The organism is Nonomuraea sp. NPDC049637 (assembly GCF_040675235.1).
Lineage (GTDB): Bacteria > Actinomycetota > Actinomycetes > Streptosporangiales > Streptosporangiaceae > Nonomuraea.
In genome coordinates this window covers 1-56,907 of sequence record NZ_JBFAOM010000054.1, presented here as the reverse complement: position 1 = coordinate 56,907, position 56,907 = coordinate 1, and the positions used below count along the sequence as shown (strand labels likewise).

Below are 56,907 nucleotides of genomic sequence, written 5' to 3'. Positions count from 1 at the left end.
GCTCACCCGGCCGGCCGCCAGGTTCACGTCCACGCCCACCACCCCCGGGATCAGGGCCAGCTCCCGCTTCACCGCCTCCACGCAGGTGGCGCAGCTCCCGGTGTTCAGGTCGGGGATGCCGTAGGTGACGAGGCTGTGGACAAGGGTGATCATTTAGTCCTCCGGAAGTGCCGTACAGGGGTTGGGTATGGGGTCCGTTTCACCACGCCGTACCCTTTTCTGAGCTTGCCGCACGGCGAGCGGCGACGACAGCGAAAACGACTTCCCCTTCCCGCCATGGCGGGAAGCGGACAGGAGAGGCACGTGAGCGACGAGGCCACCGCCAGGCGGGTGTACACGCGCATGCGCCGGCATCGGGAGTCGTTCGGCGCGGCCGCCGCCGGCCTCGGGCTGCGCGGCGCCGAGGTCGACCGGGCACGCGACCGGCTGACCCGGCTCGGCCTGCTCAACCCCGGCGCCGAGATCGCCGTCGACGCGATGGCGGCGCTCAGCCGCATGCTGCTCGGCGGCGAGGAGCTGCTCGGGATGCTCGCCGAGCAGCGGGCGGCCTCCAGGGAGCTCACCGAGCACTACCTGCGCCTGGACGGCGACCCCCAGGACGCCCGCGTCGAGTTCTTCCCCCGCTCCAACGTGGAGGCCCTGCGCGTGAAGCTGCGGGCGGCGACGGAACGGGCCCGCGAGGAGATCATGGGCATGCACATGCCGCACGCCTGGGAGCCCGAACGGCTGCGGGACTCCCGCGCCGAGGACGTCGGCGCCGTGGCCCGCGGCGTGCGGGTGCGCATCATGCACGCCCAGAGCCAGCTGGCCCAGCCGGCGGTGCGCGAGCACGTCCAGGGCATGCTGGAGGGCGGGGTCGAGGTGCGCACCATGCCGTTCGTCCCGGTACGGCTGATCATGCTGGACCGCGAGCTGGCCGTGGTCGAGGTGATGCCCGGCGACCTCATGGCGGGCGCGATGCTCATCGAGGGCCGCGGGCTGGTCGCCTCCTACGCCGCCCTGTTCGACTACTGCTGGATGACCGCCTCGGAACCGGGCGACGTCCCCAGGGCGGCCGACGGCGAAGAGCTCAACGAGCAGCAGCGCGCGGTGCTGCGCCTGCTGGCCACCGGTGCCAAGGACGACGCCATCGCCCGCGCCCTGGGCGTCTCGAACCGCACGGTGACCAGGGTCGTGGCCGAGCTGACCGCCCAGCTCGGCGCCGACAGCCGCTTCCAGGCAGGCGTCCGCGCCGCCAAGCTCGGCTGGATCTGAGCCGGGGAGACACCCGCCCGACCCGGAGGTGACGGGCTCGGCACGCCGGTGACATTGGTCAATGTGATCACGCTGATCCCATTGATCACTTGGCCACCGGCGTGCCGGGACCCGGCCTGTACACTGCCGCTGTTCCTGGTTTTCGTGGCGTCCGGCCGGGGCGGCCGTGCGGCACCGTTCTCCTGGGGGGCGCGCCTGCGCCGCCTGCGTGTACACCCGATTCACGGATGGCATGGGGCAGGTGGGATGACGACGGTCGGAGAACCGGATCGGATCGTGCCCGAACAGGAGCGCCCGTGGCCGCGCGGCGCGGCGCGGCACTACCGTCGCGACCCGCTGGGGTTCGTGGAGCGGGCGGCGGACGCGCGCGGGCCGGTGTTCCGCCTGCCCGACGACGGGTCGCTGTGCGTGGCCGACCCCGCGCAGGCCCTGCGGATCCTGCACGACGAGGCGGGCGACTACGACGAGGTGTCCGGGTTCTTCCACGTCGGCGGCGGGCTGCTCGGGCCGCGGGCGACGCAGGTGGCGATCGGCCGGGCGGCCCGCACGACGTTGCGCGCCCACGTGGCCGCCCGTCGCGAACGGCTGCCCGCGGTCGTGGCGGAGCTCGGCGAGGTCAGCGAGTGGCCGTCGGCCGGGCGGGCCGCCGTGCACCGGTTCCTGGCCGACGCCCTGCTGCGGCCGGACAGCCCGCCCGCTCTGCGGGAGCTGATGGCGCACGTCGTGCGGCGCGAGGTGCTGATCCGTCCCGCCGGCCGGCTCGCGCGCTTGTCGCGGCGCGCCCTGTGGGCCCGCGTCGTGCGGACGGTCGCCGCCGAGGCGCGCGCCCGGCGGAGCGAGCAGGCGGGCGCGGCGCGGCCCGGCGACCTGCTGGACGCCGTCCTGGGCGCCACCCCGCCCGAGACGCCCGCCGAGCACGTGGCGCAGGTGTACCTGCTGCTCTTCCGCACCTCGATCGCGCCGGTGGGCCACGCGGTGGCCTGGGCGCTGCTGTCGGCGGCGGCCCACGGCGTCGACCTGGCCGCCGTGCCGCCCGAGTCGGCCGTACGCGAGTCGCTGCGGCTGTGGCCGGTGGCCTGGCTGCTCGGCCGCCCGGTGCGCAGGGCCCACCAGGTCGGCGGCGTGCCGCTGGAGCCGGGCGACAGCGTGTCCGTCTGCCCCTACCTGCTCCACCGCGACGAGCGGCACTGGCCGCGGGCCTCCACGTTCCGGCCCGGCCGCTGGGACGGCCCCGAGCCCCGCGGCCCCTACCTGCCCTTCGGCGGCGGCCCGTTCACCTGCGCGGGAGCGGGCGTCGCCCAGGCGCTGGCCACCGACCTGCTGGCCGCCCTGACCGACCACGCCCGCCTGGAGGTGCGCGGCGGCACCGGGCGGCCGCACGTCGAGGGCATCATCACGCCCCCGCCCTTCCGGTTGCGCCGCACGGCACGCCAGACCTGACCACCAGCGGTTCGTCGAGGAAGGAGGTGATCCCCCATGAGGAAGCTGCTGCGCCGCGTCACCGGCCGCCGGGTCAACCGGCAGGCCTGGTACATCTGGTAACCGAGTCCGAGCGGCCGCGCCGGGCCGAGGGCCCGGCGCGGTCACCCGGCCCGCCGGCCGTTCAGGAGGCACGCATGTCGCATGTCGAGGAGACCCTGGCGGCCTACGAAGGCGTCGCCGCCCGCTACGACGAGCTGAACGCGCAGATGGACACCGAGGCGCTGGTGGACCGCTTCACCGAGGCGGTGGAACGGCACGGCGACGGGGGGCGGCGGCTGCTGGACGCCGGTTGCGGCACCGGCCGCAGCAGCACGGCGTTCAAGAAGCGGGGGTTCGAGGTGACCGGCTACGACCTGTCCCCGGCGATGGCGGCGACCGCGCGGCGGCGACCGGGCGCCGACGGCATCCCGTTCCTGGTCGGATCACTCCTGAGCCCTCCGCCCGAACTGTCCGGCTTCGACGTGGTCGCCTGCGTGGACGTGCCCCTGACGTACCTGACGAGCGCCGGCCAGTTGCGGCAGGCGCTGGCCGCGGCGCGTGACCGGCTCACCCCGGGCGGGCTGGTGGTCTTCGACCTCAACACCATCGGCTACTACCGGCGCACGTTCGGGGTCCCGGTGGTCGCCGACCGCGGTGACCGGTACGTGGCCTGGTTCGCGCACTCGCCGCGGATCGAGGCCGACGAGATGGTGATCACCCAGTTCGACCTGTTCGAACGGGCCGGCGCGGGCTGGGAGCGGCTGTCGATGCGGCACGTGCAGCGCCACCACTCCGACCGTACGGTGCGCCGGGCCGCCGAGCTGGCCGGGCTGCGCGTGGTGGCCGCCCACGGGCTGGTGGGCACCACGGTGCGCGACCCGGCCGACGAGGAGGCCCACGACCGGATCCTGTACGTCGCCCGTCCCGCCTGAGGTTCGCTATATTCAGAATATGATGAATCTGCCGTCCGTCCTCTCCCTGCGGGGTTGCGACCTGCGTTACGCCGACAGCGGGGGCGACGGCGTGCCGGTGGTGTTCTCGCACGGCGCCGGGGCCGACCACGTGATGTTCGACGCCCAGGCCCGCCACCTGCGGGCCCGGGGGTGCCGCGTCGTCACCTGGGACCTGCGCGGCCACGGTCGCTCACGCCCGGCCGGCGCGCGCTTCACCGCCGAGCAGGCGATCGCCGACCTGCGCGCGCTGGTCGAGCACCTGGCGCTGGACCGGCCGGTGCTCGTGGGGCAGTCCCTCGGCGGCAACCTCAGCCAGGCCGTCGTGCGGCGGCACCCCGGCCTCGCCCGCGCGCTGGTCGTCATCGGCGCCACGCCGAACACGGCGCCGTTGTCCCGGCGGGACCGCCTGCTGCTCAGGGCGGCGGCGCCGATGCTGACGATGATCCCCGCCGGCAGGCTGCCGCGGCTGATGGCCGACGCCTCCGCGACCACCCGGGCCGCCCGGGACGACGCCCGGCGGGCCTTCGGCCAGGTGCCGAAGAAGGAGTTCGTGCAGGTGTGGCGGGCCACCGTCGACTTCCTCTCCCCCGACCCGGGCTACCGCACGCCGGTGCCGCTGTGCCTGATCCGCGGCGAGCGGGACACCACCGGCAACATCGCCTCGGCCATGCCCGCCTGGGCCCGCGCCGAAGGCGTCGAGGAGATCGTCGTCCCCGGGGCGGGCCACATCGCCAACCAGGACGACCCGCGGGCGGTCAACGAGGCGATCGAGGCGTTCCTGTGCACGCTCCCGGCGCCGGGGCGGGCGCGGCGATGAGCGCGCGGCACACGTTCGTCACCTCGGTGGGCGACCTGCTGGCCTCGTGGAACCTGCCGCACGCGACCGGGCGCGTCTACGGGCTGCTGCTCCTCACCGAGCAGCCGATCTCGCTCGACACCATCGCCGCCGAGCTGGAGCTGAGCAAGGGGGCGGTGAGCACCGCCGTACGGCAGCTCGACTCCTGGGGGCTGGCCAAGGTGATCCCGCAGCCCGGCAGCCGGCGGCTCCTGGTGGAGGCCACCGGGGGGATCGAGTCGCTGCTGGAGGCGAGCCAGGCGCGGGCCAGGACCCTGATCGCCGCGCTGCGCGAGGGCGAGGCGCTGGTGCACCCCGGACCCGCGCAGGAGCGGCTGCGGGACGTGATCGGGTTGTTCGCCGGTTATGTCGACGTCGGCGGCCAGATGCTGGCCAGGCACCGGGAGCGACGCCCCGGATCCGACACCGCGCGGCCCTCCTCCGCCGGGTAGGGTCCGCCCCACGACGTCGATCAAGGAGGCTCGGCAGCAGGACGACGCCCTGTCCGAGCGAGAAGATCGAACGTGCCCTGAGCGCGATGCGCTGACGGGCCGGGGCCGAGGTCGCTGGTGACGACCCGGCCGCCGGTGTCATACCGTCACATCATGGACGAGCACCGCCAGAGCATCCCCGACGTTCTCCGCCCCGTACGGGACGCCGCCGCGGCCCTGGACGATGACCTCACCGACCTGGGCGACGCGCTGCGGGCGTTGCGGCGGGTCGAGGTGGAGGTGGAACTGGCGACCGATCTGCTGATGCGGCAGTCCAACGCGAAGGCGAACCAGGCCCGGCAAGAAACCCCCTGACCGCGCCCGGCAGCGGCCACTAAACTGTCCCCTTCATTCTTGATCAAGAAGATGGAGGATGACGTGTCTCGTCTTCGCGCGTCAGCGCTGACCGTGGTCGCGGGAGCCGTTCTGCTTCCCTCTCCCGCTCAGGCCGCGTCGGTGAAGGGGGTGAAGCTCGTCAACGGCGCGTCCGGCCAGTGTCTCACCGTGGCCGCGACCGAAGTGAAGAAGAACGGCGCCCCGGTCATCCAGTGGCCCTGCGACGGTTCCAGGCGCCAGCGCTGGTACGTCGTCAAGGACTCCGAGGGCGGCGTGAATTTCCGGAACGCGGTATCCGGACAGTGCTTGGCCATCGCCCACGGGACCAGCAGGGAGGGCAAGCGGGCCATTCAGTGGCCGTGTTACCGGGGCAAGGCGCCGGAGCAGGTCTGGCGAACGAAGGCGGCGCGGATCAAGAATCTGGCCTCCGGCCGATGCCTGGCGATCGGAGAGGGCAGCAAGGTCAAGGGGACCATCGCCATCCAGTGGCGCTGCTACGGGGGCAACGCCCCTGAGCAGGTCTGGCACGTCCGCAAGCACTGACCCGGCCGCGAGAACGGGGGCCGCGGCGACGCCCGCGCCGGCCGGCACGACGTGAGCTCCCGAGGTCGCGGACTCCGAGACCAGGCTCGCGCTCCCCGTCGAGGGAGGCGAGCCTGGCACACGCAGGAATGAGACGGGCCCCTGCCGTCCTCGCGCAGGTCGCCCGCACCCGGCTGGGCCTGCTCGACCCCGAGGCCAAGGCTCCGGTGGACGCCCCGGACCGGGCGTCAGGCTCTGACAGCGCGCCCGGGCAGGGCGGTCGGCACCAGATGCTCGTCACGGACGACGAACTGACCGCCGACAAGAACGTGGACGAACCCGGAGGAATGCCTGACCGTCTCGGTGTAGGTGGCACGGTCGCTGACGGTCTCGGGGGCGAAAACGGTCAGGTCGGCGTCGCAGCCCGCCTGAACACGACCCTTGCGCCGCATCGCCGGAACACCTGAGCCCACCACGTCGGCGGGGACGAGCGTGCACCGGCGCACGGCCTCGGGCAGTGACAGGACCCCGTTCTCCCGGACGAGCCTGCGCAGCGTCCGGCCGTAGGTGCCGGCCGTACGAGGGTGGGTGACGGCGTCCGGCCCAAGCGGCCAGGACAGCGGGTCGGGCGTCCCCGAGCGCCACAGGAGGGGGACGGCATCGGTGGCGACAGCGGCGTCGGTGAAGGTGAGGGCCCGCTGGATGTAGTCGAACTGAGCGGGGTCATCCTCGTCGAGCAGGTGGACGAAGGCCGCCGAGCCGGGTTCGCTCTCGCGGATTCGACGCAGGGTGTCGGCGTCGGGGACACGGCCCTCGGCACCGAGCAGGCCGATGGAGTGCGGGGTCAGCCCGCGCCGGTGAAGGAGCTCCGGGGCGAGGAAGGCCGCGCCGACGCCGGTCATGCCCGCGCCGTAGGGGTAGGCCTCGGTGGTGACGCGCGAGCCTTCGGCGCGGACCTTCTCCACCAGGCCGAGCACGCGGTCGACATGGCGGATGGAGGTGCTGTTGACGTGGCAGTAGTGCATGTGCGCGCCGGTCTCGGCGGCGGCGCGGACGACCTCCTCGGCGCCGTCGACGGGAGTGGTGGGATCCATCTCGACGAGTTCGCGGGCGTGGGTGTAGGTGGGCAGCCCGACGCGGGCGGCCAGGGCGGCCACGGCGAGGTACTCGGAGGGATCGACGCGGGGCGCGTAGCCGATGAGGATGCCGATGCCGAGCGCGCCATCGCCGAGGTCGCGCTCCAGCATGCCGACGATGCGGTCGATGACATTCCGCGGAGCGGCGCGCTGCCATTCCTCGCGGCCGATGTTGGCGAGGAAGTCGTCCAGGTCGCCGCTGGTGTCGAGGCCGAGGAGGACGGACATCCGGGCCACGGCCCAGGAGGTGGCGAAGCCGTAGTTGAGGGGCCTGCCCTCGATCTCGGCCCTGCGGTAGGCCGCGGCGACCGGGTAGGCGCCGGCCTCGAGTTCCAGGACGGTGGTGACGCCGTCGAGCGCCTGCAGGCGGTGGCCGGCGACGTCCATGCTGTGGCTGTGCAGGTCGATGAAGCCCGGACTGACGACCAGGCCGGTCGCGTCGACGGTGGTGACGCCGTCGAGCGGCTGGTCGGAGACGGCCTGGATGATCCCGCCGCTGACGCCGACGTCGCGTACGGCGTCCAGGCCGGTCTCGGGGTCGATGACCCGGCCGCGGGTGAGGACCAGATCGTACGTCGTCACGCGAGCTCCTTCGTTCCGATGCTGAACTGCTCAGGGCGCTGGGGCACGATCAACGCGATCAGCGCGCCGAGGACGGTGGTGGCGATGAGCAGGCCGAAAGCAGCGGTGTAGGAGAACCGGTCGACCAGGAAGCCCATGAGGACGGGGGCGAGCACGCCGGCGATCTGGCCGCCGACGTTGACGACGCCCATGCCGGATCCGATGAAGGCGGGCGGCAGGGCGCGCACGGGCATGCCGAGGATGCCCATGGTGGAAAGGCCCGCCACGCCCATGGCGAGCGTCTGGTAGACGGTGAACCCGACAGCGGAGTCAGCCATCAGCATGAGCACCAGGAGCACGGCGGTGACCAGGAGCAGGGGAATGACGTAGAGCCGGGCCCTGTCGTGGAAGAAGCGGTCGAACAGCCAGCCGCCGAGGAAGGCGGTCGCGCACGCGACCAGGCCGGGGATGGCGGACATGACACCGGTGTTGATGAGGGAGATGCCGCGCTCCTCCAGCAGGTAGCTGGGCACCCAAGTGATCAGGCCGTAGCCGAGCATGTTGGTGGTGCAGAAGAGGGCGGCGAACTTCCAGACCGACGGCGAGCGCATGACGGTGCCGAGGCTGGTCCCCTCGTCCTGAACGACGTCGGAGCCGTTGAGGTGGGCGGGCAGCGCCTTGGGCAGCAGCTTCCACAGCAGAACGCCGATGGCGACGCCGGCGGCGGCGGTGACCCAGAAGGTGTGGCGCCAGCCGAGGGCGAGGATGAGCGGCGCGACGAGGAGCGGGGCGACTCCGGCGCCGAGCTGGTTGGAGGCGAGCATGGCGCCGGCGGCGGTGGCGCGGATGGCGGGGGTGGTGCGTTCCGCGATGGCCTTGAAGGACGCGCCGGGAAAGAGCCCCTGGCCGACGCCGAAGAGAGCGCGGATGACGAGGAGGGAGGCCAGGCCCCAGGCGATCCCGGTGAGCGCGGTGAAGACCGACCAGAGCAGCATGGAGACCATGAGCTGGCGGCGGGCGCCGAACTTGTCGGCGAGGATGCCACCCGGCACCTGGCACAGCAGATAGACCAGGGAGAAGGCGGTGATCAGCCAGCCTTGCTCGGTCTTGGTGAGGGCGAACTCCTCGCCGATGAACGGCAACGCGACGGCCATCATCACCCGATCGACATAGTCGATCACCCAGACGCCCATGAGCAGGCCGACAGTGACGGTAGCCGTTTTACGTACGTGCGCGGGCGCCAAGGTGTGGGTGCCTTCGGCGAGTCCCATTCACAGGCCTCCAGGAGCTAGATCAATGTTCCAGCAACCCTCCACCACCTCACCCGGGAGTGCTTCGTGCAGAATCATGAAGTCGGAGCGGTCGGCGGTGCAATTGCACCAAGATCTGTCCGCCGGTGGTGAACGCCTCGGCGGGGCTCCATCCGGGTCCAGGCGATGAGCCCCCGGAACGTCCCAGGAGCTCAGTGCCGGCTCCCGCGCCAGCCTGCCCCTCATGGTCCGCCTGCCGCGCTGCGGCACCCGTCCCTTGTAGCGCCCAGCTCCAGTCCGGACGCCCGGCCGGCGGCCCCTCGCCCCTCCGCCAGGCGCCGGGACCCCGCGAGATCGACGCGCCCAAGCCGAATGCCAGCGTTTGCCTTTATAGCGCGCGTGCAACTATTGTCGAAGCCTGCAAGAAGCAGTGGCAATAGTAAGAAGGGTCGCGCGATGCCTCTCGCACTCCTCGCCCTGGCCATCGGGGCCTTCGGGATCGGCACCACCGAGTTCGTGATCATGGGCCTGCTGCCCGAGATCGCCGGCGACTACGGCGTCTCCATCCCCACCGCCGGCCTGCTGGTCACCGGCTACGCGAGCGGCGTGGTCGTCGGCGCGCCGCTGATGACGGTGCTCGGCACCAGGATCAGCCGCAAGACGATGCTGCTCGTGCTGATGGGCCTGTTCGTGATCGGGAACCTGGTGTCCGCGCTGGCCCCCGGGTTCGGCGTCATGCTCGGCGGCCGGATCGTGGCCTCGATGGCCCACGGCGCGTTCTTCGGCATCGGCTCGGTGGCCGCCGCCGACCTGGTCGCCCCGCACAAGAAGGCCGGCGCCATCGCCACCATGTTCACCGGCCTGACCGTCGCGAACATCGTCGGCGTGCCGCTGGGCACCTTCATCGGGCAGGCGGTGGGCTGGCGCACCACCTTCGCGCTCGTCGCCGTGCTGGGCCTGGTCGGCCTGCTCGGCATCGCCGTGCTCGTGCCCGCCGTCCCCCGGCCCGAAGGCACCCGCCTGCGCCCGGAGCTGACGGCGTTCCGCAACCCGCAGGTGCTGCTCGCGATGGCGATGACCGTGCTCGGCTTCGGCGGCGTCTTCGCCGCGATCACCTACGTCGCGCCGATGATGACGCAGGTCGCCGGCTACTCCGCCGACGCGGTCACCTGGCTGCTCGTGCTGTTCGGCGTCGGCATGTTCCTCGGCAACCTGCTCGGCGGCCGGTTCGCCGACCGGGCCCTGATGCCCCTGCTCTACACGACCCTCGGCGGCCTCGCGGTCGTGCTGGCGCTGTTCACCCTGACCGCGCACGACAAGGTCGCCGCCGCCGTGAGCATCTTCCTGGTGGGGGCGCTGGGCTTCGCCACCGTGCCGCCGCTGCAGAAGCGCGTCCTCGACCAGGCGCACGGCGCGCCGACGCTGGCCTCCGCGGTCAACATCGGCGCGTTCAACCTCGGCAACGCGCTCGCGGCCTGGCTGGGCGGCCTCGTCATCGCCGCGGGCCTGGGCTACACCGCTCCGAACTGGGTCGGCGCCCTGCTCGCCGCCGCGGCCCTCGCCCTGGCGTTCTGGTCCGCCGTCCTGGAGCGCCGGGGGCCCGCGCGGGAACCGGCCAGCGCCGCCGTCCCGGTTTCCGCTCTCGTCCACGACTGACGTCCTGGCCGCACGTCCGTCGCCTCACCGTAGGAGAATCATCATGAACGCCACCACCGTCACCCCGCTGACCACCACCGACGCCGAGGCCCTGATCTCGGCCGCCCGCGCCGCCGCCGAGACGGCCGGGGTCGCGGTCAGCGTCACCGTCCTCGACGCGGGCGGTCATCTGCTGGCCTTCCGCCGCGACGACCGCGCCGTGCTGATCTCCGGCGAGACCAGCACCCGCAAGGCCTACACCGCCCTCCAGCTGAACGCCCCGACCGCCGACCTGGTCGACCTCGTCAAGCCCGACGGGCCGTTCCACTCCCTGCCGACCGCGCTCGACCGGCCGCTGCTGTTCATCGGCGGCGGCCTGCCGATCCACCGCGACGGCCGCCTGATCGGCGCGATCGGCCTCGGCGGCGGCGCCCCCGAGCAGGACCACGGCTTCGCCACCACCGCATTGGAAGAACTCGCGGGTTAGGTCATCGCGCGGTCGGCACGTTCCTCGCCGCGGCGGCCATCTCCATCAGGACGTCGTCCACCGGTGTCGCCGCGACGCCGAGCATCTCGACCGTCGAGGACGCGTCGAGCAGGTGGGGCCGGTCGTACAGGTACAACATCTCGGGCAACTCGGCCATGATCGAGTCGGTGCGCCCGATCTCCTCCAGCTCGCGCCGGGACATGCGCCCCAGCCGCGGCTCGGGCGCCCGGGCTGCTTCGGCCAGCCGCCGGGCGAGCGCGCGCACCGGAAGCTCGCTGGTGGAGGGCACGTGCCAGGCCCGTCCCCAGGACGCCTCGTTCCCCGCGGCGGCGATGAGCGTGCGGGCCGTGTCGCCGGTGTAGGACCAGCTGTGCGGCGCGTCCAGATCACCGGGATAGGAGACGGGCGCGCCGGCCACTCGGCCGGCCAGCGGTCGTAGGGCGGCATCGCGCAGTTGAACAGGACGACGGCCCCCTCGGCCAGCTCCCCCAGCCGGGCGGCGTCGCCGGCGTCGGCGGGCACACGCTCGATCCGGGGATGGAGCGGGCCACTGCCGCTCCGGGTGACCAGGCGGACCTGCTGCCCGTCTTCGGCCAGCAGCCGGGCGGTGGCCGATCCGGTGGCTCCGGCGCCGACGACGACATGAAAGGACACGATCTTCTCCAAACACAGGGGGACAGTGACACCGGTTGCCCACCCTGTACCGCCGGCGATCGCTACGATAGTGGCCCGAATGCCAAGTATCTGGAGGTTCGGGCCATGCATCGGGTGGCCGTCATCGCCGTCCCGCCGGCCACGACGTTCGACCTGTCCATTCCGGAGCTGGTGCTCGGCGAGATGACCGTGGACGGCCGGCCCGGCTACGACGTCCGGATCTGCACCGCCGAACCAGGTCCCGTCGTCACCGGCGGCAGCCTCCACGTCACCGTCCCGCACGGGCTGGAGATCGTCGAGGACGCCGACACCGTCATCGTCACCGGAACGGGCGCCCGCGACGACGTCGACCCCCGGGTCCTGCGGGCGCTGCGCCGGGCGGCGGAGGCCGGCAGGCGCGTCGCCTCGATCTGCACCGGGGCCTTCGTCCTGGCGCGGGCTGGGTTGCTGGAGGGCCGCAGCGCCACCACGTACTGGGCCAGGTCGGAGGAGTTCCGCCGCCGCTTCCCGTCCGTCGACCTGCGTCCTGACGTGCTCTACGTCGAGGACGGCAACATCTGGACCTCCGCCGGCCTGTCCGCCGGCATCGACCTGTGCCTGCACATGGTGCGCGGCGACTACGGCGCCGCCGCGGCCAACGCCGTGGCCCGGCTGGTCGTGGCCGCGCCGGTGCGTCCCGGCGGGCAGGCCCAGTTCATCGCCTCCCCGCTGCCGCCCGAGACCGGGCTCTCGCTCGCCGCCACCCGGGCATGGGCGCTGGAACGGCTGCACGAACCCCTCACCCGCGCCGACCTCGCCGCCCACGCCCGCACCAGCGTGCGCACGCTGACCCGCCGCTTCCACGCAGAGACCGGCCACAGCCCGCTGCAATGGCTCCTCCACCAGCGGGTGGAGCAGGCCAGGGAACTGCTGGAGAGCACGGACCTGCCCATGGGCCAGGTGGCCCAGCTCAGCGGCCTGGTCACCACGGACTCGCTGCGCCAGCACATCTCCCACCGCACCGGCCTGTCGCCCACCGCCTACCGCGCGGCCTTCACCCGCGGAACGGCGTCCGGCGTGTCGCACCAAGCCCCGCAAAACCGGTAGTCCACCTCCACCAGAGACCTGTGCGCGGCGCTCGGCCTCGACCGCAGCAGCGTGTCCAACGCCTTCACCGACAAGCGCGAGCTTCTTCGAGCGCACCCTGACCCGCTACGAGGCCGAGAACCGGCACGACGGCCATCAGCGGCCACCTCAGCCGTAGGACTGCGCCCAGTACTCGGCGGTCTGCCGACCCGAGACGGTGAAGGTCGCGCCGTACTTCTTGTGCCCGGCGTTGCTGACGCGCAGGTAGCGGGGAGTGCCGTCGCAGGGCCACTTGGCGCTCTTCATGATCCTCCAGGCCCCCCAGCGGTTCCGGTACTCGAACCCGGTGATCATGGTCTGGCCCTTGCCCCAGCAGCGCGCCTTGACCTGCATCACCCGATGTCCGTACTTGCGGTCCCAGGTCACGCTCCAGTTGCTGACCCGCTTCGACTGGTGCTTGAGGGTGACCCACTTGGCGGTCGCCTGGTTGAAGACCCCCTCGGCCACCATGGCCCTCTGGACCGTGCCCGGCGCGGCGGCGGCTGGAGCCTGCTGCGTGACGGAGGCCTGGGCGGGGGCCGAGGCCAAGGACAGCGCAGTCGCGCGGGTTGAGCAGGCTCGACTCGCCGGCGCGGCGCTCCGCCGGGGCGTGCTCGACGTTTCGCCTCTGACTCTCGCGTGATGTTGCGGCTGACGTCTGCGGCATGCGCTCACGGTCGCGTCTGGTTTGCCGCGTTTGTCAAATGGGCGTCAGCAGAGGTGTACTGCCATCCGGAAAGCTGATCATCCGATCACGCACGAGGGAGGACCGGTGGACTTCGCGATCTTGGGCACCATTCGCCTCAATGGTCCCGGCGGCCGGATCCGTCTCAGCCGCAAGCAGCGGGCCGTGATCGGGGTCCTGCTGCTCCACCCGAACGCGACCGTGTCCACCGAACGCCTGATCGGCGCCCTCTGGGACGACCCGCCCCGCTCGGCACTGTCCAACGTCCAGACCTACGTCCATCAGCTCCGCCGCTCCCTGGAGGGCAGCGGCCTGTGGCTGGGGACCGAGGGGTCAGGGTACGCCTGCGAGGTCCCGCCGGATCGTCTGGACCTGCTGGTGTTCGAGGAGGGCGTACGCCGGGCGCGCAGGGAACGGGCGAACGGCGACCTGGTGGCGGCCGAGCGGGAGTACGCGGCCGCGGTCGCGTTGTGGCGCGGAACCCCGGCCGAGGACGTACCGCTCAGCGGGGCCGTGGCGCCGCGGATCACCGAGCTGGAGGAGCAGCTCGCGGTGGCCAGATCGGAGTGGATCGACGTACGGCTCGCGCTCGGCCACGACGGCCTCGCCGCCGAACTGCGTACCCTCGTCGCCGCCCACCCGCTGCGTGAGCGGTTACGAGAGCAGCTCGTGGTCGCCCTGCACCGCAGCGGTCGGCGGGACGAGGCGCTCGACGCCTTCCGCGAGGCGCGTGAGCTGCTGGTGGCCGAGCTGGGCATCGAGCCGGGCCCGGAACTGCGCCGCCTGCACGCCGCGCTGCTGTCCGGCGACGCCGATCGCCGTTCGCCGCTGCTCCCCGGCGAGACGGATCATCACTCGCCGCCGGCCGCGGAGGCCGGGCGCCACTCGCCGCCACCGACGGGACAGGGCGGCCGTCCTTCGCCACCGCCGGCCGCAGCCGCCGACCGGCACGGCATGCCGCCTTCCCCGGACGTCGCAACGGGCGTCGCAACGGGGGTCGAAGCGGGCGTCGAAGCGGGCGTGCGGCCGATGGCGTTCCGGGGGCTGTGCCAGTTACCCGGCGACACCGCGGACTTCGTCGGGCGGGAGGGAGAGATCGCCGAGCTGCTGGAGCTGCTGCGGGCGGGCGTGGATCGGCTCGGTCCGCCCATCGTGGTCGTGTCCGGTCTGCCCGGCGTGGGCAAGACCACGCTCGCCGTACGACTGGCGCACCTGTTGCGGGCCGACTATCCCGACGGGCAGCTCTTCGTCCGGCTCGGACGGGACGCGCGCGGCCCCCGGGAGCCCGGCGAGCTGCTGGACGTGCTGCTGCGCTCGCTCGGCCTCGACGGCGCGCTCATCCCCGTCCCAGTCGAGGAACGTGCGGGACTGCTGCGTCAGCGGCTGGCCGACCGGGCGGTGCTCCTCGTGCTGGACGACGCCGTCGAGGAGGATCAGCTCCGCCACCTGCTGCCGGGCACCGCACGCGGCGCCGTCCTGGTGACCTCCCGCTCTCCGCTGCCCGCCCTGGAAGGCGCCGTACGGCTCACGCTCGACCTCCCCGACGAGAAGGACGCCCGGCTGCTGCTGGAACGCGTGGCGGGCCCGGACCGCATCGGTTCGGCGCCCGGCGCGGCCGAGCAGATCCTGCGTTCCTGCGGCCGGTTGCCGCTGGCCATCCGGGTCGCGGGAGCCCGCCTGGCCACCCGGCCGGTCTGGCCGGTCAGCGAATTCGCCACCCGGCTGGCCGGACGGGGCCTGGACGAGCTGGTCGTCGGCGGGCTGGACGTGCGCGCGACGTTCGAGCCGAGCTACGCGGCGCTGCCGGAGCCGGCCAGGCGCGCGTTCTGGCTGCTGGGCCTGGCCGGGCTGGACAGCGTGGCGGAGTGGTCGGTCGCGGCCCTCCTCAAAGGACCCGCCACGGAAACGGACGCGGCACCCGCCCGACCGCCCGGCTCGGACGGGGATCCGGACCAGCTCGCGCTGGAGGCGGATGCGGCGCTGGAGACGCTGGTCGCGCGTGGCATGCTCACCTCGACCGAGGTGGACGGGGCCGGACAGCCCCGCTACCGGCTGCACGACCTGCTGCGGGTGTACGCGCGGGAACGGGCACAGGCGGAGGAGACCCCCGAGGGGCGGCGTGCGGCGCTCACCTGGCACGTGCTGGAATGCCTGCGGCGTACCCGGGCCGCCACGCGCCGCCTGCCGATCCTGCTGGCCCCGCCGTACGAGCGCGAGCCGGAGGAGGGACCGGCGCCCGACGTGCGGGCGAGCGAGATGTGGCTGGCGGCCGAGCGGCGCACGCTGATGCTGGCCCTCAGCACCGCCGCCGAGCTGGGCCTGAACGACGTGGCGGCCGAGCTGGGGCACCACCTCACCAGCTATTTGATCATGGATCGGTTCCTGGCCGACGCCGAGCGGGTCCAGCGGATCGTGATCGGGCTGGGCGATGGGCGTGCCGCGCTGCGGGCCCGGCTGCTGCTGGCCACGGTGGAGATCGAATGGGGTCGGTTCCCGTCGGCCGAGAGCATGTGCGGCGTGCTGCTGGCGGAGTTCGGCCGCGTGGGTGACAGGCATGGAGCGGCGTACGCGCTGATCGTCAGGGCCGCCGCGCGGCACGGCATGGGCCGTTTGGACGAGGCGCTGGCCGACGCGTACGCCTGCCTCGACCTGATGGCGGCGCACGGCGACGCCGCCGGGCTGGCGTACGCGTGGACCTGGCCTGTCTGGATCCACGTCGAGCGCGGTGAGAACGGGCGGGCCGTGGAGATCGCCAGAGCGCGGCTGGAGGTGACCGACAAGGACGACTACGCCATCCGCGGCAACCTGCTGCGCGGCCTCGGCACCGCCCTCTACCAGCGGGGCGAGACGGCGGAAGCCGTCGTCCGCTACCGGGAGGGCCTGCTGACGGCGCAGGCGCTCGGCGATCGCGCCGAGACGAGCAAGGCGCTGCGCAGGCTGGGGGAGGCACTGGGTGCGCTGGGCCGCTTCGAGGAGGCGGCCCAGACACTGGCGGCGAGCCTGCGGCTGTTCGTGGAGAGCGGCGACACCCTGGGCGAGGCGCTGGCCGGGCACACGCTCGGCGTCGTGCACCTGCGCCAGGGCGAGCCCCGCCGGGCGGTGGCGGACCTGCGGGCCGCGCTGGAACGGCTCGGCGGCGACGGGCCTCCGGTGTGGCGAGCCCGCGTTCTCAGGGAGCTGGGCCGGGCCTACGAGCTGCTGGGGCGGCACGAGGAGGCGGCGGCGGCGTGGCGCGGCTCCCTCGTCCTGTTCGGCGACGCGGCCGAGGGACAGGAGGTGGCCGCGCTCCTGACGCCCTGACCACCGCCATTCGCCGGAGACGGGAGATGGCCGCGTTCCCGACGCCCTGACCGAGGCTATTCGCCCAGCCGCCACACGACCGGCACGCCCTGCGTTCCCGCCAGCCTGGCCTCCTTGCGCGCCAGCCCCGGTGTGGCGCCCTCGGCGACCAGCACGCCCTCAGGCGACAGGGCGGCCCACATCCCGGCGGGCGCGTCGGCCACCTCCAGCGCCCGGTTCACCTCCGGCCGGGCCGGCGCGGGCGTCCGGCGGGCCTGCCGGCGCCGCCAGTACAGCCACTGCACGACGATCAGCGGCCCGAGCACGGTCAGCAGCGGCAGCAGCCGGCCGTGGGACAGGACGAAGGCGATGGACAGCGCCAGCAGGACGGCCTCCAGTCCGGCGGCACACCACGCGGCCGCCTTCCCGTACGCCCGCAGCGCCACCACCGGCCAGATCGACAACATCAGGCAGTCGCCGAGCCCGATGAGGGCGGGATCGTCGCCATAGGAGGAGGCCAGCACGGGCGCGAACGGCAGCCCCTGCATCCGCTGGACGAAGTCGGCGGTGAGCGACGTCAGCCCGGTGGCCAGCGTGTCGTACAGGGTGAGGGCGGCGGCCAGGGCGGCCACCTGCGCGGGCGTGATCGCCGCCTGCACCCACATGTTCACGACGCCGACGACGAGCAGGATCAGCAGCGCGTCGTTGATCACAAGGAGTGCGGCCGGCCATGCCAGCGCGAAGGCGGTGACGTCGGCGGCGCACAGGAGCAGGGCGGCGATCATGCCCCACCGGCCGCCCAGCACGGGGGCGAGGGTGAGCTGGGTCAACGTCAGGACCACGAGCCCGAAGATCGACACGACGACGCCCGTGGGCAGGTGCAGGTACGCGAACGGCATCACGACCAGCGTCACCACCATGACCGCGATGTCCGCGCCCACCATCCGGCCGACCGGCGGTCTGGGCATGACGTATCGGCGCAGGTACGCGGCGGTGAGCGCGACGGCCAGAGCGACGAGGGCGTACAGGGCGAGCACGTACGGGGTCATCACAGTCCTCGCTCGAAGCTGATCTCCAGCAGGTCCGTGCGCAGCCGGCAGGGCGTGGGCAGGTCCTCGGCGCTCTCGACCAGGACGATGCCGGTCAGGGGCAGCCCGTGGGCGCGCTCCTCCAGCCGGCCGAGCAGGCCCTGCTCGGCCTTGCCCGCGACGACGTACAGGAGGGTGCCCTCCAGGGCGTACCGGGTGGGCAGCGGCAGCGCGTGCTCGGCCTGCAGCAGGTCCAGCACGTCACGCGTGGTCAGCCCGCCGGGCGACCTGCGGCCGAGCACCCGCGAGGTGGCGGGCAGGGCGGCGAGGGCGCACGTCGGGGGCTCGGCCAGAACCTGGACGAGGTCGCCGGTGACGTACCTGAGCAGGAGCGTGGTGTCGCGGAACGCGGAGTAGGGCGTCACGACGATCGTGCCGACCTCGCCGGGAGCGGCGGGGGCCAGGGTCTCGGGGTCGAGTATCTCGACCAGGCCCTGGTCGGCGGACAGGTGCAGATGACCGTCGGAGCACACGCGGCCGGACACCGGGGCGATCTCGGTCATGCCGTACCCGTCGCGGACCTCGGCCCCGAACGCGTGCTCCGCCCGCACGCGCAGCGCGTCGGTGAGGACCTCGCCGCCGGACCAGATGGTCGTCAGCGCGAAGTCGGCGGCCCGCCAGCCGCCCCGCTCAGCCTCCTGCACGAGCGCCGCGAGGTGGGAGGCCGGCACGTTGAGGTGAGACATCTGCGCGCGCTTGCCCGGGACGTGCAGCGGAGTGGCCAGCCGGTCGAGCGTGGCGGCCGGGTCGATGGTGCCCAGGTGGGCGAACACGGCCCCGGTACGGGTGACGGCCCGTTCAGTAAGGATCTGCGCTACGGACCGCGAGCTGCTCGCGTTGGCCCACACGTCGTCCGTGCGCACGTTCCCGGACATCATGAGCGAGAGCGCCGACAGGCACGACAGCAGCTCGATCTCGTAGGCGGAGAACCACACGAGCGTGGGCGTGCCCGTCGTGCCCGTCGTGTGCGCGAGCACGGATGGCCTGGCCCGGTCGGAGACGAACGCCGCCGGCCTGCCGCGCAGGTCGGCCTTGGAGGTGGGGGCGATCGAGGACAGGGTCTGCGGGGTGATCGAGGCCGGGTCCACGCCGTGCTCCGCGAACCACCGCCGGTAGTAGGGACTCTCGGCCGCCGCGTGGGCCACCGTGCGCCGCAGCCGCCGTCGGGCGAGGTCCTCCTGGAGCTCGGGGTCGTTGCCCGCGATCAGGTCGTCGGCGCCCTCGCCGGGCGAACCGAACGTCTCCAGCGTCTCGCGCATGTCGTCGACCAGCGTGTGGACGTCCCGCAGCCGGAACCTGCGCCCCGACATCATCGACCAGGCGTAGCCGAGCTGGCGTACCGCGGTGCCGAACACGCCGCTCTCCTCCCGTCGTGGTATCCCCCGGGAGCGGGCTCCCGGGGGATCACTCGCTGTTCGTCAGACCTGCAGCCCGAAGATGGCGCTGGACAGGGTGCTGACGGCGTACTTCGCGTAACGACGGGCGGTCTTGACCATGACGAACTCCCAGTTCTTCAGGGGGCGCACCGATCGCGCCCTCTGAGATCAAGAGTGGGAGCCGCTGCCAGAGAGCCCCTACACAGTCACTACAAGGTCATTACAAACCGCTGGTGGCGGGCCCCGTCCGCACTACAACGCCCGCGGCCCACAACCTGTCGGCCGGCAGCAGCGCCGGACGGTTGGCCGGCGCCACCCCCAGCCCCCGCCCAGCCGGCTCGCCCCCGGACGGCTCACTCGGCCACGCCCGCCCAGGCAGGCCGGCAGCGTGGACCTGCCCGACCCCGACGGGCCGCTGACCAGTACGACCGCTTCGGCCAGGTCCTCGTACGAGACGCAATCCTGGCTTCGCTGGTCGGCCGGGCTCGGGGCGGAACCGGTCACGACGGCTGAGGTGACGAGGTTGAGCGCGGCGGACTCCGTCACGCCAGCGCGGCGAGGACGGAGGCGGCGGCGACCGCTGCCGGATCGTCGCCGCCGAGCAGCCGTTCGAGGGCCGCAACCGCCTGATCGCGGCCGACGTCACCGGCGAGCAGCCCGACCGCGATCCGGTACCGCACCCCCCGGTCGCCCTCAACGGCGAGCCGCGCCAGCAGCGCCCCGGCCGAAGCGCCCAGCGCGGCCCGCACCCGGACCCGGAGATCGCCGTCCTGTAGCGCGTCGTCGAACACCCCGGTGAACATCTCCGGCGCCCCCAGCCGGGCGAGCGCTTCGAGCGCGACCATCCGGACGGGCGTTCGAGCCGACTCGGGCGGATCGTCATGATCCCGATCATCGAATTCGCCCGGATCCCGCACGAGAGATGCCACGGCCGCCGCGTCGCCGGAGTCCCCGTGCGCCGCGAACCACCGCAGCGCCTCGGCCCGCATACCGGGATCGGCCGCCGACAGACGCGCAAGCATCTCCGCCCTCACGCGTCCATGATCCCTCCAATGACGGGAACAATAAGTCCGACGAGGAACGCACAGCGCCCGAAACCGGACGCCGACGACGAGCACAAGGACGGGCAGGGGTGGAGCGTCAGGTGGGGGCAGATGTCGGTCAGCTTGCGGCCGACCGCGTTGCGTCTGCGTTCCTGACGATCAGGGGGGCGATGACGCCTGCGGCGACGAAGAGCAGCGCCAGGACGCCCCAGGTCCAACCGCCCGCCAGTTCGAGCATGCCGGTGATCAGGATAGGGCCGAGAACGTAGCGGCTGACCGAGCGACCCATGCCGAACGCCGCCAGGTACTCGCCCTTCTGGTCGTCCGGAGAGAAGGCGTACGACAACGTCCATGCCGCGGGGACAGCGATCAGTTCCGCCGCGGTGAGCATCACTAGCGCAGCACAGAAGAGCGCAAGAGGCATCGACTGGGCCGCGTACCAGAACAACAGACAGGCGGCAGCAGCGATTGCCGCAGCGGCGGGCTGAGATCGCCGGGCAGCTCTGAGGCTTGTGATGTGGCGTGCCACGAGAGCTTGGAAGACGAGCGCGAGGACTGTGTTGATGGCGTACAGCGCCCCGAGTAAGCCGTCCGGCAATGTGGTCGCTCGGGCGAGCCACAGCGGAAAGGCGAGGTTGAGGATCGGTTGCCAGAGCTGCAGCACGCCGTCCACACCAGCCAGCGAGAGCAGTCGCAGGTCACGTAGCACGCCCCAGCCTCGCCGGACCGGGGCGGGCGCTTCGGCCCGAACCGGTTGCGGCAGGGTGGCGAAGGCCGCAGTGACCAGAAGATAGGCCGCCGCGTTGGCCAGGATGATGGTCCGGAAGAGACCGGTGCCGGCCAGCAGCCCTCCGAGTGGGCCGCCGATGCTGATCGCCAGATTGATCACCGTCCGGTACGAGGCCAGCACCCTCACCCGGCTGTCCCCTTCGACGATCTCTGCCACGTACGCCTGGGTCAGTGCAGTCGCGATCTGGTCGGCGACCGTGATGACCGTCACGACCACGAGGTACCCCCACCAGTCTCCGACGAAGGCGTAGGCGGCGGTTCCGGCAGCGCGTAGGGCGTGCACCAGCACCAGGGCCCGCCGGACGCCGTAGCGGTCGGCCGCCCGGCCCAGCGGCACCGCGGCGGCGATGGCCGCGGCGCCCGCGATGCTCATGCCCAGCCCGACCTGACCTGCGGCGAGCCCGACCACGCCGGTGAAGTAGACGGCCGAGAAGGCCAGGAAGAGCCCCGAGCCGAGGAAGTCCACGAAGCTGGCGCCGAGCAGCCGCCGCACCGCTCGACGCTCGGCGTGAACAATATGTTGTGTCATAGTCGCACTATCTTGCACCCTAGGGCAGCATTGCGCCATGAACGATCCCGCCGAGGCCGTAGGCCACACCCTCGCCGCGAACCTGCGCGCCGCACGTCAAGACCGAGGCTGGCGGCTGGAAGAGCTGGCCACCCGGTCCGGTGTCAGCCGCGGCATGCTCCAGCAGATCGAGACCATGCGCACCAACCCCAGCATCGCGACGCTCGCCCGGATCAGCGCCACGCTCGGCGTTTCGATCGGCGAGTTGGTGGAGCCTCCGGAGGAGCTCGGCCGCGTCTCCCGTGCCGCCGAGGCCGTGATTCGCTCCGAAGGCCGCGCCAGGCTCTTGATCAACGACAGCCAGCCGCCTTTCACCGAGCTGTGGGAGTTCCGGCTGCCTGCCGGCGACAAGATCTCCACGCCCGCGCATCCGCCCGGCACCCGGGAACTGTTGCAGCTCCACTCGGGCAGCATCGCGGTCACCGTCGGCGGGGCGCTCTTTCAGCTCGCTGCGGGAGACGCGCTCCGTATGCGAGGCGACCGCCCGCACGCCTACAGCAGCCAGGGCCCGGAGCCGGCCCACTTCACGATGGTCGTGGTCTATGCCGGCGCCCGAGACCCTCGCTACGCGGGCCTTGTACCGGGCTGATTCGACCGGTCTGGTGTGAAAGTCCACCCTATGGCGCTCATGTCGCGATGGCTGGAAAGGTGTCCGGCCAGGCGCGGCACCCGCGGGCCTCGGTACGGCTGCGGGCCCGGGCGGACCCCGGCGGCGTCGCCCTCACCGTGACCGACGACGGACCGGCATCGCCACCGGCCTGCTGCCCTACGTCTTCGACCGGTTCACCAAGGGCGACGCGGCTCGTACCCGCAGCGAGGGCAGCGGTCTCGGCCTGGCCGTCGCCTACGAGAACGCCCGCCGGGCCCGCGGCCACCGCGCTGGAGGGCGCGACCAGCCGGTCTGCCGCCGTCCACGTGCACTTCTCCTTCGCACTCCGGCTCGAACGGGTGTCGCGCCTCCACCGGGGCATCGACGCGTTGCACGCCGCGCTCGAAGCGCCGGTGCAGGGCCCGGCCTGGCCGCGGGGCGGAGCTGGCCATACGCACCGTTTTCGGGGCGATTCGGTCACCGCCGGTTGCGTCCTGAGGGGGTGCACGAGTGCGATCGAAGAAGAACACGTGACGGCCGCGGACAACAGCGGGACGCCCGGGCCGTGGTCAGACACGTTCGGCGGTTCGGGATAATGCCTGGGTGATTCGCGGACGAATAGCCGTTCTGTCCCTCTTGTTGCTGTTGGCGTTCACTGCGGGCTGTGGAGTGGCCGACTCGGTTTTCGGCACGTTCAGGATCAGCGTGTCGAGCAAGTCCATGGAACCGACGATCACGCAGGGCGCGCGCCTGCCGGTGCGCCGGACCGATGGAGACTACTCCCCCCGCCTGGGTGACGTCGTCGTCTATCGAACCCCTCAAGGCTGGACCGGGATCACCCTGGACGTCCTGCTCGTTTCGCGGGTCATCGGCGTACCGGGAAGCGCGGTGAAGTGCTGCGATCCCGCCGGGCGAGACCCTGACACGCCCGCCCGCAGGGCCCGCGGCCGATCGAAGGCGACCTTCAGTTGCGCGTTCTCGGCCTGTCGGGCGCGTTCGTGCGTCAGTACCTGTCGAGCAACGGCCGGCTGCGATCCCATGGCTCGAGCCCGCCGTTCTTCTCCGCCTGCCGGCGGGCGAGACCGGACAGCGCTTCCAGCACGATCCGGCTGCCGAGCATGGCGGTGATGTCGGATTGATCGTGGCCAGGAGCGACCTCGACCACCTCGACGCCGACGATGGGCAACTCGTAGGCAAGCCGTCGGACGGCGTCCAGCAGCTCGCGTGAGGTCAGTCCGCCGGGCTCGGGGGTGCCGGTGCCCGGGGCCATTCCGGGATCGACCACGTCGACGTCGATCGACAGATACACGCCGTCACAATCGTCGACGGCGATCTGCGCGGCCTCGTCGAGACAGGTGTTCAGACCGCGCTCGACGACCTCGGTCATCTCGTAGGAGCGCATCCGCTGTTCGGCCATCCAGGTGAGCGTCTCGGGCCCGGGCCAGTAGCCGCGCAGCCCGATCTGCAGAAATCTGTCACCCCTGGCGGCGCCGGACTCGATGAGGCGGCGCATCGGCTGCCCGTGGCCGATGAGCGAGCCGAAGGAGCTGTCTCCGGTGTCGGCATGGGCGTCGAAATGCATGATCGAGACCCGGCCCCAGCCGACTGCGCGGGCGACGCCCGTGACGTTCGGCAGGGCGATGGAGTGATCACCGCCCAGGACGAGCGGAATCTTCCCGGCCGCCGAGACGATGTTCACGGCCCGCTCCAGGGCCGCGTGGGCACCGTGCGCGTCGCCGCTGAACATCTCCACATCTCCGGCGTCCTTGACCTTGAGGTCGAGCAGGCCGTCCACGCCCAGGGCCAGAGAGGGCCGGGTGCCGTCGTGCCCGAGGTAGCAGGCCTGGCGGATGGCGCCGGGACCGAATCGGGCGCCCGCCCGGTAGGAGGTGCCGCCGTCGTATGGAGCACCCAGGATGACGACCTGGGCCTCGCTCCAGGTTTCGGGCTGGTCGAGATCACAGGCGGGCACGCCGAGAAACGTGAGGTCAGGGCCGTACATGGCGCCGTAACGGGTCATGTCGACCATCGTGTCAGCCAGGCGACATGGCCGGAATGCCATGGTTTTAGGCAGCGCCTCCATAGTGGCTATGGAGCTGCGCGCGAAGCCGTTCGACGAGGGGCGGCTGCGGGCCGGCAGGGGTGACGAACAGGACGCTGCGCGCGCCGATGTCCTGCGCCGTCTCCCGGGCGACGACGTCGTGCCCCTGCTCCAGCGCGAGCTCGGGCACCAACGCGACCGCGCCGCCGGCGGCCACGAAGCCGTGGATCACGCTGTAGTTGTCCGTACGAAGCACGATGCGGGGGCGGAAGCCGAGCGATTGGCAGGTGGCGAAGAGCGTCTGGTCGCTGGGGTCGTAGCCGCCGGCGGAGATGATCCAGCCCTCCTCGGCGAACCGCCCGAGGTCGACAGGCCCGGCGGGGGCGTGCTCCACGGGCAGCAGCAGGCGGAAGGGATCGTCGAACAGTCTCTCCACGTGCAGATCCGATCCGTAACGCGGGGTGACACCCGCGACGTCGTAGATCAGCGCACAGTGCAGCGACCTGGACCTGACCCGCGTCAGCAGCTCAAGGGGCTCGGCCTCGGTCAGTTCGACCCGGACCCCGCTGCCCTCGGTCGCTCGCCGCAGCGGGCGTGGGAGCAGTTTCGTGGCGGCCGTGGTGAAGGCGCCGACACGCAGAGTGGCCAGGCCGTGGGCCAGACGGGCCTGCACATCCGACTCCACCACGGCGATCCGGTCGAGCACACCGGCCGCGTGCTCCAGCACCATCGCGCCGATGTCGGTCAGGGCGGCACCGGCAGGGCTGCGTTCGACCAGCCGGGCGCCGAGGTGGGATTCCAGGGCCTCCAGGTGGTAGCTGATCGTGGGCTGGCCGAACCGGAGCTGCCGTGCCGCCCCCGCCAGGGAGCCGTTCACCGCGACGGCGCGCAGCACCTGGAGTTGACGCAGGTCAATCATGCAGTCGGGGCACCGCCTCAAGCAGGGTGCGCCTTGAGCGATGACGAGGCGCACGGACCAGTTCCGCAGTCGCTCCAGTCTCCACGATCGGACGTGGTGCATCACGACGGTGGTGAGATCCACGGGGAGGCCGTGCGACGAAGCCCCCTGCCCGCAGGCGGTCGCTCACAACAGGCTCGCAGTGGTCAGCGCGATGCCGACGTGCGCCCGGACGGCGGGCCCGAGTCCGACGAAGGTGAGTTCGCTCTCCTGCTCAGCCGATGCGACCAGGGTGCTCGACACCTCGGCCAGGACGCCGGCGACCTGCGGAGTCAACGGCGACCTCTTCGACTCCTCCCGGAGAAACGCCGTCAGATGTCCCGTGCAGCGCAGGGTGTCGAGCAGCACGTCCTCGGCCACTGATCGGGCGTAGGCCAGGGTGCACGGCTGGTCGGCCGGCTCCGGGCCGGGCTCGGGACCGGCGTCCAGGGATCGCAGTTGTTCCAGCAGCCCCCGGCCGCGCGGGGTGTCGAGGTCGTGGTGGGCCCGGACGGCGGCGACCCAGCCGGCCATGCGAACGGCCAGGTCGGCTCTGGCTGCCTGGGCGGCGTCGTGGACCTGCCGGAGGGTTCGATCGCTGGGAGCGTCGTCGGCCATGGCGGCATGGACCCACATCGGTGGCTCCTGGACGACGCCCACGGTGCCGTAGGCCAGGGCGTATTCGGTGCTCGACAGCATGCCGCCCGCTGGATCCGACATCTGGAAGAGCCCTGGGCCGAGGACGTGCACGTCGAGTTCGGGACGGCCACCGTGAATGGGCAACCCTGTCGCCTGACCGGTCGCCCCGAGCCCTTCGACCAGGCCGGGCAGATCCCGGGTGACATACGCGAAGAGACCGCCGGCCTCGCCGTTGTGCATGGTGATCAGCAACGTCGGCCGCAAGCTGTCGATGACGGCGGCGACCGCCGCCGACTCGGGGATCGGGTCGAGGCCGGGCGGATCGAGGTCGGGCCGGGAGAACGTCCACTCGTACTGCTCGGGGAACGGGGGGCGGTAGATGTGCTCGGCGTAGTGGCGGCGGGTGTAGGGGCCGGCGTACCAGCCGTAGTTGAGAGCGGCGCCGTCGGGGTCCACACACGGCACGAGATGCCAGACCAGGCCCAGTTCCCTCACCAGCGCCGGATCCTCGGCAAGGAGCTGGCCCAGGGCCAGGGCTCCCAGCGTGCCGGTGGGCTCGTTGGGGTGGGGCATGCCGGTGACCACGGCGTGCCGGTCACCGCGTGCGGCCCCTGCGCCCACGGAGAGCATGGTGAGCGGCAGCCCGGCACGAGAGGCGCCGATGACCTCGAGCGCCGTCGTCTCCGGGTGTCGCGCATGGATCCGCCGCAGCCGATCTTCGATCTCGGGCAGGGTCGGGAAGTGGGAGGCGTCCGGAACCCGTCCGAGGTATCGCTTGAGTGGTTCCATGCTCAGCGTCCTCCGAGCGTCGTGAGCCAGGGCGAGTAGAGGCTGTAAGGGCTGGCGGAAGTCACGCCGCCGAGGCGGTTGTTGAGGAACATGGCGCCGAGGCTGTAGGCGACGGGAATCCACACCTTGTCGCGCGTGATGGCCTGCTGGGCCTGGACGACGAGCTGAGCGCGCCGCTCGGCGTCAGGGGTCGACCTGGCTTGATCGAGAAGCGCGGCGACCTTCGGGTTGTCGTACCCGCCGAAGTCGGCGGCCGATCCCGGCGTTCCGATCTGCTGGTAGAGCTCAAGGGGATCCGGGATGTCGGCGAACCAGTCGGTGACGAACGCGTCGACCTTGGCGCGGGCGTCGGCGCTGGAGAACAGCGGGTAGAAGTCCGCGTCGGGCATCGACTTGATCGTGACGTCGAAGCCCGCCTGCTTGGCGTTGCTCTGGATGGCTTCACCGACGCGCACGAGGTCTGCCGATCCGGACGGGACGGCGAGCGTGACGGCCGGGTGGGGGGTGCCCGCCTGGGCGAGGAGCCGTCGGGCGGCGGCGAGGTCCCGCCGGGGTTCGGGCAGCGCGTCGTAGGCCTGCTGGAAGGTGGCGGTGGCGTAGCTGAACGCGCCGGGCGGCACGATGGCGCGCAGGGGTTTCGCGGTGGGGCCGAAGATCGTGGAGATGATGCCGGGGTAGTCGACGGAGTACGACAACGCCTCGCGCACCAGGGGGTTCGCCAGCGGGCCCGTGCCGGTGAGCCGGGTGGGCACCACAGCGGTCTGCGCGGTCGAAGGCCCGAGGTACAGCTTCCCGCGGGCCGTGTTCGTCAGCTTGGACAGGGCGGCGCCGCCCGGGACGGAGAACGTCCCGTCCACGTCGCCGTTGGCGAGAGCGGAGGCGACGGTGCTGTCGTCGGCGATGAAGGTGAACGTCACCCGCCGGGCCAGGAGCGGTCGCCGGCCCGCGCCCCACCAGCGGTCGTTGGCGGCCAGCGTGAGGCTGTCGCCCTTCTTCCATGACTCCACCGTGTACGGACCGGTGCACACGATGCCGCCCCGGGCGCTGCCGAACGCTGTGCCGGCCTTCTCGGCGGCCGCCTTCCTGACGATCTGCGCCATCGGGGTGGCGAGCATCCCGGTGAAGACGGTGTCCGGCTGCTTCAGGGTGATCGTGACCGTGCGGGCGTCGGTGACGGTGACCTTCTCCAGGCGGACGGCGAACTGGCTCCAGTAGGACCCGGAGGCGGGGTCGGTCACGCGCTTGAGGCTGAAGGCGACGTCCTCGGCGGTCAGGGGGTGTCCATCGCTGAAGGAGACCCCCGGCCGCAGGTGAACGACGTAGGTGGTGGGGTCCGGTGTGCTGATCGACGTCGCCAGTCCCGGCTCCACGGAGCCGCCGGGGGTGAAGGTCAGCAGCGATTCGCACACGTTGGAGCTCACCCACAGGTCGGCTCCGTTGAAGGCCTTCGTGGGGTCGAGGCTGGCGGGCTCGCCGGGGAGGTTCCACGTGACCGACTCGACCCGTCCGGTGGCCGCGGGTGCGGCGACCGGATGGCCTTCCGGCGCGGTTGCCGGCCGGTCGTCGTGTGCGCGCCCGCAACCGGTGAGGACCAGGACGGCGCCGACGACGGCTGCGACCGGTCCGGCCGGCCGGCGTCGACGAAGCGGATGGGACATCGTGTGCCTCCTGAGGACGAAGCAGGGGAAGGACCGGCGAAGGTGTTGAACATTTGCACAAGAAAGTCTTGAACACAAGTACAACTTTGGGTTGAATGTCCGCCATGCCGACCCACTCGCACCCCAAGGGGGAGCAGACCCGTCGCCGCATCCTCGACGCGACTTTGCAGGTGATCGCGGACGCGGGAGTCCGTGCCGTCACCCATCGCAGCGTGGCCAGGCAGGCAGCAGCGGCACCCGGGCTGATCACCTACTACTTCTCCAGCACCGACGCGCTGATCGCGGGCGCCTTGGCCGATGTCGCCACCCAGGAGGCCGCGGCGTTCGCACGGCTGCGCGCCCAGGTGGAGGAGACCGGCGACGACCCGGCCGCACTGGTGGAACTGTTCGTCGCCGAGGTCATGAGCCGTGCGGGCGAACGGAAGGTGGCCACGACCGCCACCCTCGCACTGACCCTCGAACTGGCAGGACAACACTTCGACCGAAGCGCCTTCGAAGCATGGGAGGCGAGCGGGTTCGCGCTGTGCGACGCCACGGTCCGGGCGCTGGGCGGCGAGCCGGATCCCGACCTGACCCAGTTCCTGTCGTCCACCCTCGACGGCCTGTTCCTGTCCGCCGTCATATCGCCGAACGCTCACTACCTGGAGAGCGCGACGCGGGCGGGCCTGACCCACCTGTTCGACGGACTCAGGATGCGTGAATCCGATCGGCGACCGGCCGGCTCATGACCAGATTCGTCCTGTCGCGCATCGGCATCTTCGTGGCCACCCTCTTCGCGGCGAGCATGGCCGTGTTCGCCAGCATCCTGCTGGCGCCCGGCGACCCCATCGACTTCCTCCTGGGCAACCGGCCGTCCACACCGGCGCAGCGCGCCGCCCTGGCCGAGCAATACCACCTAGACCAGCCCTTCGCCGAGCGCTACGTCTCCTGGCTGCGCGGACTGCTCAGCGGCGACCTCGGCGAGTCCGTTCAGCAACACGCGCCGGTCTCGGAACTGCTGCGCACCGCCGCTCCGACGACGGCGCTGCTGGTGCTGATGACCTTCCTCATCGTGGTGGCGGCGGGGTTGCTGCTCGGCGGACTGGCCAAACGCCGGTCCCGGCTGGTCGACGACGGCGTCTCGGCCCTGATGAGCGTCAGCATCGCCACCCCGGCGTTCGTCGCCGCGACCGTCCTGATCTCGGTGTTCGCCGTGGGGTTCGGCTGGTTCCCCGTCTTCGGCCAGGGCACGGGATGGGGTGATCGCCTCCATCATCTCGCGCTGCCCGCCGTCGCGCTGTCGGTCGGCTGGTGGCCCGTGGTCGGCTCGGTCGTCCAGACGTCCATCCGCGAGGAGATGGGACGGGAGCACGTCGAGACGGCGTTCGGCCGCGGCCTGCCACGCCGGCACGTGTTCCGCAGGCACGTCCTTCGCAACTCCCTGGTTCCGATCGTGACCGCGGCCGGGCTGTCCCTGGCCGGCATGGTCGTCGGCTCCGCCATCGTCGAGACGGCCTTCCAGCTCAACGGCCTCGGCGGGCTGCTGATCAGCTCGGTGACGCAGAAGGACTTCCCCGTCGCGCAGGCCATCGCGATGGTCCTGCTGGTGATGTTCGCGCTCACCAACCTGCTCGTCGACCTGCTCGCGGCCTTCCTCGACCCACGCGTCCGCTCCCAGTGGAGTCCGTCATGACCTTGCTCGATCAGCTCACCCACCCGGACAGGTCGGGCATGCGGCGGCGTCTTCCGCGCATCGCCGGGCTGGACCTGCCCGGCCACCTCGCCCTCGCGGGCGTCGTCCTGTTCGCCGTCCTGGCGCTCTTCGGGCCGCTGCTCGCCCCGCACGACCCCGACGCGGTCGAACTGTCGCAGGCGTACTGGGGGCCGGACGCAGGTCACTGGCTCGGGTACGACGGACAGGGCCGCGACATCGTCTCCCGGCTCCTCGTCGGCGCCCGATCCAGCTTCCTCGGCCCGCTGTCCATCGTCGTCCTCGCCACCACGCTGGGAATGGCCGTGGCGGTGGTCGCGGCCTGGCGGGGCGGGTGGGTGGACACTGTGCTGGCCGGCGTCCTGGACGCCGCCATGTCCTTCCCCGGGCTGCTGCTCGCCGTCCTCGCCGCCGCCGTGCTCGGAACCGGCCCGCTCGCCCTGGTGATCGCCCTGGCGCTGGCCTACGTGCCCTACGTCGCCCGCGTCGTGCGATCAGCCGCACTGGCCGAGATCGGCAAGGACTACGTCGACGCGCTCACCGCGCAGGGATTCTCCGGGATGGCGATCTGCTCGCGGCATGTCGTCCCCAACGTCCTGCCGATGGTCATGGGCCAGGCCGCGCTCACCCTGGCCTGGGCGACGGTCGACCTGGCCGGGCTGTCCTACCTCGGGCTCGGCGTGCAGCCGCCCTCGGCCGACTGGGGGGTCATGGTGTCGACGGGACAGGCCGGCGTCCTGGCCGGATATCCCGCCGAGTCGATCGCGTCCGGGGTCTGCCTGATCGCCGCGATCTGTTCCTTCTCCCTGGTGGGAAATCGTCTGCTGCGCCGAGCCGAGGAGTTGGCCGCATGACTCTGTTGACGATCCGCGACCTGAACGTCAGTCTCACCGTCGGTGGACGGCGGCGCCTCGTCCTGCGCGACCTCGGCATCGAGGTGGCCGCGGGCGAGACGGTGGCCCTCGTCGGCGAGTCCGGCTCCGGCAAGTCGATGACCGCCCGGTCGATCGCCCGGCTGCTCCCGCGCCGGGCGACGGTGTCGGGCACCATCACGGTCGACGGCCAGGACGTGCTCCGCCTGGACGAGGCGGCCCTGCGCCGCTACCGCGCCACGAAGATCGCGATGATCCACCAGGATCCGCGCGTCCACATGAACCCCGTGCGGACCGTCGGGGACTTCCTGGTGGAGGGCCTGACCACCACCGGCGGGTTCCGCCGTGCCGCCGCCGAGTCCAAGATGGTCAGGCTCCTCGACGAGGTCGGCATCTCCGACGGCCGAAGACGACTGCGCCAGTATCCGCACGAGCTCTCGGGCGGGATGCTGCAACGCATCATGATCGCCGTGGCGCTCGCCGGGGATCCCCAGCTCGTGCTCGCCGACGAGCCGACCACGGCGCTGGACGTGTCGACCCAGTCCGAGGTGACGGCGCTCCTGGACGACCTGCGCCGGGATCGCGGCATGGCGATGTTGTTCATCACCCACGACCTCGAACTCGCAGCCGCCATCAGCGATCGCGTCGCGGTGATGTACGCCGGCGAGATCGTCGAGGTCGGCGCCAGCGATCGGCTGCTGACCGCGCCGCAGCACCCCTACTCCGCCGGTCTGCTGGGCGCTCGCCCCGACCTCGGGCGCGCGCTACCCCGCTTGCGGGCCGTACCGGGACGACCGCTGGCGGCTTTCGAGGCTCCGCCAGGTTGTGCCTTCTCCGACCGGTGTGACTTCGCGATCGACCGGTGCACCCGGGAGCATCCGGCGCTTGACATGACTTCCGCGACACCCGCGCGATGCGTGAGACGCGCCGAGATCACGCTCACGACCGTACCGGGCGTCGGCGCCCGGGAACGACCGGCCGCCTCCGGCGAAACCGTGCTCCGGGTCACCGGACTGTCGAAGGACTTCCCCGGCCACCGAGCCGTCGACGACGTCTCCTTCTCACTCGCCTCCGGCGGTTCGCTCGGGATCGTCGGCGAGTCAGGATCAGGGAAGACGACGGTGGCCCGGATGCTGGTCGGGCTGACCACGCCCACCGCCGGGACGATCACGGTCTGCGGCCGCGACCGCTCCTCACCCGCTGCGCGGCTCCGCGAACGCCGGGATCGCGCTCGGGAACTGCAGATCGTGTTCCAGGACCCCTACTCCACGCTCGACCCGCGCCGATCCGCGCAGGCGTGCCTCGACGAGGTGCTGCGCCTCCACCGGCCCGAACTGGATCGGCGCGCACGCGCGGCCAGGATCCGCGAACTCGCCGACATGGTGGGGATCGACGAGCGGCAACAGCAGGCGTTCCCCCGCCGGCTGTCCGGGGGACAGCGACAGCGGATCTCCATCGCCCGAGCGCTGGCGGTGGAGCCCAAGGTGCTGATCCTCGACGAGTCCGTCTCGGCGCTGGACGTGTCGATCCAGGCGCAGATCCTCAACCTGCTCGACGACATCCGGCAGGCCACCGGGGTCAGCTACCTCCTCATCAGCCATGACCTGGCCGTCGTCCGGCAGCTCACCGAGACCTGCGTCGTCATGCGGCAGGGCCGCATCGTCGAGAGCGGGCTCACAGGTGACGTGCTGGACAGCCCCCGACATCCGTACACCCGAGCCCTGCGCGGCAGCGTCCCCACGCCCGGCTGGAAGCCGACGCGCCGTCCTACGAACGCGAGCGCCTGAGCAGCGGTCTCCACGTCACACCTCGGTGCGGCCGTTGACACGGTGGCGCGTGGACCACGCCCCGCCTCCGCTCCTTGTCTCTCACGTCATCCGCCTGGCAGAAACCTTGGCGCTCCGGCCAACAGCAGCCGGGAAACCCGCCTCCACAATGACGCGTATCCCCCAGAGAAGGGCGTGCAATGATACGAGCACTCGTCCTGGCCCTCAGCCTCCTGGTGGCCTCCGCCCCGGCCGCCGGGGCGAAGCCCAAGATCGCCGACCCGGTTTCGGCCGCACTGGACACCGCGTTCGCCAGAGCCTCCTCGAAGGTCGGCAACCCCGGCGTCCAGGCAGTCCTGCTGCGCAACGGCGCCCCTGTCTGGTCGGCCGTCTCCGGCAAGGCGATCAACAGCCCGACAACGCCCGTCACCAGCTCGACGATGTTCGCCTACGCCAGCTTCAGCAAGCTGGTGCTGGCCACCTACGCTCTGCACCTGGTCGAAACCGGCACGCTGTCCCTGGACAGCCCGATCTCGACGTACCTCGGCAACGACGTCCCCGGCTCCACCACGGTCACCCTGCGCATGCTGCTCCAGCACACGGCGGGCTACCCGGACATCTACGGCGCCCCCGAGACCGCCGGCCTGTTCCCGCCCGGCGACCGCTACGACCCGAACCGGCCCTACACCTGGTCCATGCTGGCACCGGGGATCCACGCGCCAGTGGCGCCGGGCACGAAGTGGGAGTACTCCAACACCGGATTCGTCATCATCGCCCACCTGCTCAGCAGGGTGTCCGGCGGAGACGCCGCACTGGCGAGCGGCATCCGCGCGTTCGTCCAGCGGACGGGGGCGACCAGCACCGAGTTGACCGCTGAGCGATCCGACAGCGCGTTCCTGCGTTTCGCCCACGGGTACACGGTCGGCAACGGCAAGACCATCGACTACTTCACCCGCTACGGGGCCACCGGCATCCCCACCGACGTGTACGGCATGCCGTTCGGCGACGGGATGTTCGCCGGGACCGCGCTCGGCGCCGCCAAGCTGCTCGACGCGCTGTATGCCAGGAAACGGCTCCTGCTGCCTGCCACAGTCACGCAGATGATCAAGGTGACGCCCCAGTCGGTCCAGGCCGGCGAGCCCTACGGGATGGGCACCCTGGCGACCAGCGTCTCCGGACGTAGCTGGCAGGGGCACTCGGGGCTGTACGGCGGTTTCACCTCCCTGGGCGGCACCGACCTGGCGAGAGGGGTCACCCTCATGGTCGTGACCAACCAGGAAGGCAGGGGAGCCGCCAGGACGATCTGGACGGACCTGGCGAAGGCCTACGCGTCCGCAACCTCCTGACGCACGAAGAGGGCACGGCTCGCGCTGGGTTTGCGATCGTGGTGGCCACATCGCCCACGCGGACGCGGGCGGCCCGCGTCCCGTGGGTCGCCCGTGCTGTCGGCCGGTCAGGAGGTGGGGGCGCAGTCGAGCGTGGTGCCCGGTCTCGGGGTGACGGCGCCGTAGTAGTGGACCTTCTCGCAGGGCGCGGTGTTGCCGGTGACCAGGACGTCGGTGACGGGCGCCGCGTCGGCGCGGATGCCGACGGCGTCGCGGGCGCCGGTGCCGGTCACCTGGTTGCCGGTGATCTCGACCGTGCGCAGCGGCGCGCCCGCGACCGACTTCACGTAGATCCCGCCCTCGCAGTTCTCCACCTGGTTGTCGGTGATGCGGACGTTCTGGGCGTTGACGGTGGCGATGCCGTCGTAGCGGGTGTTGCGTACGAGGTTGTTCTGGATGCGGATGTTCGTGTGCGGGTGGGCGGGGTCGGAGGTGTGGGAGCCGGTGAACTGCCCCCAGCCCGCCTGCGAGCCCGAGGTGTCGCAGGTGTTGCCGGTGAGCAGGATGTCGGTGCACGGCGTCAGGTCGCTCGCGCCGCCCCACGTGTTGTCCCCGGCGGGCAGGTCGAGCTGCACCGCCTCGCCGTGCCACAACCCCTGGCCGGGGTCGCGGATCCAGCCCTTGAGCGCGCAGCCGCTGACCGTGCCGCGCCGTACGGCGTTGAGCTCGATGCCGTGCCACCACTTGACGTTCCACATGGTGACGTTCTGGATGAGGACGTCGGAGGCGTGCACGGCGGTGATGCCGTTCATCGCCGGGGCCTCGTCGAGCGCGCCGCGCTGGACGAAGTCCCAGACCGGGTCCCAGCTCCCGCCGGTGATCGCGATGTTCCCCGCTCCGGCGTAGCCTCCGGTGGCCGCGCCGACCGCGTTCAGGACCATCGTGTGCTTCACGCCTTCGGCGGGGAAGCGGGACACGATCCGCGCGGCCGTGGCGTCCAGGTGGGTGTTGCGGTACACGACGAGGGGCTCGGTCAGCAGGTACGTGGCCTTGGGGACCTCGGCGACGTACCGGCCGGCGGCGTCCTTGGCGCCCTTGCCGTCGCGGGCGGCGTCGAGGAGCTTCTGGATCTCCGAGCCGCTGACGTAGCTGGGTAACGAGGTGAACGCCTTGCCGGCGACCAGGGCCGCCGCGCCGCTGAGAAAGGTCCGTCTTCCGATCATGAAGCACTGTGGTCCGGGCCGGGAGACCGTGTCAAGGTCGTGGACGTGCCGTCGGGGAAGCCGATGACGACCTCGCGGGCGGAGACGTCCACGGTGATCGCGTCGCGGAGGGCGGCCGGGTGCACGGCGTCGCCGGAGAGCACGACCAGCGAGACGTGCAGGCCGGGCTTGTCGGCGTGCAGGCACGGGACAGCCGAGTGTGGGCCGAACGCGTTGGACTCCACCTCGCGCGCGACGCTCGCCCGCCGCCAGCCGTGCAGGGCGACGATCGCGGAGGTGAGGCCGTCCGCGCGGCGCGCCATCGCCCATCCGCGCCCGGTCGCCACGGTCGGCGGCACGTCCCCGGCCACGGCGAACCCGCCTTCACGCACACCGCCCTCGCCGCCGCCCTCGCTGCCGGCGATCTCGTGGACGCGGAGCTCCCAGGGGCCGCGGACGACCGAGGTGCTGGTGACGAGTGCGCCGCCCGCGGTCCGATGGGAGGAGGAGGCAGTGGCGTCCGCGCACGTCAGCGGAGTGATCGCGGTACGACGCGAGGGGGTGCCGTCGGGCGCGACCAGCGCGAGGTGGTTGTCGAGGTCGCGGGCCCAGGCGTGCTCGGCCGCCTCGGGGGCGGTGCGGGTGGAGTAGGCGAGCTTGGCGTAGTGCGGGTCGTCGGGCGGCGCGCCGTGGTCGCTGCCGTGGTTGACCAGGCGGACGATCCCGTCGTGCCGGGTGCCGTGCAGGAGCAGCCCGGCGGCGGGGACGGCCGCGACGACGTCGTGCTCGTCGATGGGCAGCGGCTGCTCGCGCTCGGTCCACACCGGGTGGTCCGGCGGCAGCAGCAGCCCGAGGAACCCCTTCGACGCCCAGTACGGCGACGCGGGCCCCGAGTACGCCTGCGTCACCGGCAGGAACGGCTCGTACCAGCCGAGGGAGAGCAGCCCGTCGGGGCCCGGCACGCCGCGCTCGGCGAAGTGGCGCACCACGGAGGAGGCGAGCTTCCTGGTCTGGCCCGGCGCGAGCGGGGTGGCGCCGGTGAGCGCGCCCAGCCAGACGGGTGCGAGGGCGGCGAAGCGGTAGGCGAGCGAGCGGCCGTGATGGACGGGCGCGCCGTCCGCACCGAAGAAATGCTGATATGTCGTGAGGAATTCGTGCAGGCGGCTCGTGTAGACGCCGGCCCGCTCCGCGTCGCCCGACATGCGCGTCCACAGCAGCGGGTACAGGTGCAGCGCCCAGCCGCAGTAGTAGTCGAAGTTGCGCGAGCCGCCGTCGGTGTACCAGCCGTCGCCGGCGTACCAGTCCTCGATGCGTTCCAGGCCGCGGTCGATCTCGCGCTGCTCGTACGGCCCGCCCACCGACTTCAGGAACTCCTCCGTCACCGTCTGGAACAACATCCAGTTGTTGTCCCAGGTGCGCTTGCCGACGAAGCCGCCGAGCCAGTGGGCGACCCGGTCCCGTACGCCGTCGTCGAGCCGGTCCCACAACCACGGCCGGGTCTCGTGCAGCGCGACCGCGATCGAGGCGGCCTCCACCATCTGCTGCGAGCAGTCGGTCAGCTCGGGCCACGCCTCGCCGCTGCCGGGGTCGGTGCCCGCCGCCAGGCCCCTGGCGTACCGTTCGGCGAGGCCGGGGACGTCGCCCGCCGCGCCCGCCAGGCGGAACGCGGCGAGCAGGAACGTGCGCGCGAACCCCTCCAGCCCGTCGAGCGCCACGCCCGACCAGCTCGCCCGGCCCGGGAGCCGGAGCTGCGCGAAACCGGGCGAGGCGTACGGCGTCACCGCCCCGAGCAGCCGGTCGGCCAGGGCCTCCCAGTGCGCGCGGGTCCAGCCGGTGCGCGAGGAGAGCACGCGGTCGGTCGGCGGCAGCGACAGGTACGGAGGGATCAACGTTCAGCCTTTCCTGCCGACGGCGAGCACGGCGGTGTGGGACCGGCCGCGGGAGCCGGCCAGATCGACGGTGACGGAGGGCCGCTCGCCCGTCGTGACCGAGACGGTGCCGTCGGCCCTGACCAGGGCGTGCGCGGGATGGGAAAGCACGAGCGTCACGGCCGCCACGGTACGCCCGGGGTCGGACACGGCCACGGTCAGCCGTCCCGCCGCCCGCCGGACCAGGACCGCGCAGGGAGCCGAGGCCGACACCCCGCCCGCCTCCCCCGCCGCCCAGAACGTGGCCGCGAACAGCTCGCCGCCGCCCGCCGAGCGTCCGTGCGCGCGCACCGCCTGGACGGTCGCGGTGTTGGCCAGGATCTCGGCCCGGTCGAAGTCGCGCGTCCGGCCGGGCGTGGCGCCCGGGAGCATGATCCAGGCGTAGTCCGCGCCGGACGGGCTGATCCCGTGGTCGAGCCACAGGGTGGTGTAGTCGCAGGTCACGGTGGCGTCCGTGCCCTGCGTGCTCGCGCCGTCGTTGATCGACCGCCAGGTGTCGGCACGGCGCTCGGTGAGCGAGCGCGGCCGGTGGCCGGCCGGGAAGACGTACCCGGCGACGCCTTCGAGGTGCGCCCAGCCGTCGCCGGTGGTGAGCGGGGCGGAGGTGCGCCGGTTCTCCACGACCGTCTCGATCACGCGGCCGTCGGCGCTGGTGATCCCGGCGCCGAGGCAGACGACGGCGTCGTCGAGGCACACCCAGGTCTTGCGGGCGGTGAGCGTGGTCCCCGCGGCCGTGAGGTCGAGCGCGGCGACGCCGTACCCGTCCGCGGTGGCGCCGCCCGCCCAGGCGTTCTTCGGGCGGAACGTGCCGGTGCCGCCGGAGGAGACGGCCGGGTCGCGCGGGCGGGTGTCGACGGTGGTCCCGGCGAGCCGGTGGGAGTCGACCGTGGGCCAGTAGCCGTCGCTGTAGTGGCCGGCGTCGAGGTAGAGGTACGTCGCGCCGTCGCCCTGGTACCAGGCCCGGTAGTTCTCGCCGTTGCCGCACTCGTACATGGCGATCCGCCTGGACGACAGGCTGATCGCGTACGACCAGCCGGGGCGGCGGTGCACGACGCGGTCCATGTCGGCGAACACGTGGTGGCCGCTCGGCCGGGGCGCGGGGGCGACCGCGTCGTCGGCGAGCACGGCGACGGCCCGCGCGGTGGCCGCGACGTCCGCGCCCGCCAGGAACCGGCCGCGCGCGATCCACCCCTTGGCCAGCTCGCGGAACCGCGCCGCGTACGGCTCCCCCGCGCCGGCCGCCAGGCGCAGGATCGCGTCCACGGTGTCGCGGCCCGCGTCGTGGTCCTGGTTGAACTGCCGCGACACCGCCCGGCCGCGCACGCTGTCCATCATCAGCCCGTCGTGGATCCACGGCGCGTACGTGCGCTCCACGGCGTCCAGCACGACCCGTACCGCCGGGTCGTCCACCTGCCAGGCGCTCCCGCCGAGCAGGCCGAGGATCGCGCTCACCGACTGGAGCAGGACGACGCCGTACGAGCCGGTGTAGGCCACGACGTCGTGCTGGACGAACGAGCCGTCGGCGTAGTAGCCGTCGCCGGAGGTGACGTAGCCGAACAGGGTGTGCTTGCCGGCGTCCCGCCGGTCGGACAGGCCGTCGCGGGCGAGCGCGATCTTGTCCGCGCTCTCGCCGACGATGCCGCGCAGGGCGACGATGAGCGCCTTGTCGGCGCGGTTCGCGCCGGTCTCGGCGAAGTTCGTGAGGTTCGTCCGGCGGTCGGGGTTCGGGCAGAAGCGGTCCACGGCGCGGATCCAGGCGGCCCGCCGTCCCGCGTCGACGGCGTCGTGCATGAGCACGCAGGTGTCCATCAGCGCGCGCGGGGCGCCGATCTCCCAGTGCCACCAGTTGCCGGTCTCGCGCTTGCCCTCGTTGTAGGCGCGCTCGTAGAGGAGGTCGAGGCCGCCGATGATCTGCGCGGCCAGGGTCTCGTCGGCGTACAGGGCCGAGCCGCGGCTCGCCCACGCGGTGGCGAGCGCGCGCAGGCGCTGGTGGCTGGTCGCGATGTCGCCCGACACGCCGGTCAGCGGCAGGTCCGGCCACAGGTGTGTACGTCCGGGAGCCAGGTTCATCGACGCCCGGTACGCCGCGGCGGTCGCGTCCAGGCGGGCCAGCGGCGCGGCGAAGGCCGGGTCGCGGGGGTCGAGGTCGCCGCCCGTGATCAGCTCGGCCGCCCTGGCCCGGAGCCCGGCGAAGTCGGCGGGGCCCGCCGGTGCGTCCGCCCCTGGGGCCGCTGTGCGGCGGATGGTTCCGGCCCGGGCCGGGGTCGCGGCGAGCAGGGGCGCGGCGGCGACGGCGCCGAGGAAGGCGCGGCGGCTGGTCATCGCTCGCTCAGCCGGGTCAGGTCGGCGTCCGGCGCGGGCAGGCCGAGCGCGGCCAGTTCGGCGTACCCGCTGTCCGGGATCGGGAACGCCCACGCGCGCAGGAACCCGGTGAGGTCGCGTCCGGCGGCGCGGCTGAAGTACAGCGCCATCAGCGTGAAGCGCCGCGCCGAGTCCCTCGAGGACGACGGCGGCGCCTCCTCCCTGACCAGCCGGTGCACCCGGGGGTGGAAGTCGTCGCCGAACCCGAGTTCGAGCTGCCGGAACGGCACCAGCTTCTCGAACGCCCCCAGCCCGGCGTAGTCGGCGACCGGCAGCTTGGCCAGCGCCGTCTCGTAGGCGTTGCTGGTCACCAGGTTGGACGGCATGCCGAAGTGCCGCTGCACGGCCAGGCTGTAGATGTTGACCGTGACCTCGGTCAGCTCGCTCGGCCGCCAGGCCATCTGCTGGTGCTGGTGCCCGAGCTCGTGGTAGACGCCCCAGCCGGTGGTCCGCACCTTGTCGGGCAGGAGCAGGCGGGTCGTGGCGTACGCGTCGTAGTAGGCGGTGTAGGCGTGGGTGGCGTACGCGGTGGACTTGGGGCCGTACTCGGGGCGGACGTTGACCAGGTGCCGGCCGAGCGGGGTCGGGGCGTGCAGCGGGGCGGAGCCGTCCAGGCCGGAGATCGCCGCCTCGACGTCCTCGACCTGCTCCAGCAGCGTCATGAGCTGGGCGTGGTCCTGGTCGCGCACCTGGAGGAAGGTCTCGCGCCGGACGGTCACGATCATCTGCGGCGAGACCAGCTCGACGAAGGGCGCCTGGGTGAACGCGTCCACCTGCGCCTGGAAGTCGGCCTCCGTGGTGCCCTCGGGCGCGAACACGGGCGCGGCGAAGGCCGGGCGGCCCTTCCACGTTTCCCGCGTCGCCAGCGCGGGATCGCCGCAGCCGCTGCTCGGAGCCAGCACGTACGTCGGCGCCGGGACGCCCTCCGGCCCGAACCGCACGACCGCGTTGGCCCTGCGGTCACCGGTGAACGACAGGTACACCATGCCGCCGCCCGCGTCGGTGACCGTGTTGACGCCCTCGGTGAGCGGGTGGGCGCGCGGATACCGGTAGGCGGTGTCGGGGTTGGTGTCGGGGGCGCCGACGTGCAGGGTGGGCAGGGGGCCGTCGGGGGCGCGCACCTCCAGGGTGAGGGGGCGTCCGGGCGGCAGGTACAGGCCGGTCGGCACGAACTCGGTCGTCCGGTAGACGGTCTGCATGCGCAGCCGCTCCGCCTCCGCCGCCGGCCGCCCCCGCAGCACCACGGCCCTGCGCGCCCCGGGCACCGCGCCCCGCCGCGCCTCGGCGGCCGCGCCCCGGGGGGCGCCCAACAACGCCGCACCCCCCGCTGCGGCCAGCCCCACGACCACCCCCCTGCGAGAAAGCCCTTCATCGGGGGCCGCCGGGGCGAGGCGGGCGGGCGTCCCGTCGAGGGACGCGGGGACGGGACCGGCGCAGGCCCGGTCAAGCGGCGCCGGAGCAGGACGGGCGGAGGTCCCGTCGAGCGAGGCAGGACGGGCAGAGGTCCCGTCAGGGGGTGTGGGGGTGGGGCGGGCAGGGGGCATGGGGGGCTCCTAGTCGGTGAGCGTCGAGGGGTCGGCGGCGGGGGCCGGGAGGCCGAGGGCGGCGACCCGGGCCAGGTACTCGGCGGTCAGCGGCGCGCCCCAGCGGGTCCAGAAGCCCGACAGGTCGGCCCCCGCGATCCGCGAGGTGTAGATCGCGAGGTAGCCCCACCGCTTGGCGGACTCGGTGTAGTCCGAGGCCGGACGTTCCGCGCGGACCAGCCGGTGCAGGCGCGGGTGGAAGTCCTCGCCGAAGGCCAGTTCGAGCTGCCGGAACGGCACGAGCTTCTCGTAGGCCCCCAGCTTCCTGAAGTCGGCCGCGGGCAGCTTGGCCAGCGCGCTCTGGTACGGCGTGAGCCCCGTCCTGGCGTCCGGCTTGGTGAGGTTGGACGGCTGCGCCAGCGTGCGCTGCGCGGCCAGCGCGTAGACGTTGACCGTCACCTCGGTCAGGTCCTCCGGCTTGTAGGCCATCTGCTGGTGCTGGTGCCCGAGCTCGTGGTAGACGCCCCAGCCCCGGGTGCGCAGCCCGTCCACGGCGATGAGCCGGTCGAGGTAGGTGCGGGGGTAGGCGGTCCAGCCGTGGGTGGCGTACGCGCCCGCGCCCGTGGGCATGCGCGGGGCCTCGACGAGGTGGAAGGGCAGCGGGGAACGTTCGGCGGCGGACAGGCCGGAGATCGCGGCGTGCGAGGCGATGATCGTCTCCAGGAGCCGGAGCAGTTCCCCGTGGTCCTGGTCGCGCCAGGCGAGCAGGCCGTCGCGGCTGATCGTGACGATGGCGTGCGGGGAGACCAGCTCGGCCTGCGGGGCGGCGGTCAGCGTGTCGAGCTGGGCCTGGAACCCGGCCTCGGTGCTCTCCCCCAGCGTGAACGTCGGCACGCGCACCCCGCCCGACAGGAACTTGACCCTGGCGCGCTGCCCGTCGCCGGTCAGCGCCAGGTAGACGAGCCCGCCGCCGGGGTCGGTCACGGTGGTGACGCCCTCGGTGAGCGGGTAGGCGCGCGGGTTCTTGTACGCGACGTCGGCGTGGGTGTCGGGCGCGCCGACGTACAGGGTGGGCAGCACCCCGTCGGGGGCGGTCACCTCGACGGCCATCGGGGTGCCGGCGGGCAGGTGGACGCGGGTGGGGTGGAACTCGGTGGTCCTGAGCGCCTGCTGGAGCCGGAGGCGTTCGCTCTCGGCCGCGGGCCTGGCCCTGAGCGTCACGGTGTGCCGCGCCTCCTGGCCGGTCGTGCGGGCCAGGGCCGGGCGGGAGCCGAGCAGGGCCGCGCCCGTCACCGCGCCGGCCGCGCCGAGGGAGGCGCCGAGGAAGGTTCTGCGTGTGAGGGGGGTCATGGCAGGGATTGTGTAAGCGCTTACTATGCTGGTCAAGGGCTTACTACATCTTTCTACGGCTTTCTATCCCTGCTCCACGCGGCAATCCGGAGCCATGATCAGTAAGCGCTTCCTACGACAGTGGCGCGACCGAGGCCCTGACCACGATGCTCGTGCCGACCTTGGCCATCGTCTGCACGGGCGAGAGGTAGTCGTCGTCGTCCCCGACGTCGAGGCCGAGGCGGACGGCCTGGCGGCCCAGCTCCTCCAGCGGGATGCGCACGGTCGTCAGCTGCGGCCGCAGCTCCTGCGCGATCGGCACGTCGTCGTAGCCCACCACCGAGACCGCCTCCGGCACCGGCACGCCCGCAAGCTCCAGCCCCTGCATCGCGCCCGCCGCGACCGTGTCGTTGGCGCAGAACAGCGCCGTGAAGTCGAGCTTGTCGGCCAGCAGCGCGCGGATCCGGTCATAGCCGAACCTGCGGTTGAGCTGCCCGAGGTGGATCAGGCCCTTGTCGTAGGGCAGGCCGCGGAAGGCGAGCGCGCGGCGGTGCCCGGCGAGCCGCGCGACGGTCGTGGACAGGCTCGGCGGCCCGCCCAGGAAGACGATCTTCCGGTGCCCCTGCGTGATGAGGTGGTCGGTGATCGCGAAGGCGCCGCCCTCGTTGTCGTACTCGACGACCCGGGTCGGCACGTCGTCGCCGAGCGACGGCCGGCCGCACAGCACCAGCGTGGAGCCGCTGGCGTGCAGCGCGCGGGCCCGGCGGGCGACCTGGGCGGCGTAGGCGCGGTCCTCGTAGGCGCCGCCGACCAGGATGACGGCGTCGGCCCGCTGCTCGTGCAGCAGGTCGATGAGCGCGAGCTCCTTCTCGTGGCTGCCGTGGGTGCAGCAGACCATGCACAGGCGGCCGTGCCTGGTGGCCTCGCGCTCGACGCCCCGGGCGATGTAGGCGTAGAAGGGGTCGATCACGTCGTTGATGATGATCCCGACGGTCCTGTTGGTGGCTCCGGCCAGGGCACGGGCGTGGGCGTTGGCGACGTAGCCCAGCTCGGCGATGGCCCGCTCGACCCGCTGGCGCGTGACGGCCGAGACCGGGTAGTTGCCGTTGATCACCCGGGACACGGTCGCGCTGGAGACGCCCGCGTGCTTCGCCACGTCGGCCATCGTCGCCAGGCTCGGCTCGGTCACCGGCACCTCCTCGCTGTCGATCATGCCATTCGGTCGAGCTCGCCGCGATCGATCTCGTGCAGCAGCGGCAGCCCGGCGGCGTAACGGGCGATCTCCCCGAGCGTCGACTCGGCCAGCCTGCCGAGCTCGTTGCCCTGCGCGCCCGCCAGATGGGGGGTCACGAACGCGTTGGGCAGGTCGAACAGCGGATGGCCGGGCGGGAGCGGCTCGGGGTCGCTGACGTCAAGTATCGCGTCGAGCCGGCCGCTGCGTACCTCCTTGACCAGCGCGTCCGTGTCGACCAGGCCGCCGCGGGCGGTGTTGACGACGACGGCGCCGTCGCGGAGCATCGACAGCCGCCTGGCGTCGAGCATGCGGCGGGTCTCGCGGGTCTCGGGGGCGTGCAGGCTGACCACGTGCGACCGCCTGACCAGGGTGTCGAGGTCGACGGCCGTGCCGCCGAGCTCGGCGATCCCGGCGGGGTCGGCGTACGGGTCGTAGACCAGCACGTCCGCGTCGAGGCCGCCGAGCAGTTCCATGACGCGCCGGCCGATCCTGGACAGCCCGACCAGGCCGACCGTGATGCCGCGGGCGCCGAGCCAGGGCAGGCCGGAGAAGTCGCGCCGGGTGCCGCGCTCGCGGTAGCGGCGGGCCAGGGTGAAGGCCCGCTTGGCGCCGAAGACGATGGCGGCGAAGGTGAACTCGGCGACGGGCACCGCGTTGGCGTCGGCCGCGCTGCAGACCCGGACGCCGCGTTCGAGGACGGCCGGGTCGAGGAAGGTCTTGACCGTGCCGGCCGCGTGCGCGACGAGACGCAGGCCGGGGGCGTGTTCGAGCAGCCCGGCGTCGATCTTCGGGCAGCCCCAGCCGGTCACCAGGACCTCCGCCGCGGCCAGCGCGCGCAGGGCGTCCGGCGATCCGACCTCGTGCAGCACCTGGTCGTGGAGCTCGGTCAGCTCGCCGAGGCGGCGCAGGGCCGGGGGCCCGAACACCTCCTCGCGCACCCCGGGCGCCATCGCCAGCACGGCGCGCGGTCTCGGCCGGGTGTGCGGAGGTCTCACCGGCGCCTCTTGTCTGCCCACGTCCATCTCCCGATAGTAAGCGCGTTCTACGCACTGCTGCGGCACGCTAGGGCGTCACCTGCGTAAAGGTCAAGAAGCCCGGCTCAGAAAGGGACGACTTCCGGCCAGGGTCTTGACGAAGCATGAAAGCGCTTACTAGCTTCCTCGCCAACCGGAAGGACCCAGCGCATGACCGCTACCCTCGACGCCCCCCGTGCCGGGACAGCGTCGTCGTCCGGCGAGAGGCCGCGCAGGCTCTCGCTGTGGCGGCGCCTCCGGCGCGACCGGGTGATGCTCCTGCTGACGCTGCCCGGGCTGATCTATTTCCTGGTCTTCCACTACGGGCCGCTGTTCGGCTACGTGGTCGCGTTCAAGGACTACCAGCCCTACATCGGCTTCATCGACAGCGCCTGGGTGGGGCTGCGGAACTTCGCCGCCGTCTTCGGCGACCCCGGCGTCTGGAACGCCCTCGGCAACACCCTGAAGATCACCCTCACCCAGCTCGTGCTCTTCTTCCCCGCGCCGATCGCCCTCGCCCTGCTGCTCAACAGCGTGGTCAGCGACAGGGTGCGCAGGTTCGTGCAGAGCGTGGTCTACCTGCCGCACTTCATCGGCTGGGTGATCATCGTCTCGGTGTTCCAGCAGATCCTCGGCGGCGCGGGCGCGCTGCCGAACTTCCTGCAGAGCGCCGGCCTGCCGCGCTACGACATGATGACCGACCCCGACGTCTTCCCGCTGCTGGTGACGTTGCAGGTGATCTGGAAGGACGCCGGCTGGGCGACGATCATCTTCCTCGCCGCCCTGCTCGCCATCAACCAGGACCTGTACGAGGCCGCCGCCATGGACGGCGCGGGCCGCTGGCGCCGCCTGTGGCACGTCACGCTGCCCGGCATCACGCCGATCATCGTCCTGCTGCTGATACTCAACCTCGGCAGCATCCTGTCCGTCGGCTTCGAGCAGATCCTGCTCCAGCGCGACAACGTCGGCCCCGAGGCGGGCGAGGTGCTGGACACGTTCGTCTACTTCAACGGCGTCAAGGACGGCCAGTGGGGGCCCGCGGCCGCGGTCGGCCTGGTCAAGACCGTCGTCGGCACCGCGATGGTGCTCGGCGCGAACAAGGTGGCCCACCTGTTCGGCCACGAGGGGGTGTACCGCGGTGGCGACAAGTAGCCGGCCGGCCTGGATGGAGCGGCCCTCCACGCCCGGCCTGATCCTCAAGAGCGCGATCCTCACGACGGTCGTCCTGCTGGTGGCCTACCCCTTCGTCGGCGTCATCGGCACCAGCCTGTCGGCCGAGTCCGACATCGCGCGGGCGGGCGGGTTCGTGCTGGTCCCGTCCGCGCCGAGCCTGGCGGCGTACTCGACGATCTTCAGCGGCGGGGTGGTGACGCGGGCGCTGCTGGTCAGCGTGCTGGTGACGGCCGCCGGCACGCTCGCCAGCATGCTCGCCACCATCGGCATGGCGTACGGGCTGAGCCGCCGCGAGGTGACCGGCTCGCGCTGGATCCTGATGGTGGCCCTGCTGACCATGCTCTTCAACCCGGGCCTGATCGCCAACTTCCTGCTGGTCAAGCAGGTCGGCCTGATCGACTCGTTCGGCGCGCTGATCCTGCCGAGCCTGGTGAGCGCGTTCAACCTGGTCGTGCTGCGCTCGTTCTTCATGGGGCTGCCGCGCGAGCTGCTGGAGAGCGCCCGCATCGACGGCGCGGGCGACTTCGGCATCCTGGTCAGGATCGTGCTGCCGCTGTCGAAGGCGGTGCTCGCGGTGATCTCGCTGTTCTACGCCGTCGGCTACTGGAACGCCTTCTTCAACGCCCTGCTCTACCTCGACGACTCCGACAAGTTCCCGCTCCCGCTGATCCTGCGCACGTTCGTCCTGCAGGGCCGTTCGATGGAGACCGTGACGGCCGCCGAGGCGCCGGCGCCCGTGCAGGCGGTCCAGATGGCCGTGCTCGTGGTGGCGATCGTGCCGATCCTGCTCGTCTACCCCTTCCTGCAGCGCTACTTCACCAAGGGCGTGCTCACCGGCGCCGTCAAAGGCTGACCCCCCAACCCCCCAAGGAAGATCCCATGAGAGAAAGCGTCTCGCGCCGAGGATTCCTGCGGCTCGGCGCCGCCACGGCGGCGGGTGTCGTCGCCTCCTCCGCCCTGGCGGCCTGCGGCGGCGGGTCCGCCGCGCCCGCCGCCAAGGCCCAGGGGCTGACCATCAAGCTGCCGACGTACACGCCGCTCGCCGGCACGCTCACCCCCGACCTGCCGGGCAGCCCCACGGGCGTTCCCGAGGGCTACTTCACCTATCCGGACAAGCTGTTCAGGGCCGTCGCCAAGCCGCCCATGTCGGGCGGGACCGTGAAGATCGCGGTGCAGACGTTCCTGCCGCCGCCGCCCGGCCGCGCGCAGAACCCGGCGTGGCAGGAGGTGGAGAAGCGGCTCGGCGGGACGGCCGACGTGCAGGCGGTCTCCTCCGACGACTGGCCGACGAAGTTCAACACGATGGTCGCGGGCGGCACGTTGCCCGACATGTTCACCTACATCCAGTCGCAGGGGGTGAACAACCTGCCCGCGTTCGCGGCCAGCCAGTGCACCGACCTGACGGCGCTGCTCGGCGGGGACGCCGTCAAGCAGTACCCGAACCTGGCGGCGATCCCGCAGGTGTTCTGGAAGCAGGGCATCGTCGGCGGCAAGCTGTACGGCATCCCCATCCCGCGCAACATGGTCGGCGGCCTCGGCTTCTACCGGGCCGACATGTTCGCGAAGGCGGGCGTCACCGACCTGTCGCAGATCTCCGACATGGACCGCCTGTTCGAGCTGCTCAAGGAGGTGACCAGGCCCAAGGACAACCAGTGGGGCGTGCTCACCATGGTCGGCGGCGTGTACGGCCTGTCGATCTTCTCGCAGCTGTTCGGCGCCCCCAACGCCTGGCGGCTGGAGAACGGCAAGCTGGTCCACGCCATCGAGACCGAGGAGTACAGGGCGGCCGTCGAGTACGTCCGCAGGCTCCGCGAGGCGGGCGCCGTCTACCCCGGCTCGGAGGGCTTCGACGGCCTCAAGCGCAAGAACGAGTTCAACTCCGGCCACGCCGCGATGGTCTACGACGGCCTGCCCGCCTACCTCGGGCCCACCGGCTACCTGCAGACGTCCAAGAAGATCGACCCGGCGGCCGATCCGCGGCCGCTCACGCCGGTCGGCCCGAAGGCCAAGGCGTTCCTCAACAACATCGTCGTCTCGATCACCATGCTGAAGAAGAGCGACGAGCAGCGGGCCAAGGAGCTGCTGCGGGTGGCCGACTTCTTCGCCTCGCCGTTCGGCAGCGAGGAGTACACGCTGCTCAACTACGGCCTGGAGGGCACCGACCACACGCGCGACGCCAAGGGCGCGCCGGTGCTGACCGAGCAGGGCGGGCGGGACACCGCCGTGCCGTGGAAGTTCGTCGCCGCGCCGACGCAGGCGCTGTTCGACTCCTCCTCGAAGGAGGCCGTGAAGATCATGCACGACGCGATCGGCAAGATGATCGCCGTGGGCGTGGAGGACCCGACGGTCGGGTTGTACTCCCCCGCCAACGAGAACAAGTACGAGTCGCTGTACACCATGCGCACCGACCGCGTGACCTCCATCGTGGCCGGGCGGGCGCCGCTGAGCGACCTGGACAAGCTGGTCAAGGACTGGCGGGCGCAGGGCGGCGACCAGGCGCGCGCCGAGTTCGAGGAAGCGATCGAGCAGTCTCCGAAGGCGGGCTGACCATGAAGCGGACCGTCCTCGCCCTCGTCGCGGCCGCGCTGCTCGGCACCGCCGCCGCCGTACCCCCGTCGCCGGGCTCGCCCGGCCTCGGCGACCCGCTCTTCCCGACGCTCGGCAACGGCGGCTACGACGTGCGCCACTACGACGTCTCCTTCGACTTCACCCCGGTCACCTACGACTTCTCCGGCGTCGTACGGTTCACCGCGAAGGCCACCCAGGCCCTGTCGTCCTTCAACCTCGACACCGACGGGCACGTGATCGACGCCGTCACGGTCGACGGCCGGCCCGCCGCCTGGGCGCTGTCCGCCGGGCAGAGCGGCCAGGAGCTGACCGTCACGCCCGCCGAGCCGCTGCGCGAGCACGTCCCGTTCGAGGCCGAGGTGCGCTTCCACGGCAACGGCAAGGCGCCGCGCGCGGGCCTGACCGGCTGGCGCTTCGGCCCCGACGGCGGGTTCGCCGCCGCCGCGCAGTCCAGCAGGGCCGACACGTTCTTCCCGGTCAACGACCACCCGTCGGACAAGGCCACCTGGACCTTCCGCGTCACCGCCCCCGAGGGGTACGTCGCCACCGCCAACGGCGTCCTGACCGGCCGCGACGGCGGCACCTGGACGTTCGAGGAGCGCGAGCCGATGGCCTCGGAGCTGATCGGCCTCGCCGTGGTCAAGGGCACGTACGTGTACGGCACCGGCCCGCACGCGCTGCCGCTGCGGCACGTCGTCCCGCAGGGCCAGGAGGCCAGGTACGCGCCGATCGCCGCCGAGACCGGCGCCCAGATCGCCTGGGCGGAGGCCAGGTTCGGCCGGTTCCCGTTCTCCACGTACGGGGTGCACATCTACCCGGGGTACACCGACGCGCTGGAGAACCAGACGCTGTCGCTGTTCGGCACCGGGTGGTTCGACCGGCCCGCGTACTCCAACACGATGGTGCACGAGCTCGTCCACCAGTGGTTCGGCGACTCGGTGACCCCGGCCACCTGGCAGGACGCCTGGCTGAACGAGGGCCCGGCCGTCTACTACGCGGCCGTGTGGGCGCAGGAGCACGGCGGCCAGCCGCTGGCCGACAGGATGCGCGGCGTGTACGCCAAGCTCGACGAGGTGCGCGCCAAGGACGGCCCGCCCGGCAGGCCGAAGGGCCTGGGCGGCTACAACATCTACGACGGCGGCGCCCTCGTCCTGTACGCCCTGCGCACCGAGGTCGGCGAGGAGACGTTCGACCGGATCATGCGCCGGTGGGTGCAGCGCAACAAGGACGGCAACGCCTCCACCGAGGACTTCATCGCCCACGCCGCCGCCACCGCCCACCGTCCCGCCCTGGACGGATTCCTGCGCGCCTGGCTCTACGGACCTCAGAACCCCCCGCTGGAGGGAATGTGAACGCCGCGATCGCCCTCGCCCTGGCCCTCTCCCTGACCCCCGCGACGCCCTCCGCGACCGGCCCGGCCCCGAAGGTCTTCCACGTCGCCCCGGACGGCCGGTCCGCGGCCTGCAACCAGGTCAACCCGTGCTCCCTGGAGACCGCGCGGGACAAGGTCCGCGCGGCCCTGGCCGGCGGCATGGACCGCGACGTCGAGGTCCGCCTGGCCGGCGGCGTCTACCGGATGGCCGCGCCGCTCGTCCTGGACCGGCGCGACTCCGGCCCCGAGGGGCACACGGTGACCTGGACCGCCGCCCCCGGCGCCCGTCCGGTGCTGTCCGGCGGCGTGCCGATCACCGGCTGGCGGCAGGAGGGACGCCTTCAGGTCGCGCCCGTTCCCGAGGGCCTCTCGCCGCGGCAGCTCTTCGTCGGCGGCGTACGCGCGATCCGCGCCCGCGGCGGGTCGTGCCCGGCCTCGACCTGCGACGCGACCAAGACGGGCATGACCGGCGCGGTGAAGAGCGGGGTCGCGGGCTGGGCCCACCCGGCGAACGCCGAGGCGGTCATCAAGGTCAGGTGGCGGAACTACCGCTGCCGCATCGACCGCGTGGACGGCGACGTGATCACCTTCGTCCAGCCGTGCTGGACGAACTCCGCGAGCGGCACCGGCCGCACCGGGCCCGCGTGGGACTCGACGACGGTCGACTCCTCCCGGTACTCCAAGGTGTCCTTCTTCGAGAACGCCGCCGAGCTGCTCGACGAGCCGGGCGAGTTCGTCTTCGACCGGACCGCCCGTACCGTCTCCTACCTGCCCCGGCCGGGCGAGCGGCTGGACGACGTGATCGCGCCCGCCACCGAGACGCTGCTGCGCCTGGAGGGCGCGAGCCGGGTCAGGATCGCCGGGCTGGGCTTCGAGCACGCCGCCTACCTGCAGCCGGACACCGACGAGGGGTACGCGGGCACGCAGGGCGGCCTCACCCTGACCGGCGCGACCGGCCCCGAGGACCACGCCGGCCGCTTCTACACCAAGCCGGCCGCGGCACTCGTCGTGCGCGGCGGCCGGGACGTGACCGTCGACGCAGCCGCGTTCGCGCACCTCGGCGGCGCCGGCGTGATCCTGGAGGGCGGCGCCAAGGACTCGGCGGTCACCGGCTCGACGTTCACCGACCTGTCGTCGGGCGCGGTCTACGTCGGCGACACCGAGCCCAACCCTCCGGCCGAGCTGCGCGGCGAGCGCAACACGGTGGCCCGCAACACCATCACCCGGACCGGCCGCGAGTTCACCGACGCGGTGGGCGTCTGGGCGGGCTACGAGTCCGGGTTGCGCGTGGACCACAACACGCTGGAGAAGCTGCCGTACTCGGGCGTGTCGGTCGGGTGGGGCTGGAACCAGCCGGTGGCCCAGAACCCGGACATGCGCGACAACCGGATCACCGGCAACAGGATCGTGGACGCCATGATGGTCGCCGAGGACCAGCACGACGGCGGCGCGATCTACACCCAGGGCCCGCAGCCCGGCACGGTGATCTCCGGCAACTACCTCAACCGGTCGGCGTACGGCAACACCGAGCGCGACGGCAACGGCGTCTACCTCGACGAGCAGAGCTCCCACATCACGGTCGAGGGCAACGTGATCACCCGCGTCGGCTACAAGTGGATCTCCAACTGGGCCGGGTACGGCATCGACAACCTCGCCACCGGCAACTGGACCGACACCACCGCGCCGGAGCTGTCCGGCCGCGGCTCGCGGCAGGCGGACAACCACACCGCCCTGGAACGGCTGCCCGACGCGGCGCTCGCCGTCGCCGCGGCGGCGGGCGCGCGCCCCGGCCCGGTCGAGCAGCTCGAACCCGACCTGGCCAGGACGGGCGCCGCGACCCAGTCCGCCACCGAGGGCGCCGCGGCGGCCGCGAACGCTCTCGACGGCTCCACGGTGACCGACACCAGGACGACGTCCGCGCCCGGCTCCTGGTGGCAGGTCGACCTGGGCGGCCAGCACCGGATCGGCACCGTGGAGATCTGGAACGACGCGTCCATGACCACGGCCGACGCCGAACTGCTGGTCTCGGCCACCCCCGACTTCGCGCAGGCCACGCGGGTGCCGCTGCCGGGCCGGGCGCTGCGCCCGTCCGTGGTCGCGGTGGACGCCGAGGGCCGGTACGTGCGGATCCAGCGGACCGGCACCGGCAGGATCGGCCTGTCGGCCGTGATGGTGCACCCATGAGCTGGTTCACGCAGGCCCGGTTCGGCCTGTTCGTCCACTGGGGCATCTACGCGGCGGCCGCCCGCCACGAGTGGGTGCAGTCCTACGAGAAGATGGACGACGAGCGCTACCGCCGCTACTTCGACCACTTCGACCCCGACCTCTACGACCCGGCCGCCTGGGCCGACGAGGCCGTCAACGCCGGGATGAAGTACCTGGTCGTCACGAGCAAGCACCACGACGGCTTCTGCCTGTGGGACTCCGCGCTGACCGATTTCAAGGCCCGGCGCGACCTGCTCGCCCCCATGCTCGACGCCTTCAGGGAGCGCGGCCTGCGCACCGGCCTGTACTACTCCCTGCTCGACTGGCACCACCCCGACTTCCCCAACGACCTCTACCACCCCCGCCGGGAGGAGGACCTCGGCGAACGCGACATCACGAAATACGCCGACTACCTGCACGGCCAGGTCCGCGAGCTGCTGACCCGCTACGGCCGCATCGACACGATGTGGTTCGACTTCTCCTACGCCGGGCGCGGGTTCGGCGCCAAGGGCCCCGACGAGTGGCGTTCGGCCGAGCTGGAGCGGATGGTCCGCGAGCTGCAGCCGGGCATCCTCGTCAACAACCGGCTCGGGCTCGGCGGCTGCGACTTCACCACGCCCGAGCAGGTCATGCCGCCCGGCGGCGTGCCCGGCCACCGGCCGTGGGAGGCGTGCCAGACGCTCAACGGCAGCTGGGGCTACCACCGCGACAACCAGGACTGGAAGCCGGTCGAACTGCTGGTCAAGATGCTGGTCGACACCGTGTCCAAGGGCGGCAACATGCTGCTGAACGTCGGCCCGAACGCCCGGGGCGAGTTCGAGCCGCGGGCCCTGGAACGGCTGCGCGGGATCGGCGCATGGATGCGCCTGCACGCCCGCTCCATCCACGGGGCGGGGCCCGCGGAGTTCGAGGCCCCGCCCGACTGCCGCTACACCCGGCGCGGCGACCGGCTCTACCTGCACCTGCTGTCGTGGCCGATGCAGCACGTGCACCTGCCCGGCCTCGGCGGCCGGGTGGCCTACGCCCAGTTCCTGCACGACGCCTCGGAGGTGCCGTTCGTCGAGATCGACCCGAAGGAGCCGTTCCACCACTACCTGCGCGGCCTGCCGGAGGACACCCTGACCCTGCGGCTGCCGATCACCCGCCCCGACGTGACGATCCCGGTCGTCGAGCTGTTCCTGCGGCCCGGGTGACATGCGTCCACGGGCGCGTGCGGCAGGAGCCGGGCGACGACGCCTGGCCGGGACGCTGTCACGAGGATCGGGAGAACATGGCCAGGGCCTGGGAGCGCTGCGCGACGAGCTCGTCGTAGGTGCCGTCGCGCTCGGCCCAGCGGTGCATGAGGACCCGCTCGACCAGGATCTCGTCAGGGGTCGGGTCCTGGGAGAGCAACCGCGTGACCTCCTCGGCGAAGTCGTCGAGCGGCAGTGCGTGCGGGTTCACCTTCTCCTGGCCCGCCGTGGCGACGGCCGGGGGGACGAGTTCGACGACGCCGACGCCGGTGCCGTCGAGCTGCGCCCGAAGCGCCTCGGAGTAGGCGTGCACCGCGGCCTTCGAGGCGGCGTAGGTGGGCATGGGCGGGAACGGCAGGAAGGCGATCCCGGAGGTGACGGTGACGAACGTGCCGGCGCCGCGCCGCACCAGGTGCGGGGTGAAGGCGTCGATGACCCGGATGGTGCCGAGCAGGTTGGTGTCGATCGTCGTCCGCGCGGCGTCGAAGTGGGCGGGGTCGCGCAGATCTTCCAGGAGCATGACGCCCGACATGGTCACCACGGTGTCCAGCTCGGGGTAGCGGGCGAGTACGGCGTCGCGGGCGCGTGCGACGGAGGCGTCGTCGGTGACGTCGACGGCGAACGCACCCAGACCTTCGCCGGCGAGTTCCTGGAGCGACTCGGCGCTGCGGCCTCCGACGGCCACGGTGCTGCCCGCCGCGGCGAACCGCCGGGCCAGCTCCCGCCCGATGCCCGAGGTTCCGCCCACGATGAGAACGGTGCGGTTGGAGAGGTCCACGAGGTCTTCCCTTCGGTGGGGTGCGCCGCGGCGTTCGGGCCTGCGGCGCCTTCGATGACGGACGGCGTCACCGGGCGCGGCGGTGACGTCTCGAGTGTGGACGTCCTCCTGCGGGCCTGGCAGCGCCCCCGTCTTCCCTGGTCCTGACAGGACCCCCTCTGGGACGCACGCACCGCATTACGGTGTCGGTATGAAGGGCGATAAATCCGATAATCGGCTCGGCAGCTACCTTCGCGCACGCCGTGAGCTGGTGACCCCGGAGCAGGCCGGCCTCCCGTCCGGGGGCAACCGCCGCGTCCCCGGACTGCGCCGGGAGGAGGTCGCCCTGCTCGCCGGGATCAGCGCCGACTACTACCTGCGCCTGGAGCGGGGCCGCGACAAGAACCCCTCGCCCCAGGTCCTCGAATCGCTCGCGCGCGTCCTGCGACTCGACGACGTCGAGCGTGCGTATCTGCTCGGCCTCGCCGCGCCCCGCCCCAGAACGCGCCGCCGCAGGCGACCCGAGCACGTGCCGGCACGGGTGCACGAGCTCCTCGCCCATCTCCAGATCCCGGCGTTCGTCGAAGGACGCGCCTTCGACGTCCTGGCCTCCAACCCGATGGCCGTCGCGCTCTCCCCGCGGTTGAGGCCCGGCCAGAACCGGCTGCGCTCCTTCTTCCTCGACCCCGAGGAGCAGGCCTTCCACCGGGACTGGGAGAAAGCCGCCGCCGGCTTCGTCGCGACCCTGCGCACCAGCGTCGGAGACGACACCGACGATCCCCGGTTCATCGACCTCGTCGGAGAACTCGCACTGTCCAGTCAGACGTTCCGCACCCTGTGGGCCCGGCACGACGTCCGCGCCCTCGACGGAGGGACCGCCGTCGTCGACCACCCCGTCGTCGGTGAACTACGGCTGCACCGCGACAAACTCCCCGTGGACGACGTCATCCTCGTCCTCTACTACCCCGACAAGGACAGCGACAGCGACGAGAGACTGAGGCTCCTCGCCGCCCTGTCGCACACCGCCCACCGGGAGCACCCGGAGCACGCGGAGGCAGTCCGCCCCGGTCGGCTCCATGATGACCCGTGACGCACCTGACAGACCTGGCAGGCGCTGATCGACCTGGCTCAGGTCGTTCATGCGGGGAGGGCGTCTCCGGGGAAGCCGTGGCACGGGTGCACCTCGTAGCGCATCATCCCGGCCTGCACGCAGGGGTCCCCGGCCATGATCTCCGAGGCCTCCTCGGCCGGCACGGTCATGATCGCGACGCCGGCCATGGTGTCGGAGGCGACCGGGCACAGGATCGCGATCACCCCCTCGGCGCGCAGGGACACCATGCGTCGCTGGTGTTCGAGTTCGATGGCGTCCGCGCCGTCCCTGGTGCGGTCCGGCCCCCAGTGCAGGAGCGCCAGGCTGTACGGCTTCGCGGTCGCGGCCAGAGCCTGGATCTGTTCGTCGGTCACGGTCGTGCTCATGCTGTCCCCTTACTTCTCGATGCGTTCGGCCAGCGAGACGCAGATGCCTTCGGGCCCGCGGACGTAGGCCATCCGCCACCCGCCCTCGTATTCGCCGACGCCTCCCACCAGCCCGTAGCCCTCGGCTGCGGCGTGGTCCACCGCGGCTTGCAGGTCGTGCACCTCGAAGGCGACGTTGCGCAGGCCCAGCTCGTTGGCGGGCGCGGCGGGCGAACCCGGGAGGTGGTCCGGGCGCGTGAAGCTGGAGAGCTCCAGTGTCGTGCCTCCGCCGGGCGGTCGCAGCATGACGATCTCGGTGCGGGCGCCGGTCATGCCGATCACCGTGTCCAGGAAGTCGCCTTCGACGGCCATCTTCGGATCGGCCTCCAGACCGAGGCTGACGAAGAACGCCGTCACGGCGTCGAGGTCGGCGACGGTGATGCCGACGTGGTCGAAACGCCTGATGAATGTCATCGGATGCCTTTCAGGGTTTCTTCAAGAGACGCATGAGCAAGGTAGCACTCTAGGTTCCGTAAGGGAACCCCACTTGCTGGGGACCGGCCTCGGCTTGAGACCCGATGCGTTGCCCGGCCCTGATCTTCCCGGCTTCCCGGCCTCCCTTGCAGGTGCTCAACCGCGCGGACCTCGCGAACGGCGAGGAGGCGCTGGAGCGTTTCGTCCGCGGCGGCTCGCCCGGTCCCGACGGGTCAAGGGGTGGAGTGGTGGGGGAAGAGGGCGGCGGCGACGTGCTGGGTGTCGGTGTACTCGATCACCGAGGTGATCTTGCCGTGGTGAACGGTGCAGACGGCGATGCAGCGGTTGTCGTAGACGGTGTCGTGGACGGTGGTGGCCTTGGAGGTCCATTCGGCGACCACGTGCTCACCCTCGGCGATCGTGCTGACCAGCTCGATCTGCAGGGTTCCCGGGACCAGGATCCTTCCCATGCCGCCCAGGAAGTCGTTGACGATCGCGTCGCGCCCCCGCCACACCTTCGAGATCGGCAGGTCGCCGGGATAGTGCCAGGTCGCGTCGTCGGCGAAGCTGTCGTGGACGACGTCCGCATCGCCATCCCGGACGGCTTCGACGTAGCGGATGACGACGGCTCGGGGGTCGGTGACGGCGTTCATGATCTGCGCTCCTACGGTCGGGGGTCTCGTGGTGGGCAAGGGGGGCGTTCAGGGGCGCGCAAGTGGCGGATGACGGCTGGCTCGGGCCCGTCGAAGAAGGCGAGGAAGGCCGGCGGCGACGGTGTCGCGCAGCACTGCGAGCGCCGTCAACCGGCACGGCGACGCACTCCGCGCAGCCCCCCGCCATCGCGTGACCGACGACCCGCTCGATGCAGGCCGGGCCGCTGGGATCGGCTCGGGGACGTCGGCGAGCGCGACCGGTTCTGCCGGATCGCCTGCGGGAACGGGCACCTTCATCCCTCTGCCTCCCCGGTGGTTTTTGCGACCAGTTCACCGGAGGGGGCAGTGACGAGGCCAACAACGCGCCCGCCCGGCCGACAACGCCTGGTTGTCGCCTATGGTCGTAGGCGTGGATCTCGACCTGACCTTGGTCCGCGCGTTCGTCGTGACCGCCGGGACACTGCACTTCGGGCGCGCCGCCGAGCGGCTGGGGACCAGCCAGCAGGCGGTGTCCAAGCGCATCGCGCGGCTGGAGGCAGTGCTGGCGGTACGGCTGTTCGAACGCGAGGGCGGCATCCGGCTGACCGAGGCGGGCGAGCGGTTCCTGCCGGCCGC

The 56,907-nt window shown here is 72.1% G+C and carries 50 protein-coding genes and 1 pseudogene (1 of these 51 only partly in view); 26 read left to right on the top strand and 25 right to left on the bottom strand.

Features of this window, described 5'->3' with window-relative positions:
- Positions 1-153: the 5' portion of a heavy metal-associated domain-containing protein gene (locus tag AB0J71_RS43115; RefSeq protein ID WP_352360044.1), read on the bottom strand. 96 nt of this gene lie to the left of the window's left edge; 153 of the gene's 249 nt are visible here — the first part of the coding sequence; its start codon is at positions 151-153; the stop codon falls past the left edge of the window.
- A gap of 150 nt (positions 154-303) precedes the next feature.
- On the opposite strand from AB0J71_RS43115, the gene AB0J71_RS43110 reads away from it, so the two are divergent.
- The 7 genes from AB0J71_RS43110 to AB0J71_RS43080 all read left to right on the top strand — a co-directional run bounded on the left by AB0J71_RS43110 (position 304) and on the right by AB0J71_RS43080 (position 5,873).
- Entirely contained in the window at positions 304-1,254 is a 951-nt protein-coding gene (locus AB0J71_RS43110) for a LuxR C-terminal-related transcriptional regulator (protein ID WP_352329820.1), read from the top strand.
- Between the two features lie 276 nt (positions 1,255-1,530).
- Complete coding sequence (locus AB0J71_RS43105; RefSeq protein ID WP_352329819.1) at positions 1,531-2,694, top strand: cytochrome P450; 1,164 nt, start codon at positions 1,531-1,533, stop codon at positions 2,692-2,694.
- Positions 2,695-2,870: 176 nt separating this feature from the next.
- Positions 2,871-3,647, top strand: coding sequence for a methyltransferase domain-containing protein (locus AB0J71_RS43100; RefSeq protein WP_364419940.1), 777 nt, complete (start codon positions 2,871-2,873; stop codon positions 3,645-3,647).
- A 19-nt stretch (positions 3,648-3,666) separates the two neighbouring features.
- Positions 3,667-4,485, top strand: coding sequence for an alpha/beta hydrolase (locus tag AB0J71_RS43095; protein ID WP_364419938.1), 819 nt, complete (start codon positions 3,667-3,669; stop codon positions 4,483-4,485).
- Positions 4,449-4,955, top strand: a complete 507-nt coding sequence (locus AB0J71_RS43090) for an HTH domain-containing protein (protein ID WP_364419936.1) — start codon at positions 4,449-4,451, stop codon at positions 4,953-4,955. The genes AB0J71_RS43095 and AB0J71_RS43090 overlap by 37 nt, the downstream gene beginning before the upstream one ends.
- 153 nt (positions 4,956-5,108) lie before the next feature.
- On the top strand, positions 5,109-5,309 hold the full coding sequence (locus AB0J71_RS43085) for a hypothetical protein (protein ID WP_352331148.1): 201 nt from the start codon (positions 5,109-5,111) through the stop codon (positions 5,307-5,309).
- A 39-nt stretch (positions 5,310-5,348) separates the two neighbouring features.
- Entirely contained in the window at positions 5,349-5,873 is a 525-nt protein-coding gene (locus AB0J71_RS43080; RefSeq protein WP_364419934.1) for an RICIN domain-containing protein, read from the top strand.
- 227 nt (positions 5,874-6,100) lie between these two features.
- Here AB0J71_RS43080 and AB0J71_RS43075 read toward each other — a convergent pair whose 3' ends face one another.
- A complete protein-coding gene (locus AB0J71_RS43075; protein WP_364419932.1) occupies positions 6,101-7,570 on the bottom strand; it encodes an amidohydrolase family protein in 1,470 nt (489 codons plus the stop codon).
- Positions 7,567-8,820: an MFS transporter gene (locus AB0J71_RS43070; protein WP_364419930.1), complete on the bottom strand. Its 1,254-nt coding sequence runs from the start codon at positions 8,818-8,820 to the stop codon at positions 7,567-7,569. Before AB0J71_RS43070 ends, AB0J71_RS43075 begins: the two co-directional genes overlap by 4 nt.
- 435 nt (positions 8,821-9,255) lie before the next feature.
- On the opposite strand from AB0J71_RS43070, the gene AB0J71_RS43065 reads away from it, so the two are divergent.
- Positions 9,256-10,455, top strand: coding sequence for an MFS transporter (locus AB0J71_RS43065; protein ID WP_364419928.1), 1,200 nt, complete (start codon positions 9,256-9,258; stop codon positions 10,453-10,455).
- 43 nt (positions 10,456-10,498) lie between these two features.
- Positions 10,499-10,921, top strand: a complete 423-nt coding sequence (locus AB0J71_RS43060) for a heme-binding protein (RefSeq protein ID WP_364419926.1) — start codon at positions 10,499-10,501, stop codon at positions 10,919-10,921.
- 1 nt (position 10,922) lies between these two features.
- Here AB0J71_RS43060 and AB0J71_RS43055 read toward each other — a convergent pair whose 3' ends face one another.
- Positions 10,923-11,339, bottom strand: a complete 417-nt coding sequence (locus AB0J71_RS43055; protein WP_364419924.1) for a hypothetical protein — start codon at positions 11,337-11,339, stop codon at positions 10,923-10,925.
- A gap of 341 nt (positions 11,340-11,680) precedes the next feature.
- Here AB0J71_RS43055 and AB0J71_RS43050 point away from each other — a divergent pair, with 341 nt between their 5' ends.
- Positions 11,681-12,661, top strand: coding sequence for a helix-turn-helix domain-containing protein (locus AB0J71_RS43050; protein ID WP_364392989.1), 981 nt, complete (start codon positions 11,681-11,683; stop codon positions 12,659-12,661).
- A gap of 147 nt (positions 12,662-12,808) precedes the next feature.
- Here AB0J71_RS43050 and AB0J71_RS43045 read toward each other — a convergent pair whose 3' ends face one another.
- Positions 12,809-13,228: a hypothetical protein gene (locus AB0J71_RS43045; protein WP_364419922.1), complete on the bottom strand. Its 420-nt coding sequence runs from the start codon at positions 13,226-13,228 to the stop codon at positions 12,809-12,811.
- A gap of 223 nt (positions 13,229-13,451) precedes the next feature.
- On the opposite strand from AB0J71_RS43045, the gene AB0J71_RS43040 reads away from it, so the two are divergent.
- Positions 13,452-16,664 (top strand): BTAD domain-containing putative transcriptional regulator, encoded by a 3,213-nt coding sequence (locus AB0J71_RS43040; protein ID WP_364419920.1) that lies wholly within the window; start codon positions 13,452-13,454, stop codon positions 16,662-16,664.
- Between the two features lie 56 nt (positions 16,665-16,720).
- Here the strand turns inward: AB0J71_RS43040 and AB0J71_RS43035 are convergent, their stop codons facing one another.
- From AB0J71_RS43035 to AB0J71_RS43020, 4 genes are all read right to left on the bottom strand, one after another.
- Positions 16,721-17,692: a hypothetical protein gene (locus AB0J71_RS43035; RefSeq protein ID WP_364419918.1), complete on the bottom strand. Its 972-nt coding sequence runs from the start codon at positions 17,690-17,692 to the stop codon at positions 16,721-16,723.
- Positions 17,692-19,086: an AMP-binding protein gene (locus tag AB0J71_RS43030; RefSeq protein WP_364419916.1), complete on the bottom strand. Its 1,395-nt coding sequence runs from the start codon at positions 19,084-19,086 to the stop codon at positions 17,692-17,694. The genes AB0J71_RS43035 and AB0J71_RS43030 overlap by 1 nt, the downstream gene beginning before the upstream one ends.
- 563 nt (positions 19,087-19,649) lie before the next feature.
- Positions 19,650-20,141: a hypothetical protein gene (locus AB0J71_RS43025; RefSeq protein ID WP_364419914.1), complete on the bottom strand. Its 492-nt coding sequence runs from the start codon at positions 20,139-20,141 to the stop codon at positions 19,650-19,652.
- Between the two features lie 127 nt (positions 20,142-20,268).
- The gene (locus AB0J71_RS43020) at positions 20,269-21,432 is read right to left on the bottom strand and encodes an MFS transporter (RefSeq protein WP_364419911.1); all 1,164 of its coding nucleotides are present in this window, start codon (positions 21,430-21,432) and stop codon (positions 20,269-20,271) included.
- A 73-nt stretch (positions 21,433-21,505) separates the two neighbouring features.
- Between AB0J71_RS43020 and AB0J71_RS43015 the strand changes: the two genes are divergently transcribed.
- On the top strand, positions 21,506-22,096 hold the full coding sequence (locus AB0J71_RS43015) for an XRE family transcriptional regulator (protein WP_364419908.1): 591 nt from the start codon (positions 21,506-21,508) through the stop codon (positions 22,094-22,096).
- Between the two features lie 569 nt (positions 22,097-22,665).
- Here AB0J71_RS43015 and AB0J71_RS43010 read toward each other — a convergent pair.
- Positions 22,666-22,818, bottom strand: coding sequence for a hypothetical protein (locus AB0J71_RS43010; RefSeq protein WP_364419947.1), 153 nt, complete (start codon positions 22,816-22,818; stop codon positions 22,666-22,668).
- Here AB0J71_RS43010 and AB0J71_RS43005 point away from each other — a divergent pair.
- Positions 22,766-22,939 (top strand): annotated as a pseudogene (locus AB0J71_RS43005) (S26 family signal peptidase); the annotation flags it as partial. The gene AB0J71_RS43010 and the pseudogene AB0J71_RS43005 sit on opposite strands and share 53 nt — an antisense overlap.
- 160 nt (positions 22,940-23,099) lie before the next feature.
- On the opposite strand, the gene speB reads toward AB0J71_RS43005, so the two are convergent.
- From speB to AB0J71_RS42985, 4 genes are all read right to left on the bottom strand, one after another.
- A complete protein-coding gene (gene speB / locus AB0J71_RS43000) occupies positions 23,100-24,179 on the bottom strand; it encodes an agmatinase (protein WP_364393001.1) in 1,080 nt (359 codons plus the stop codon).
- On the bottom strand, positions 24,163-25,056 hold the full coding sequence (locus AB0J71_RS42995; protein WP_352326466.1) for a LysR family transcriptional regulator: 894 nt from the start codon (positions 25,054-25,056) through the stop codon (positions 24,163-24,165). Before AB0J71_RS42995 ends, speB begins: the two co-directional genes overlap by 17 nt.
- Positions 25,057-25,221: 165 nt before the next feature.
- Complete coding sequence (locus AB0J71_RS42990; RefSeq protein ID WP_364419906.1) at positions 25,222-26,502, bottom strand: M14 family zinc carboxypeptidase; 1,281 nt, start codon at positions 26,500-26,502, stop codon at positions 25,222-25,224.
- Positions 26,503-26,504: 2 nt separating this feature from the next.
- Positions 26,505-28,160: an ABC transporter substrate-binding protein gene (locus AB0J71_RS42985; RefSeq protein ID WP_352326469.1), complete on the bottom strand. Its 1,656-nt coding sequence runs from the start codon at positions 28,158-28,160 to the stop codon at positions 26,505-26,507.
- 95 nt (positions 28,161-28,255) lie between these two features.
- Between AB0J71_RS42985 and AB0J71_RS42980 the strand changes: the two genes are divergently transcribed.
- The 5 genes from AB0J71_RS42980 (at position 28,256) to AB0J71_RS42960 (ending at position 33,834) form a co-directional block, all read left to right on the top strand.
- Complete coding sequence (locus tag AB0J71_RS42980; RefSeq protein ID WP_352326470.1) at positions 28,256-28,888, top strand: TetR family transcriptional regulator; 633 nt, start codon at positions 28,256-28,258, stop codon at positions 28,886-28,888.
- On the top strand, positions 28,885-29,832 hold the full coding sequence (locus AB0J71_RS42975; protein ID WP_352326471.1) for an ABC transporter permease: 948 nt from the start codon (positions 28,885-28,887) through the stop codon (positions 29,830-29,832). The genes AB0J71_RS42980 and AB0J71_RS42975 overlap by 4 nt, the downstream gene beginning before the upstream one ends.
- The gene (locus AB0J71_RS42970) at positions 29,829-30,704 is read left to right on the top strand and encodes an ABC transporter permease (RefSeq protein WP_352326472.1); all 876 of its coding nucleotides are present in this window, start codon (positions 29,829-29,831) and stop codon (positions 30,702-30,704) included. The genes AB0J71_RS42975 and AB0J71_RS42970 overlap by 4 nt, the downstream gene beginning before the upstream one ends.
- Positions 30,701-32,509 carry an ABC transporter ATP-binding protein gene (locus AB0J71_RS42965; RefSeq protein ID WP_364419904.1) on the top strand — a complete coding sequence of 603 codons (1,809 nt, stop codon included), beginning with the start codon at positions 30,701-30,703 and terminating at the stop codon, positions 32,507-32,509. The genes AB0J71_RS42970 and AB0J71_RS42965 overlap by 4 nt, the downstream gene beginning before the upstream one ends.
- 179 nt (positions 32,510-32,688) lie before the next feature.
- Positions 32,689-33,834, top strand: a complete 1,146-nt coding sequence (locus AB0J71_RS42960; RefSeq protein ID WP_364419902.1) for a serine hydrolase domain-containing protein — start codon at positions 32,689-32,691, stop codon at positions 33,832-33,834.
- A gap of 107 nt (positions 33,835-33,941) precedes the next feature.
- On the opposite strand, the gene AB0J71_RS42955 is transcribed toward AB0J71_RS42960, so the two are convergent.
- The 7 genes from AB0J71_RS42955 to AB0J71_RS42925 all read right to left on the bottom strand — a co-directional run bounded on the left by AB0J71_RS42955 (position 33,942) and on the right by AB0J71_RS42925 (position 44,406).
- Entirely contained in the window at positions 33,942-35,036 is a 1,095-nt protein-coding gene (locus AB0J71_RS42955; protein ID WP_364419901.1) for a right-handed parallel beta-helix repeat-containing protein, read from the bottom strand.
- Positions 35,033-36,904: a DUF2264 domain-containing protein gene (locus tag AB0J71_RS42950; RefSeq protein ID WP_364419900.1), complete on the bottom strand. Its 1,872-nt coding sequence runs from the start codon at positions 36,902-36,904 to the stop codon at positions 35,033-35,035. Before AB0J71_RS42950 ends, AB0J71_RS42955 begins: the two co-directional genes overlap by 4 nt.
- A gap of 3 nt (positions 36,905-36,907) precedes the next feature.
- Entirely contained in the window at positions 36,908-39,265 is a 2,358-nt protein-coding gene (locus tag AB0J71_RS42945; RefSeq protein WP_364419898.1) for a polysaccharide lyase 8 family protein, read from the bottom strand.
- The gene (locus AB0J71_RS42940) at positions 39,262-40,617 is read right to left on the bottom strand and encodes a M60 family metallopeptidase (protein WP_364419896.1); all 1,356 of its coding nucleotides are present in this window, start codon (positions 40,615-40,617) and stop codon (positions 39,262-39,264) included. The genes AB0J71_RS42945 and AB0J71_RS42940 overlap by 4 nt, the downstream gene beginning before the upstream one ends.
- A 240-nt stretch (positions 40,618-40,857) precedes the next feature.
- On the bottom strand, positions 40,858-42,177 hold the full coding sequence (locus AB0J71_RS42935) for a M60 family metallopeptidase (protein ID WP_364419894.1): 1,320 nt from the start codon (positions 42,175-42,177) through the stop codon (positions 40,858-40,860).
- Positions 42,178-42,289: 112 nt separating this feature from the next.
- The gene (locus AB0J71_RS42930) at positions 42,290-43,369 is read right to left on the bottom strand and encodes a LacI family DNA-binding transcriptional regulator (protein WP_352323976.1); all 1,080 of its coding nucleotides are present in this window, start codon (positions 43,367-43,369) and stop codon (positions 42,290-42,292) included.
- The gene (locus AB0J71_RS42925) at positions 43,366-44,406 is read right to left on the bottom strand and encodes a hydroxyacid dehydrogenase (protein WP_364419892.1); all 1,041 of its coding nucleotides are present in this window, start codon (positions 44,404-44,406) and stop codon (positions 43,366-43,368) included. Before AB0J71_RS42925 ends, AB0J71_RS42930 begins: the two co-directional genes overlap by 4 nt.
- 168 nt (positions 44,407-44,574) lie before the next feature.
- Here AB0J71_RS42925 and AB0J71_RS42920 point away from each other — a divergent pair, with 168 nt between their 5' ends.
- The 6 genes from AB0J71_RS42920 to AB0J71_RS42895 are packed head-to-tail and all read left to right on the top strand — an operon-like array spanning position 44,575 to position 52,914.
- Entirely contained in the window at positions 44,575-45,555 is a 981-nt protein-coding gene (locus tag AB0J71_RS42920) for an ABC transporter permease subunit (RefSeq protein ID WP_364419890.1), read from the top strand.
- Positions 45,542-46,429 (top strand): carbohydrate ABC transporter permease, encoded by an 888-nt coding sequence (locus AB0J71_RS42915; protein ID WP_364419888.1) that lies wholly within the window; start codon positions 45,542-45,544, stop codon positions 46,427-46,429. The genes AB0J71_RS42920 and AB0J71_RS42915 overlap by 14 nt, the downstream gene beginning before the upstream one ends.
- A gap of 26 nt (positions 46,430-46,455) precedes the next feature.
- Positions 46,456-48,123 (top strand): extracellular solute-binding protein, encoded by a 1,668-nt coding sequence (locus AB0J71_RS42910; protein WP_364419886.1) that lies wholly within the window; start codon positions 46,456-46,458, stop codon positions 48,121-48,123.
- A 2-nt stretch (positions 48,124-48,125) separates the two neighbouring features.
- Positions 48,126-49,496 (top strand): M1 family metallopeptidase, encoded by a 1,371-nt coding sequence (locus tag AB0J71_RS42905; protein WP_352323981.1) that lies wholly within the window; start codon positions 48,126-48,128, stop codon positions 49,494-49,496.
- The gene (locus AB0J71_RS42900) at positions 49,493-51,700 is read left to right on the top strand and encodes a right-handed parallel beta-helix repeat-containing protein (protein WP_364419883.1); all 2,208 of its coding nucleotides are present in this window, start codon (positions 49,493-49,495) and stop codon (positions 51,698-51,700) included. Before AB0J71_RS42905 ends, AB0J71_RS42900 begins: the two co-directional genes overlap by 4 nt.
- Complete coding sequence (locus AB0J71_RS42895; RefSeq protein ID WP_364419881.1) at positions 51,697-52,914, top strand: alpha-L-fucosidase; 1,218 nt, start codon at positions 51,697-51,699, stop codon at positions 52,912-52,914. The genes AB0J71_RS42900 and AB0J71_RS42895 overlap by 4 nt, the downstream gene beginning before the upstream one ends.
- A 58-nt stretch (positions 52,915-52,972) precedes the next feature.
- Here the strand turns inward: AB0J71_RS42895 and AB0J71_RS42890 are convergent, their stop codons facing one another.
- Positions 52,973-53,731, bottom strand: a complete 759-nt coding sequence (locus tag AB0J71_RS42890; RefSeq protein ID WP_364419879.1) for an SDR family NAD(P)-dependent oxidoreductase — start codon at positions 53,729-53,731, stop codon at positions 52,973-52,975.
- A 190-nt stretch (positions 53,732-53,921) separates the two neighbouring features.
- On the opposite strand from AB0J71_RS42890, the gene AB0J71_RS42885 reads away from it, so the two are divergent.
- Positions 53,922-54,800 (top strand): helix-turn-helix transcriptional regulator, encoded by an 879-nt coding sequence (locus AB0J71_RS42885; RefSeq protein ID WP_352323986.1) that lies wholly within the window; start codon positions 53,922-53,924, stop codon positions 54,798-54,800.
- Positions 54,801-54,847: 47 nt separating this feature from the next.
- Here the strand turns inward: AB0J71_RS42885 and AB0J71_RS42880 are convergent, their stop codons facing one another.
- From AB0J71_RS42880 to AB0J71_RS42870, 3 genes are all read right to left on the bottom strand, one after another.
- The gene (locus AB0J71_RS42880) at positions 54,848-55,186 is read right to left on the bottom strand and encodes a hypothetical protein (protein ID WP_352323987.1); all 339 of its coding nucleotides are present in this window, start codon (positions 55,184-55,186) and stop codon (positions 54,848-54,850) included.
- Positions 55,187-55,195: 9 nt separating this feature from the next.
- Positions 55,196-55,639, bottom strand: coding sequence for a VOC family protein (locus tag AB0J71_RS42875; RefSeq protein ID WP_352323988.1), 444 nt, complete (start codon positions 55,637-55,639; stop codon positions 55,196-55,198).
- Between the two features lie 233 nt (positions 55,640-55,872).
- Positions 55,873-56,292 (bottom strand): nuclear transport factor 2 family protein, encoded by a 420-nt coding sequence (locus AB0J71_RS42870; RefSeq protein WP_364419877.1) that lies wholly within the window; start codon positions 56,290-56,292, stop codon positions 55,873-55,875.
- A 409-nt stretch (positions 56,293-56,701) separates the two neighbouring features.
- Here AB0J71_RS42870 and AB0J71_RS42865 point away from each other — a divergent pair.
- Positions 56,702-56,907: LysR family transcriptional regulator (locus AB0J71_RS42865; RefSeq protein WP_364419875.1), on the top strand; the 206-nt coding region annotated here is incomplete at its 3' end.

What these genes read in the sequence shown, in the direction of transcription:
- AB0J71_RS42935 (WP_364419894.1), bottom strand. Translation starts at nt 42,177, where the DNA reads ATGACCCCCCTCACACGCAGAACCTTCCTCGGCGCCTCCCTCGGCGCG.
- AB0J71_RS43015 (WP_364419908.1), top strand. Translation starts at nt 21,506, where the DNA reads ATGAACGATCCCGCCGAGGCCGTAGGCCACACCCTCGCCGCGAACCTG.
- AB0J71_RS42885 (WP_352323986.1), top strand. Translation starts at nt 53,922, where the DNA reads ATGAAGGGCGATAAATCCGATAATCGGCTCGGCAGCTACCTTCGCGCA.
- AB0J71_RS42870 (WP_364419877.1), bottom strand. Translation starts at nt 56,292, where the DNA reads ATGAACGCCGTCACCGACCCCCGAGCCGTCGTCATCCGCTACGTCGAA.
- AB0J71_RS42990 (WP_364419906.1), bottom strand. Translation starts at nt 26,502, where the DNA reads ATGGAACCACTCAAGCGATACCTCGGACGGGTTCCGGACGCCTCCCAC.
- AB0J71_RS42970 (WP_352326472.1), top strand. Translation starts at nt 29,829, where the DNA reads ATGACCTTGCTCGATCAGCTCACCCACCCGGACAGGTCGGGCATGCGG.
- AB0J71_RS42895 (WP_364419881.1), top strand. Translation starts at nt 51,697, where the DNA reads ATGAGCTGGTTCACGCAGGCCCGGTTCGGCCTGTTCGTCCACTGGGGC.
- AB0J71_RS42930 (WP_352323976.1), bottom strand. Translation starts at nt 43,369, where the DNA reads ATGATCGACAGCGAGGAGGTGCCGGTGACCGAGCCGAGCCTGGCGACG.
- AB0J71_RS42905 (WP_352323981.1), top strand. Translation starts at nt 48,126, where the DNA reads ATGAAGCGGACCGTCCTCGCCCTCGTCGCGGCCGCGCTGCTCGGCACC.
- AB0J71_RS43010 (WP_364419947.1), bottom strand. Translation starts at nt 22,818, where the DNA reads ATGGACTTGCTCGACACGCTGATCCTGAACGTGCCGAAAACCGAGTCG.
- AB0J71_RS42975 (WP_352326471.1), top strand. Translation starts at nt 28,885, where the DNA reads ATGACCAGATTCGTCCTGTCGCGCATCGGCATCTTCGTGGCCACCCTC.
- AB0J71_RS42945 (WP_364419898.1), bottom strand. Translation starts at nt 39,265, where the DNA reads ATGACCAGCCGCCGCGCCTTCCTCGGCGCCGTCGCCGCCGCGCCCCTG.
- AB0J71_RS43060 (WP_364419926.1), top strand. Translation starts at nt 10,499, where the DNA reads ATGAACGCCACCACCGTCACCCCGCTGACCACCACCGACGCCGAGGCC.
- AB0J71_RS42880 (WP_352323987.1), bottom strand. Translation starts at nt 55,186, where the DNA reads ATGAGCACGACCGTGACCGACGAACAGATCCAGGCTCTGGCCGCGACC.
- AB0J71_RS42985 (WP_352326469.1), bottom strand. Translation starts at nt 28,160, where the DNA reads ATGTCCCATCCGCTTCGTCGACGCCGGCCGGCCGGACCGGTCGCAGCC.
- AB0J71_RS43035 (WP_364419918.1), bottom strand. Translation starts at nt 17,692, where the DNA reads ATGACCCCGTACGTGCTCGCCCTGTACGCCCTCGTCGCTCTGGCCGTC.
- speB (WP_364393001.1), bottom strand. Translation starts at nt 24,179, where the DNA reads ATGGAGGCGCTGCCTAAAACCATGGCATTCCGGCCATGTCGCCTGGCT.
- AB0J71_RS43100 (WP_364419940.1), top strand. Translation starts at nt 2,871, where the DNA reads ATGTCGCATGTCGAGGAGACCCTGGCGGCCTACGAAGGCGTCGCCGCC.
- AB0J71_RS42875 (WP_352323988.1), bottom strand. Translation starts at nt 55,639, where the DNA reads ATGACATTCATCAGGCGTTTCGACCACGTCGGCATCACCGTCGCCGAC.
- AB0J71_RS43070 (WP_364419930.1), bottom strand. Translation starts at nt 8,820, where the DNA reads ATGGGACTCGCCGAAGGCACCCACACCTTGGCGCCCGCGCACGTACGT.
- AB0J71_RS42910 (WP_364419886.1), top strand. Translation starts at nt 46,456, where the DNA reads ATGAGAGAAAGCGTCTCGCGCCGAGGATTCCTGCGGCTCGGCGCCGCC.
- AB0J71_RS42980 (WP_352326470.1), top strand. Translation starts at nt 28,256, where the DNA reads ATGTCCGCCATGCCGACCCACTCGCACCCCAAGGGGGAGCAGACCCGT.
- AB0J71_RS43065 (WP_364419928.1), top strand. Translation starts at nt 9,256, where the DNA reads ATGCCTCTCGCACTCCTCGCCCTGGCCATCGGGGCCTTCGGGATCGGC.
- AB0J71_RS42960 (WP_364419902.1), top strand. Translation starts at nt 32,689, where the DNA reads ATGATACGAGCACTCGTCCTGGCCCTCAGCCTCCTGGTGGCCTCCGCC.
- AB0J71_RS42955 (WP_364419901.1), bottom strand. Translation starts at nt 35,036, where the DNA reads ATGATCGGAAGACGGACCTTTCTCAGCGGCGCGGCGGCCCTGGTCGCC.
- AB0J71_RS43050 (WP_364392989.1), top strand. Translation starts at nt 11,681, where the DNA reads ATGCATCGGGTGGCCGTCATCGCCGTCCCGCCGGCCACGACGTTCGAC.
- AB0J71_RS42920 (WP_364419890.1), top strand. Translation starts at nt 44,575, where the DNA reads ATGACCGCTACCCTCGACGCCCCCCGTGCCGGGACAGCGTCGTCGTCC.
- AB0J71_RS42995 (WP_352326466.1), bottom strand. Translation starts at nt 25,056, where the DNA reads ATGATTGACCTGCGTCAACTCCAGGTGCTGCGCGCCGTCGCGGTGAAC.
- AB0J71_RS43095 (WP_364419938.1), top strand. Translation starts at nt 3,667, where the DNA reads ATGATGAATCTGCCGTCCGTCCTCTCCCTGCGGGGTTGCGACCTGCGT.
- AB0J71_RS42965 (WP_364419904.1), top strand. Translation starts at nt 30,701, where the DNA reads ATGACTCTGTTGACGATCCGCGACCTGAACGTCAGTCTCACCGTCGGT.
- AB0J71_RS43085 (WP_352331148.1), top strand. Translation starts at nt 5,109, where the DNA reads ATGGACGAGCACCGCCAGAGCATCCCCGACGTTCTCCGCCCCGTACGG.